The sequence below is a fragment of the Nocardia pseudovaccinii NBRC 100343 genome (assembly GCF_001613225.1).
GTDB lineage: Bacteria > Actinomycetota > Actinomycetes > Mycobacteriales > Mycobacteriaceae > Nocardia > Nocardia pseudovaccinii.
In genome coordinates this window covers 1-44,713 of record NZ_BDBY01000375.1, presented here as the reverse complement: position 1 = coordinate 44,713, position 44,713 = coordinate 1, and the positions used below count along the sequence as shown (strand labels likewise).

36 protein-coding genes and 2 pseudogenes are annotated in these 44,713 nt (G+C 63.1%); 27 read left to right on the top strand and 11 right to left on the bottom strand.

Annotated features, from left to right (window positions below; translation table 11 throughout):
- Positions 1–96: 96 nt before the first annotated feature.
- Positions 97–385 (top strand): annotated as a pseudogene (locus NP3_RS50965) (IS1380 family transposase); the annotation flags it as partial.
- A 206-nt stretch (positions 386–591) separates the two neighbouring features.
- Here NP3_RS50965 and NP3_RS47380 read toward each other — a convergent pair.
- Together NP3_RS47380 and NP3_RS40720 are read right to left on the bottom strand one after the other, a co-directional pair.
- A complete protein-coding gene (locus tag NP3_RS47380; protein ID WP_084509596.1) occupies positions 592–1,287 on the bottom strand; it encodes an HNH endonuclease in 696 nt (231 codons plus the stop codon).
- Positions 1,247–1,480 (bottom strand): hypothetical protein, encoded by a 234-nt coding sequence (locus NP3_RS40720; RefSeq protein WP_063047034.1) that lies wholly within the window; start codon positions 1,478–1,480, stop codon positions 1,247–1,249. The genes NP3_RS47380 and NP3_RS40720 overlap by 41 nt, the downstream gene beginning before the upstream one ends.
- Positions 1,481–2,130: 650 nt before the next feature.
- On the opposite strand from NP3_RS40720, the gene NP3_RS40715 reads away from it, so the two are divergent.
- Positions 2,131–3,126 carry a GntR family transcriptional regulator gene (locus NP3_RS40715; protein WP_307680477.1) on the top strand — a complete coding sequence of 332 codons (996 nt, stop codon included), beginning with the start codon at positions 2,131–2,133 and terminating at the stop codon, positions 3,124–3,126.
- On the opposite strand, the gene NP3_RS40710 is transcribed toward NP3_RS40715, so the two are convergent.
- Both NP3_RS40710 and NP3_RS40705 read right to left on the bottom strand, forming a co-directional pair.
- Positions 3,088–4,275, bottom strand: a complete 1,188-nt coding sequence (locus NP3_RS40710) for a lactonase family protein (RefSeq protein WP_084509595.1) — start codon at positions 4,273–4,275, stop codon at positions 3,088–3,090. The genes NP3_RS40715 and NP3_RS40710 overlap by 39 nt on opposite strands.
- 11 nt (positions 4,276–4,286) lie before the next feature.
- The gene (locus NP3_RS40705; protein WP_218025032.1) at positions 4,287–5,618 is read right to left on the bottom strand and encodes an MFS transporter; all 1,332 of its coding nucleotides are present in this window, start codon (positions 5,616–5,618) and stop codon (positions 4,287–4,289) included.
- Between the two features lie 142 nt (positions 5,619–5,760).
- Between NP3_RS40705 and acnA the strand changes: the two genes are divergently transcribed.
- The 8 genes from acnA to NP3_RS40670 all read left to right on the top strand — a co-directional run bounded on the left by acnA (position 5,761) and on the right by NP3_RS40670 (position 13,740).
- Entirely contained in the window at positions 5,761–8,403 is a 2,643-nt protein-coding gene (gene acnA / locus NP3_RS40700; protein ID WP_063047033.1) for an aconitate hydratase AcnA, read from the top strand.
- An 18-nt stretch (positions 8,404–8,421) separates the two neighbouring features.
- Entirely contained in the window at positions 8,422–8,550 is a 129-nt protein-coding gene (locus NP3_RS51255; RefSeq protein ID WP_281197669.1) for a hypothetical protein, read from the top strand.
- A 139-nt stretch (positions 8,551–8,689) separates the two neighbouring features.
- A complete protein-coding gene (locus NP3_RS40695) occupies positions 8,690–9,664 on the top strand; it encodes a VOC family protein (protein ID WP_063047032.1) in 975 nt (324 codons plus the stop codon).
- Positions 9,665–9,708: 44 nt separating this feature from the next.
- Positions 9,709–10,602, top strand: a complete 894-nt coding sequence (locus NP3_RS40690) for an NAD(P)-dependent oxidoreductase (RefSeq protein ID WP_063047031.1) — start codon at positions 9,709–9,711, stop codon at positions 10,600–10,602.
- Positions 10,599–11,585: a fumarylacetoacetate hydrolase family protein gene (locus tag NP3_RS50960; protein ID WP_063047030.1), complete on the top strand. Its 987-nt coding sequence runs from the start codon at positions 10,599–10,601 to the stop codon at positions 11,583–11,585. The genes NP3_RS40690 and NP3_RS50960 overlap by 4 nt, the downstream gene beginning before the upstream one ends.
- Positions 11,586–11,646: 61 nt before the next feature.
- On the top strand, positions 11,647–12,012 hold the full coding sequence (locus NP3_RS40680) for a nuclear transport factor 2 family protein (protein WP_169814670.1): 366 nt from the start codon (positions 11,647–11,649) through the stop codon (positions 12,010–12,012).
- Positions 12,013–12,046: 34 nt separating this feature from the next.
- Complete coding sequence (locus NP3_RS40675; protein WP_063047028.1) at positions 12,047–12,889, top strand: fumarylacetoacetate hydrolase family protein; 843 nt, start codon at positions 12,047–12,049, stop codon at positions 12,887–12,889.
- Positions 12,886–13,740 carry an SDR family oxidoreductase gene (locus NP3_RS40670; RefSeq protein ID WP_063047027.1) on the top strand — a complete coding sequence of 285 codons (855 nt, stop codon included), beginning with the start codon at positions 12,886–12,888 and terminating at the stop codon, positions 13,738–13,740. The genes NP3_RS40675 and NP3_RS40670 overlap by 4 nt, the downstream gene beginning before the upstream one ends.
- A gap of 122 nt (positions 13,741–13,862) precedes the next feature.
- On the opposite strand, the gene NP3_RS40665 is transcribed toward NP3_RS40670, so the two are convergent.
- Both NP3_RS40665 and NP3_RS40660 read right to left on the bottom strand, forming a co-directional pair.
- Positions 13,863–15,185: an MFS transporter gene (locus tag NP3_RS40665; RefSeq protein ID WP_063047026.1), complete on the bottom strand. Its 1,323-nt coding sequence runs from the start codon at positions 15,183–15,185 to the stop codon at positions 13,863–13,865.
- 339 nt (positions 15,186–15,524) lie between these two features.
- On the bottom strand, positions 15,525–16,043 hold the full coding sequence (locus NP3_RS40660; RefSeq protein ID WP_063047025.1) for an Lrp/AsnC family transcriptional regulator: 519 nt from the start codon (positions 16,041–16,043) through the stop codon (positions 15,525–15,527).
- A gap of 274 nt (positions 16,044–16,317) precedes the next feature.
- Between NP3_RS40660 and NP3_RS40655 the strand changes: the two genes are divergently transcribed.
- The 6 genes from NP3_RS40655 (at position 16,318) to NP3_RS40630 (ending at position 25,289) form a co-directional block, all read left to right on the top strand.
- Positions 16,318–18,648, top strand: a complete 2,331-nt coding sequence (locus tag NP3_RS40655; RefSeq protein WP_063047024.1) for a thiamine pyrophosphate-binding protein — start codon at positions 16,318–16,320, stop codon at positions 18,646–18,648.
- Positions 18,649–18,676: 28 nt separating this feature from the next.
- Complete coding sequence (locus NP3_RS40650) at positions 18,677–19,894, top strand: 2-oxo acid dehydrogenase subunit E2 (protein WP_063047023.1); 1,218 nt, start codon at positions 18,677–18,679, stop codon at positions 19,892–19,894.
- A gap of 230 nt (positions 19,895–20,124) precedes the next feature.
- A complete protein-coding gene (locus NP3_RS40645) occupies positions 20,125–21,009 on the top strand; it encodes an SDR family oxidoreductase (protein WP_063047022.1) in 885 nt (294 codons plus the stop codon).
- Positions 21,010–21,235: 226 nt separating this feature from the next.
- Positions 21,236–22,093, top strand: a complete 858-nt coding sequence (locus NP3_RS40640) for an amidohydrolase family protein (RefSeq protein ID WP_245721311.1) — start codon at positions 21,236–21,238, stop codon at positions 22,091–22,093.
- A 49-nt stretch (positions 22,094–22,142) separates the two neighbouring features.
- Positions 22,143–22,952 carry a TetR-type transcription factor C-terminal domain-containing protein gene (locus NP3_RS40635; RefSeq protein ID WP_084509593.1) on the top strand — a complete coding sequence of 270 codons (810 nt, stop codon included), beginning with the start codon at positions 22,143–22,145 and terminating at the stop codon, positions 22,950–22,952.
- Between the two features lie 24 nt (positions 22,953–22,976).
- Positions 22,977–25,289 carry an ATP-binding protein gene (locus NP3_RS40630; protein WP_063825050.1) on the top strand — a complete coding sequence of 771 codons (2,313 nt, stop codon included), beginning with the start codon at positions 22,977–22,979 and terminating at the stop codon, positions 25,287–25,289.
- 788 nt (positions 25,290–26,077) lie between these two features.
- Here the strand turns inward: NP3_RS40630 and NP3_RS40620 are convergent.
- Positions 26,078–27,484: an FAD-binding oxidoreductase gene (locus NP3_RS40620; protein ID WP_063047018.1), complete on the bottom strand. Its 1,407-nt coding sequence runs from the start codon at positions 27,482–27,484 to the stop codon at positions 26,078–26,080.
- Between the two features lie 118 nt (positions 27,485–27,602).
- Entirely contained in the window at positions 27,603–28,238 is a 636-nt protein-coding gene (locus tag NP3_RS40615; protein WP_063047017.1) for a VOC family protein, read from the bottom strand.
- 118 nt (positions 28,239–28,356) lie between these two features.
- On the opposite strand from NP3_RS40615, the gene NP3_RS40610 reads away from it, so the two are divergent.
- The 3 genes from NP3_RS40610 (at position 28,357) to NP3_RS40600 (ending at position 33,668) form a co-directional block, all read left to right on the top strand.
- Positions 28,357–30,351 (top strand): acetoacetate--CoA ligase, encoded by a 1,995-nt coding sequence (locus tag NP3_RS40610; protein WP_084509592.1) that lies wholly within the window; start codon positions 28,357–28,359, stop codon positions 30,349–30,351.
- 150 nt (positions 30,352–30,501) lie between these two features.
- Positions 30,502–32,118, top strand: coding sequence for an FAD-dependent monooxygenase (locus tag NP3_RS40605; protein WP_063047016.1), 1,617 nt, complete (start codon positions 30,502–30,504; stop codon positions 32,116–32,118).
- 134 nt (positions 32,119–32,252) lie between these two features.
- Entirely contained in the window at positions 32,253–33,668 is a 1,416-nt protein-coding gene (locus NP3_RS40600) for an amidohydrolase family protein (RefSeq protein ID WP_063047015.1), read from the top strand.
- A 96-nt stretch (positions 33,669–33,764) separates the two neighbouring features.
- Here the strand turns inward: NP3_RS40600 and NP3_RS40595 are convergent, their stop codons facing one another.
- The 3 genes from NP3_RS40595 to NP3_RS40585 all read right to left on the bottom strand — a co-directional run bounded on the left by NP3_RS40595 (position 33,765) and on the right by NP3_RS40585 (position 35,879).
- Positions 33,765–34,394, bottom strand: a complete 630-nt coding sequence (locus tag NP3_RS40595; RefSeq protein WP_169814669.1) for an acyl-CoA-like ligand-binding transcription factor — start codon at positions 34,392–34,394, stop codon at positions 33,765–33,767.
- Between the two features lie 132 nt (positions 34,395–34,526).
- On the bottom strand, positions 34,527–35,276 hold the full coding sequence (locus NP3_RS40590; RefSeq protein WP_169814668.1) for a dienelactone hydrolase family protein: 750 nt from the start codon (positions 35,274–35,276) through the stop codon (positions 34,527–34,529).
- A gap of 30 nt (positions 35,277–35,306) precedes the next feature.
- Positions 35,307–35,879, bottom strand: a complete 573-nt coding sequence (locus NP3_RS40585) for a chromate resistance protein ChrB domain-containing protein (protein ID WP_169814667.1) — start codon at positions 35,877–35,879, stop codon at positions 35,307–35,309.
- Between the two features lie 438 nt (positions 35,880–36,317).
- On the opposite strand from NP3_RS40585, the gene NP3_RS40580 reads away from it, so the two are divergent.
- The 8 genes and pseudogenes from NP3_RS40580 to NP3_RS40545 form a co-directional block, all read left to right on the top strand.
- On the top strand, positions 36,318–37,547 hold the full coding sequence (locus NP3_RS40580; RefSeq protein ID WP_063825049.1) for a cytochrome P450: 1,230 nt from the start codon (positions 36,318–36,320) through the stop codon (positions 37,545–37,547).
- 2 nt (positions 37,548–37,549) lie between these two features.
- Positions 37,550–38,308: an SDR family NAD(P)-dependent oxidoreductase gene (locus NP3_RS40575; RefSeq protein ID WP_063047010.1), complete on the top strand. Its 759-nt coding sequence runs from the start codon at positions 37,550–37,552 to the stop codon at positions 38,306–38,308.
- 50 nt (positions 38,309–38,358) lie between these two features.
- Positions 38,359–39,351 (top strand): PDR/VanB family oxidoreductase, encoded by a 993-nt coding sequence (locus NP3_RS40570; protein WP_063047009.1) that lies wholly within the window; start codon positions 38,359–38,361, stop codon positions 39,349–39,351.
- 99 nt (positions 39,352–39,450) lie between these two features.
- On the top strand, positions 39,451–41,187 hold the full coding sequence (locus NP3_RS40565) for an FAD-binding protein (protein WP_063047008.1): 1,737 nt from the start codon (positions 39,451–39,453) through the stop codon (positions 41,185–41,187).
- A gap of 2 nt (positions 41,188–41,189) precedes the next feature.
- A complete protein-coding gene (locus NP3_RS40560; protein WP_063047007.1) occupies positions 41,190–41,612 on the top strand; it encodes a nuclear transport factor 2 family protein in 423 nt (140 codons plus the stop codon).
- Positions 41,613–41,833: 221 nt separating this feature from the next.
- Positions 41,834–43,225, top strand: a complete 1,392-nt coding sequence (locus tag NP3_RS40555; RefSeq protein ID WP_169814666.1) for a protoporphyrinogen/coproporphyrinogen oxidase — start codon at positions 41,834–41,836, stop codon at positions 43,223–43,225.
- An 84-nt stretch (positions 43,226–43,309) separates the two neighbouring features.
- Positions 43,310–44,161 carry an oxidoreductase gene (locus NP3_RS40550; RefSeq protein ID WP_063047006.1) on the top strand — a complete coding sequence of 284 codons (852 nt, stop codon included), beginning with the start codon at positions 43,310–43,312 and terminating at the stop codon, positions 44,159–44,161.
- Between the two features lie 138 nt (positions 44,162–44,299).
- A pseudogene (locus NP3_RS40545) lies at positions 44,300–44,713 on the top strand (NAD(P)(+) transhydrogenase (Re/Si-specific) subunit alpha); the annotation flags it as partial.

Here is a 44,713-nt window from a genome sequence, read left to right as displayed (position 1 = left end):
AATGAAACCGTTGGCAACTATGTGCAGGTTGAGGCGCTCGGCGAAGGACTCACATGCGCGCCCGGATCACCAGGGACGGTACACAATTCTCCTCGGGTCGAGGCCATCAACCAGGTCCCGAAACACATCTGGCCCCCTGCCTACGACGTCGACAGCGCGGTTCGGCACGGAGCCCGGGACGCCGAAATCACCAGCTTGACAGAGCTTTCGGCCTGGCCGGAACAGATGGTCTGATCGTCCGGAATGAACGCCCGCACCCCGGTGCCCAGCTGTGGTTCACTGACGTCGACGGGCTGCGGCTGACCGTGTTTGTCACCAACACCCGAAAGGCCAGCTCTCGGACCTGGAGCTACTGCACCGCCGCCGCGGTCAGGGACCCAATCGTGGATTTGATCTTGATGGTGTCGGGTCGGGAGTTCGTACCGTGGGCGCGGTCGAGCGTTGTTGCGGCACAACATCGGTTGTGGTGCACCAGACTGAGTGGCAATCGTGGACTTGGAGCAGTTGGACGAACTTCTACGCGGTGAGGATTCGTTGATCCCGCTCGTCATGGCACGCCGGTGTTGTGCAGAGCGTGACGGGTGCGTCTGATCAGATTCGCGCGCCTTTTTCGAGATTGCATTTGTGGCAGAGAATTTGGAGGTTTCCGACGCTTGTCGCGCCGCCTCGGCTCAGCGGTATGACGTGGTCGAACTCGAGGTAGTGGCTGTCGCCGCATTGGCAACACTTGCCGCCATCTCTTTGCCAGACTTCGGCTTTTATGTTTGGCGGTATCGAGCGGGTGTCCCGTTGCCCTGGAGCGAGTACGAGTCGCTTCGCTATCCGTAATGCCCCTTCGAGCACGGCCGCAACATATTCAGGGTCTGGGACGCTGTATGTTCCACCGCCGCGAGCCGTAGTCGCGGAGATAATGACGTTCCCGTACTCGCTGGCTATCGAGACAATTTTCGCCCATGGAAGCTCGGTACCTGCTCCTGCCCCGACGAATCGGAACTTCTTGCTGCTGCCGATAATCCTGCCGCTGTTGTGCCGCGGCCCACTGGCGGTGTATTTGATCTGTACTGCGTTGACGTCGATGTACGGTGTTTCGTCAGCTTCCAAATGAAGGTCCGATCGTTGTACACGGGGCAGCTCCCCAGTACGAACCTGGGTGAGCGATCGGCCACGGAGTATGCGTTGTCGAAGTTCGTCGACACGCGATTGGGCGACGCCCAGATCGACAGCCGATTGAAGATCAGTTACCGCTTCATGAAAGCTGTCCCAACTCGTGTTGCTCGATTTCGTCATCGGCGAAGGCAAAGGCGACCACCCGCTCCAGATAGGCGATTGCGATCGGCCGCAATGCTTCCCGACCGCTTGTTTCGTTGATCTGCTGGAAGCGGAGGGCGACCCATAGTTCGTTCCATCCGGTGCCGCGCGGACCAGAGGTGGTCGGCACCTGCCATGCCTGGGACCGCCACATACTGTCGCGACGGCGCATTCGCCGATTCACCGTGTGGACCGAGGCCGGTCTCTGGCGGCGATTACACCAGTAAGCAGCTCGGTTGGCGTAGCGGGCGCAAGCCGGGAGCGGATCTCTGGTGAGTCAGATGTCCTCGATGCGCGACAGGGGACTTATAGCCGAACATCGGTTCGCACGTGACACATCGGCGTGTTCAAGAGTTATTGCTCCTGATCGCCATAGGCCACGAGCAAACAGAGGTCAAACATCTTGTCGGGTCTGTTGCTATCGTGTAATCCGTTGGTGGTACTGTGATTTGACTGAATGTTGTGCAATTGTTGTCGCCTGAGTGTTGGTGTCGCCGTTATATCGCTATCGTGCGGCGAATTCGGATTCGACGGCATGTGAAAGCCGACCGGGTTGCCGCCGGAGCATTCTCGTAGCGTTGTCGTGCTGGTAGTAGGCGCGTTCTTGGGTGAGGGCGCCGACTGGGTGGTGTCGGCCTCAACGCTTGGTCGGTGGCGAATCGTGTTTTGTTTTGGCCGATTTCGGTGAGGAACCCGAGCTCCGGCGTGGTGGGCCAAGCCGGGAAGCGCTGCGGCTCGAAGCTCGCCGTGACTGGAGAACGCCCTCGAGCCGGGACCGCTCGTAGTCGATCCGCTCACCATTTGCGAACAGTCTGAACGGCCATGCCGTGCGCATCCGCTGGTCGGGGAGCGGGGGTGGATACGATGACCCCATACGGGTTCCCGCTAGTTGAGGTGAGGATGGCTGCGACGGGGTTGGTGATGCAGATCGTGGATCTGCTGCGTCATTCGGAGGTGGCCGAGGGCGGGCATGTGCCGGAGCAGTGGTTGGCGGACTCGCTGGGTGTGTCGCGGTCGCCGGTGCGGAAGGCGTTGGCTGCTCTCGCCGAGTACGGGTTGGTGCGGCAGGAGCCGAACCGGGGATATTTCCTGAACCGGCCGGCCGTGGATCTTCGGTATGCGGAGTTGCCTGCAGGGCAGGATGTGCAGGAGCAGGCATATTTCCGGATCGGTGAGGATTATCTGAGCGGTGGGTTCACGGGGGAGTTCACTACTGCGGAGGTGTCGCGGCGATACGGATTGACGGTTCTGCAGGCGAATCGGGTGCTGGGCAGGATGGAAGCCGAGGATTTGATCCGTCGTCGGCAGGGGCGGGGCTGGGAGTTCCAGCGGCTGCTGTCGACCACGGACGCGCACGATCAAAGTTACCGGTTCCGCATGATCGTCGAGCCTGCCGGGCTTCTCGAACCTGGATTCACGCCGGATGCCGAGGCGTTTGCTCGTCATCGTGAGCAGCAGGAGCGGCTGCTGCATGGTGATGTGGTGTTGCTGCCGAAAGATGAACTGTTTCGGATCAATTCGGGATTCCATGAGATGTTGGCCGGCTGCTCGGGGAACAGCTATCTGCTGGATTCGGTGCGGCGGGTGAATCGGGTACGGCGACTGCTGGAGTATCGCTACCAGACCGACCGCGCCCGGCTGGTCCACCAGGCCAAGGAGCATCTGATGCTGCTCGACCTGGTGGAGGCGGGGGAGTTGGAGAAGGCCGCGGATTTCCTGCGGCATCATCTGGATGCCGTTCGCGGAGTGAAGACCGGGCTGCCCAGTGCTGGTGACCGGTCAGGAGTTCAGGGCGAGAAAGGTGATGCAGACCGGTGACCCGGTCGCGACGACCTGGCCGGTGGGAGTGAGTTTCGCACCGTCGGTTCGGAATTCGACGATGGTATCGGTGCGCTCGTTGGCGGCGTAGAAACTCTTGTGGTCGGGTCCGAAGCAGGCGAAACGAGGACGGATTCCCTGGGTGGACTGCCAGCTGGCCGCCGTCAGCAGCCCGGTTTCGGGGTCTACGCGGTAGATTCCGGTCGTGTCGGGATCGGGTCCGCCCGGGGTTGCATCGCCCGCGCCGCTGCGGTTGGTGGCGTAGACGAAGGTGCCGTCGGATCCGACGAGGATCTCGCCGCCTCGTGTGTCGCCGGTGCAGGTGGGGTCGGTGCTGGGCAGGATCTGTCGTGGTTCTAGTCGCCCCTCGTCCCAGTGGTATGTGGTGACCGTGGAACGCAGCTCGTCGATGCTGTACAGGTACGGCAGGTGGGGGTGGAATGCGATGTGCCTGGGCCCGGTTGCTTCACGGGTGGCGATCGAGTTCACCCCCGTCAGCTGTCCCGTCGCGGTATCCAAGTGCGCCACGAAGATTCGATCGAGACCCTTGTCTGGAACCACCACGAATCGGCCCGACGGATCGAATACGGCTTGGTGTGGTTTCGACCCGGTCTGGTCGGTTCGGTGTGGTCCGGGGGTGCCTTGGGGTTCGAATTTGCCAGCGAGTGGTCCGAGGCTGCCGTCGGCCAGGATCGGTAGCGTGGCCACCGACCCACTGGAGTGGTTGCTGATGAGAACGAATCGGTTGTCCGGGTCCGTCACGATATGTGCTGGATTCTTGCCGCCGGTGTCCTGTTCGTTCAGGGCGCGCAGCGTTCCGTTGGCGGGATCGATCGCGTACGCGCTCACGGTGTTGCCATCGCCGTGTACCGCGTAGAGGTAACGCTGGGTGCGGTCCAGAGTCAGGAAGCTCGGATTGACCGTTTCCACGAGCTGGGTCAAGGTCCACTGACCGGTCTGCTTGTCGATCGAATAGACGCTGATGCCTTTCCCGCGTGCTTGACGTTCGACCGTCGTGCGGGATCCGACATAGGCGATCACGGTTTTGTTCTCCTGACTCTTCTCGGTGGTGGCACAAGCGTTGACGAGCATGGTGCCCGCAACTCCAGTGGCTGCCGCGATCATTGTGCGGCGAGTGAGCGGTCGCATGTATTTCCTGGTCAACGTTGTTGGGTGGTCTCGGTTACGGGTACCGTCGCTCGCGCATGGTCGTTGGTACGAAGCCGGATCAGGGTCGCCATGACGAAGGCGATGAAGACCAGCGCGCTGAGGAAGATCAGTCCACCGGTCTTGCTGTGGGTGGTGTCCTTGATCACGCCGATCGCGTACGGTCCGACGAATCCGCCGAGATTGCCGACCGAGTTGACCGCGGCCACCGCGACCGCCGCGGTCGCTCGCGTGAGGAACAGGGTGGGCACCGCCCAGAACGGCGCCTTGAAGGCATAGAGCCCGGCCAGCGCGAGGCTGATGCAGACCACGGCCAGCACCGGCGATCCGGCCAGTCCGGCGGCGAGCATCGCGACAGCGCCGACGCCGAGCGGAATATAGGTGTGGCGCTTGCGTTCTCCGGTGCGGTCGGAGCGGCGCGACCACCAGATCATCGCGACGGTGGCGACGAGGTAGGGAATCATGCCGATCAGGCCGACTTGAGTGTTGGTGAGCGTCGTGGAGAACCCTTTCACGATCTGGGGCATCCAGTAGCCGATGCCGAGCGATCCGGCTTGGTAGGCGAAGTAGATGACCGCCAGGTACAGCACCTTGGGGTTGGTCAGCGCTTTCCAGGTGCTCAGATGCGCGCGGTCGGGACTGGTGGCGTGCTCGGCTTCGAGTTCGGTGGTGAGCCACTGCTTCTGTTGCGGGGTAAGCCATTTCGCGTCCTGCGGTCGCTCGACCAGCGCCAGATAGCAGATGAATCCCAGACCCACCGCTGGCAGCGCTTCGAGCAGCAGCATCCAGCGCCAGCCGCTGATTCCGGACCAGTGCACGTGGTCGAGGATGAAGGTGCTCAGCGGTGAGGCGATGATGTAGGAGACCGGGATGGCAGCCGTGAAAAGGGCTGTGGCGGTGGCTAATTCGCGGGAGCGGAACCAGTAGGTCAGGTAGACGATGATACCGGGAAAGAACCCGGCCTCGGCCACGCCGAGCAGGAAACGCAGAACGTATAACTGAATGTCGTTCTGCGCGAAAGCCATCAGCGCGGCGACGAGTCCCCAGCTGATCAGGATTCGGGCGATCCACTTGCGGGCGCCGAATCGCGCCAAGGCCATGTTGCTCGGCACCTCGAACAGGAAGTACCCGATGAAGAACAGGCCTGCGGCCAGCCCGAAGGCGCTGCTGGACAGCTGCAGTTCCTTGTTCATCTGCAGCCCGGCATAGCCGATATTGGCGCGGTCGATGTAGTTGATGACGTAGAGCAGGAAGACGAACGGGATGATCCGCCACATGACCGTGCGGACCGTCGACGTCTCCAGCGAATCGGCGCTGATCGCCACGGTTGAACCTCAGATCTGGAACAGCTTCGCCGAGCGATTGTCTCGACGATGTGATTGAAACAATATGACGCCAGTCACCTGGTGAGTCAAGATTTCGTGACCAAATATTGTATTTTTCAGATGATTAGTACAATCTTGGTTCATGGTTTCCACGTCCCAGACCGCAGCGATCGCCGAGTTGACGGTCGGCGATCGCAGCTACCGGTACCTGCCATTGGCAGCCCTGCTCTCCGCGGAGCAGTTGGCCGAGTTGCCCTACCTCACGCGGATCCTGCTGGAGAACGTGGCACGCCGGGCGCCCGATCGGCTCGCGGCCGCGCTGGCACGCGCGCTGCGGACCGGTGACGATTGCGAGATTCCGGTGCATCCGAACCGGATCATGTTGCACGACACCACCTGTCTGCCCGCTTTGGCCGACTTCGCGGGTATGCGCGACGCGGTGGCAGAACTGGGTGGGGATCCATCCCGGGTCGGTCCGACGATCCCGGTCGATCTGACCGTCGACCATTCGGTGATCGTGGAGGAGTACGCAACCGCCTCGGCACTGGAGGCGAACCTGACGATCGACTTCCGGCGCAACCGGGAGCGGTACCAGTTCATCAAATGGGCCGAGCAGAGCCTGCCGAACTTCCGGGTCATCCCGCCCGCAACCGGCATCATCCACCAAGTCAACATGGAAGCCCTGGCCCAGGTCGTCTGGACCGACGAGCGGGTGAATCCGCCGCTGTTGCATCCGGATGTGCTTGTGGCCACCGACAGTCATACGCCGATGATCAACTCGATCGGCGTGCTCGGCTGGGGAGTGGGCGGCCTGCAAGCCCAAGCCGCGATGGTCGGCGAACCGGTCGCCATCCGGTTCCCGACCGTTGTGGGCGTGCATCTGACCGGGCAGCTGCGCAGCGGGGTCACCGCGACCGATCTGGCGCTCACTCTGACCGCATTGCTGCGCGAACACGGTGTGGTGGACAAGTTCGTGGAATTCATCGGGCCAGGAGCGGCTGAGCTGGGGTGGGCGGCGCGCGCCGCGGTGTCGAACATGGCACCCGAATACGGCGCCACCTGCGCGTTCTTTCCCTTCGACGACGAGGCCATGCGCTACCTGCAGCTCAGCGCACGCACCGAGGAACACCGTGCCGTCGTCGGTACCTACCTTCGCACCCAAGGGCTGTACCGAACCGCGACCGATCCGGTGCCGCGCTACGACGAAACACTCGCTCTGGACCTCGGTACCGTCGAACCGAGTCTGGCCGGACCCCGCATGCCGCACGAACGGGTCCCGCTCTCGCGTGTGCCCGAGTCCTTCACCGCCGCCGCCCGGCCGCAGGAGCCGGTCCCGGGCGTATTCGGCGAACCGGTCCCGCCGGGTGCTGTCGCGATCGCGTCGATCACCAGCTGCACCAACACCGCCAACCCCGCCCTGATGGTGCAAGCCGGTCTGCTCGCCCAGCGCGCCGCCGAGCGGGGCCTGACATCCAAGCCGTGGGTCAAGACCTCCCTCTCACCCGGTTCACGTGTGGTCCAGGACTATCTGGACCGGGCCGGGCTGCTGCCCGCGCTGTCGGCCACCGGGTTCGACATTGTCGGGTTCGGATGCATGACCTGCATCGGCAATTCCGGCGGGCTGCACCCGCGCCTCGCCGGACTGACCGCCGACGGCTTCGAACCCACCGCGGTCGTGTCCGGCAACCGCAACTTCGGCGGCCGCATCAACCCACAGATATCCCTGGCATACCTGGCCTCTCCACCACTGGTCATCGCCTACGCACTCACCGGCACGATCCTGCACGACTTCGACACCACACCACTGGGTTACGACCACGACGGCCGCCCGGTCTTCCTGCGCGAGCTCTGGCCCGACGACGCCGAGGTGGCCAAGGTGGTCGAGCAAGTGGTCCAGCCGGAGATGTTCCGCGCCAACGCGGAAACCCTGCGGCACGGCACCCGCCACTGGCGCGAACTCACCGGCCCCGGCGGCATCCGCTTCGCCTGGGATCCCGACTCCACCTACATCCAGCGACCGCCCTACCTGACCGGAATATCCGCCGAACCCACCGTCGGCGCCGACATCACCGCCACCCGCGTCCTGCTCCGTCTCGGCGACAATGTCACCACCGACCACATCTCTCCAGCGGGCGCCATCCCCCGGGGTAGCGCTGCCGGGCGCTACCTGCTGGAGCGAGGTGTGTCGCCGCGCGATCTGAACCAGTACTCCACCCGCCGCAGCAATCACGAAATCATGCTGCGTGGTGCGTTCACCAATCCGAACATCGCCAACCTGCTGCTCCAAGCCGATGAAACACGGCGTGGCGCATGGGCTTACACCGCCGATCGGACGCGGGTCGAGCCTGTCTTCGACGCGGCCGCGACCTATCAGCGCGCCGGTATCCCGCTGGTCATCGTGGCGGGCAAGAATTACGGCGCCGGATCCAGCCGTGACTGGGCCGCGAAAGCCCAAGCGCTACTCGGGGTTCGCGCCGTCATCGCCGAAAGCTTCGAACGCATCCACCGAACCAACCTCATCGGCATGGGTGTCCTACCCCTGCAACTCCCCGCCGGGAACACCACCCGAGACCTGGAACTAACCGGAACCGACGAACTGACCCTGACAGGACTGGATCGAATCACCGTTGGAGACAACACAATCGACCTAAGTGTCGAGCGGAAGGAAGGCCAGACCCTGCGAATCCCGCTGCGACTGCGGCTGGATACCGGCAATGAAGTCAACTACCTCCGCCACGGCGGAACCCTCCCATACGTCGTCCGGCAAATGCTGACCGGCCGGTGAACCGAGAGAAAGGCCGCTGTGTCCCCGGTAGTCGCCGCCTCGGTCATCGAGGTCCTGGAGTTGGTGGCTGGTGGTCGGGCGGCTCGCAAGTTGGGTAACGGCACGGTGGGACTGCGCAGGGCGGAGGCCACCGACACATCCGACTAGTGACCCGCCTTCTTACGATATTGTCAAATAGTTGCTGTCATCGTAAACTAGCCGAGCGTGGTCGCGCACCTGCTTCACGGCGTGAGGTTCAGGGTCGGGTCTGCGACACGTGGCAATCCCCGGCAAGGAGGCAATAACTGTGGCACCCATTGGCATCGAGCGCGTGAACTACATCGCGCTGAATGCGAGAGACCCCGAAGCGGCCGCGAGGTTTGCCACCGAGCGCCTCGGATTCACTCTTGTCCACGCTGCTTCGGACGGAAGTCATTACCTCAGCGCGCACGGCGTGGACAGGTATTCGTTGGTGTACAAGCCCAGCGATGAGTTCGGCCTGCACCACGTCAGCTACCTCGTCCACGATGAGAAGGTGCTCGACACCGCTGCGACCAGATTGCAGTCCGCCGGAGTCGGGATCACCAAGCATGCCGAGAGCGTCGAATGGGAAGGTGCCTCGTCGATCCGTTTCGACACGCCTGCTGGGCACAAGCTCGAGTTCACGACCGGAATCAGTACCCCGATCCCGGTGGCGCATCTCATCGAAGCTCCGAATTCCGGTGGTCCCGAGCCGGTGGTGGCCGATCATGTCGGATTGGGCGCGCCGGATTTCGAGGCCGAGGAGAAGTTCATGCTCGACATACTCGGCCAGCTTTACTCCAGCCGAATCCTGGACCCTAGCGGGGTGCAGGTTATGGGATTCATGCGGTCACCCGGCAGATACCTTTACCACGACGTGGTATTGGCGCGTACTCCGGTGCCGTGGCTGCATCATCTTCAATTCAGCCTGAAGAATGTCGATGCCTTCTATCAGACCGCTGCGGCGCTGGAAGCCAACGATGTCAAGATCGAGTGGGGTCCGCTGCGCCACGGACCCGGGCACAATATCGCTCTGTACTTCCGGGACCCGGAGGGTTACTGGTTTGAATATTCCGTCGAGGAGGAGATCATCCTCCACGACCAGACCTACGTTCCGCGGACGTGGACAGTCGCGGATACGAAGGTAATCAACGAGTGGAATCCCGACGACGAGGTACCTGCGGAGATCGGTCCGCCTCCGGCGGACGCCTTGCTGGGCACTTCCCTGGACGAGACATTCGGCACGGGAGCAAATAGCTGATCTGCACCGGCAGATTTGTAGTCGCACAAGGAAGTGGACAATTCATGAGCCAGACAACAGTGGGGTTCATCGGTGCCGGTAGGCTCGGATTTCCCTTGGCCGCCGCCCTCGTCGAAGCGGGATTTCCGGTCATTATCACCAATAGAGGCCGGGCGGCCGACTTGACCGCACTCGGCGCGGCCGTCCCCGGGGGCGGAACTCCTCGCGACGTGGCCGAGCGAGCCGATGTCATTGTGACCTGCTTACCTTCTGTCAAATCGTTGGATTCGGTGATTTCCGGCCCCGAAGGTGTACTCACGGCGGAGAATATTCCACCGCTCATCGAGTCCAGTACCTTTCCGGTCGCGGAAAAGGAGCGTATGCGCGCACAGTTCGTCGCGCGCGGGGTCGAGGTCCTCGACGCCCCGGTCAGCGGTACCCCACCGATGGTCGCGGCGAAGCTGGCCACCATCTACGCCAGTGGCGATCGCGAGGTTCACGATCGGTTCGCCGATGTGTTCCAGGCGATGTCGCCGAAATACACCTATGTGGGTGGGTTCGGCACCGGGACGAAGGTGAAACTTGTTGCGCAGTTTCTTGCGATGGTGCATGTAACCGCCACGGCGGAGGCGATGGTCTATGCGAAACTGGCCGGTCTCGATCTTGAACAAGTCGCTTACTTGATAGCCGGTAGCCCTGGCGCGGCATCGGGCCAATTCGCCATCCGGGCTCCGCTTATGGCGGCCGGGCAGTTCGAGGGTCGGCTGGCCACGGTAGATATGGCGGTCAAGGACCTGGAGGAGGTCGTCTCCTTCGGCGAAGAGTTGGGCGCGCCGCTGGATCTGGTTCACATTGCGCACCAGCACTATCGCCGTCTTGCTGCGGCCGGTTCAGCCGATGCCGATCCTGCCAAGCTCTTCGAAGCTCTGCTCGAGAATCGGCTGGTGCATAACGAATGAAGCTGGTTCGAGTTGCGGCGTCGGGAACGGGGTTCGTGGTTGATTCGGGTGGTGTCGCAAGCGTCGTCGAATCGACTTCGCTGGTCGGGCAGTTCGAAGGTGTTCTCGGTGACACGGTAGGGCGGTTGTTCGGAAGTGGAACCGATAGCTGGATGCCGCTAATTGCGCAGTGGCCGTCGATTCGCAGCGCGCTGACCGACACCGTTGGGAAGGTGCAGGCCGACCTCGACCAAGGTTTCAACAGGTTCGGAGCACGCCCGCTGGACGATGTGGTCCTGGATCCGCCGTTGCCGGATCCCGGATCCCGGATCTTCGCGGCGGGTGGGAACTTTCCGGCGCACGCCGCGGGGATGGCGTCGAAGACCGAGCAGGTTGCTTCCGGTGCGCAAAGCGCTCCTCCGTGGGGGTTCTTCGTCATACCGGGCACCGTGGTCGGACACGGTGCGATCGTGACGCCACCGGACGGCACCGAGAAACTAGATTACGAGGCAGAGGTCGCCGTGGTGTTGGGCGGGGGCGAGCACTCGCCGGGCAGCGATCAAATTGCCGTGTGGGGATATACCGCGTGGAATGACTTCAGCATTCGAGACGAGGCACTGGGGCTGCGGCAGATTGATCACGGACCGCTCACCTGGTCGCTGACCAAGAATTTCCGCACCGGGAATGCCTGTGGCCCCTGGCTTGTGGTCGATGAGGGCGACGTATCCGACCTGCGCATCCGGTGTCTGGTGAACGGTCGGGTTCGCCAGGATGGGAAGACCTCTCAGATGCAGAATTCTTTCGGGCGCATGGCAGGCCATATCTCACGCTATGTACCGATCGGTGGGGGAGACATCATTCTGTCGGGAACTCCTGACGGTACCGCAATGGAAGGCGGCATCAATGGGCCCTTCCTGCAAAACGGAGACGAGATCGGTGTGCTCGTCGACGGGATTTCCGAGCTGCGAAACGTAGTACGGACGCCCATCCGTCCAGCGCCCTGAAATCGAGTATCTCATCATTATCGAAGGAGCAAGGGTGAGCATAAAAGAAACCAAGGCCGTGGTGACCGCGGTGCTCGCCGCATTCGAGGCCGGCAACGCCGACGCGGCGTTGGCCATGATGACCGACGATGCGACCTGGTGGGTTGCAGGTGACCTTCCGATATCAGGCGATCATGATGCGCAGGGTATTCGGAATATGATCAACGGCCTGAGCAAGGTGACGGTGGGTTCGGTCAAGTTCGCGCCCGTCGGAATCATCGCGGAGGATAATCGCGTATCGGTCGAGGTGGAGTCCGATGCCGATCTCGAGAACGGCAAACACTACAGCAACAAATACAATTTGGTGTTCGAATTCGATGGTGGTCGCATCGCTCGGGTCCGTGAATACACCGATACTAAGAAGGCTCACGACATTCTGTTCGGGTAAGCCAGGGATTCTATATCTCTGAAGGGATTAATTCATGCGTATTTTCAATCTTTCCGGTCGGCTCAGTCTGGCCGTCGAGGGCGGTGCGGTCGATGTCGAGACTGCCAGCGCGGGCCGTTTCTCGGCCGATGTGCAGGCTGTGTACGACCGCTGGGGCGAATTCCGCAGCTGGGCTGACGCCTATCGGGGCGGTCCGGACCGTGCGGTGCACGAAGCCGAAGTCGGCCCGCCGGTCCCCAGCCCCCGCCAGGTATTCGCGATCGGTATGAACTTCGTCAGCCATGCGGCCGAAGCGGGGGTCGCCCCGCCGGCGACTCCGGTGGTGTTCACCAAGTTCCCGGCCTCGATCACCGGACCCTACGCCGAGATCGTGCTGCCGTCGGATACCGTGGATTTCGAGGTCGAACTGGTCGCGGTCATCGGAAGGCGGGCGCGGAATGTCCCGGTTACCGAGGCATGGTCCTACATCGCCGGTTTGACTGCCGGACAGGATATTTCCGACCGTGGCGTGCAGTTGGGTGGGACGCCGCCGCAGTTCAGTATGGGAAAGTCGTTCGAGGGCTTCTCGCCGATCGGGCCGGCAATGGTTACCGCCGATGAGTTCGACGATCCCGAAGACATCGAGCTCGGCTGCTGGCTCTCAGGTGAGCGGATGCAGAAGGGCCGCACGAACGATTTCATTTTCGGTATTCCCCAACTGGTCGCCTACCTTTCCGCGATCGTCCCGCTGTTGCCTGGGGATCTGATCTTCACTGGAACCCCGTCGGGAGTGGGCTGGACGCGCGAACCCCGCCGCACCATCACGCCGGAGGACGAACTCGTCACCGACATCGCGGGCATCGGCGAGATGCGGCATCGTTTCGTTCGGCAGTCGTGACCGGGGAGATCGTGGTAGCCGGGGCATCCGGCAGTTCAGGGCGTCCGCTGCTTGCAGAATTACTGCGCCAGGGTGTCGCGGTCTCGGCGATTACGCACAGTGCCGATGGCGCTGAACGGTTGAGTGCATTGGGAGCCTCCAGCGTCCGGCACGCCGATTTCGGTGACGAATCGGCGTTGCGGGGGGCGTTCGAGGGGGCGCGAGCAGTGTATGTGATTCCTCCGGTGCTGCACCCGCTGGAGGACGAGTTCGTGATCAATGCAGTGCGGGCCGCAACTGGCGCGGGAGTCGAGCGGTTCGTGTACCACTCGGTATTGCATCCGTATACTCCCGCGTTGCGCAACCATCTACGCAAGGCACGCGCCGAGGCGGCGGTCCGGGACAGTTCACTGCGGTGGACGATCCTGCAGCCCTCGATGTACGCGCAGGTGGTCCTGGCGATGCTCAATGGTGGTGGCCCGGAAGTTTCGGTTCCCTTCGACCTGGAGGCTCCGGTGTCGGTGCTCGACCTCGCGGAGCTCGCCGAGGTCGGGGCCAAGGTTCTTACCGAGGATGGACACGAATACGCCAGCTACGAGCTCGCCGGTCCGCTGACGACCATGAAGCAGATGGTTGCTGCCATAGCGGCACAGCGCGGCGTGGCATTGCGGCCGGTGCTGGTGCCGCCGACATCGGCACCGCTGCCGCCAGCGGCACTCGAGAAGCCGATGGCGGCTGCCGACATGATCTCTACCTTCGCGCACTACGACGCGCACGGGTTCCGGGGCAATCCGGCGGTCTTCCAGTATCTGCTCGGGCGTGCTCCGAACGGTTTCGCGCAGGTGGTCGACCGAGAGCTGGGAAATCGGTAAACGATTCGCATGCGCCTGTACCGGATCACCGATCTCGAAATATAGATAAATGATGGCATAAACCGGCGGCAATCCTTTTTCAGGATCGCCGCCGGTTTCATTTTTATCGCTCGGGTACGACGTCAATTGCATTCGGGCGCGGCTGATTTCGGTACTGATGACTCGGATGCTGTCCGTGGTGCACGATCCACAATGAAGACCGACGCCGCGAATCCCAGCGCCCAGAGGCAGGCGAGTGCGACGTAGCTCACGGACCGCGAGTTACCGGTCGCATCGCGCAGGGCGCCGATCAGGAACGGCGCCAGGAATTGGCCGATCGCGCCGAAACTGTTGCCCACCGCCAACGCTGCGGCGGCCGTCACTTGTGACAGTACCGATCCCGGTATCGAAGCGAGCACAGCTGAAATGCTCGAGATCGCACTGACCGCCACGATGAATACCGTCATCTGCGGCCATAGCGTGCCGGGAACCTGTGTGCCGACGATCATGGCCACCGCCGCTACGCCGAACCCGGTTAGCATCGGAGTCCTTCTGGTGTCGCGAGTGTCGCTCCATCGGGCGGACAGGACTAAGACGATTGCCCCGAACAGCGACGGTAGTGCGGTGAGCAGCCCGATCTGCAGTGCGGTTGTTTGGTCTGAAAGGTCCGCGATGATTGTCGGAAGCCAGAGCGCCAGACCCACCGACCCGCCGGTGCCGGTGAAGTAGAGGGCGGCGAGCACCCAGACGACGCGCTGGCGTGCAAGTGTCGCGAGGCTCACTCGATTCGCGCCGACTTTCATGGCTTCCTCGGCGGTGATACACGCGGTGACGGCCGCACTATCCGATGCATCCAGCCAGCGTGCCTGCTGCGGGGTATTCGCTGCGACGAGCAGCCAGACGAACGCCCATAGCAGTGGTGGCGCGCCCTCGACCACGAAGACCGCGCGCCAGCTGAGATGCCCGAGCAGGAAACCGGTCAGCGGCGCACCCAGTACCTGAGAAAGCGGCAGGACCAACAGAAACCAAGCCGCGGACCGGGCTCGCTCGGTGGACACGAAGTATTTGCTGAGAAGGTAGATCACGAGCGGTACCAGAGGCCCCTCGGCAAGTCCGAGCAGGAATCGCGCAAGGATCATCTGAGTCATGTTCTGTACCAGGCCGCCGGACATCGCGGCGAGCGCCCAGAAGACCATGCACCAGAACACGATTCGGCGCGGCCCCCAACGATGCGCCGCCCAAACGGCTGGCACCTGCAGCAGCATATATCCGAGAAATGTCACCCCCTGGGCGAGTCCGGCGGCCGTGCCGGACATCGGAATGTCCTGGGCGACATGCGGAAACAGCAGAGCGGTATTAATTCGATCGATGTAGTGCAACCCATAAGTCACGAAGACGGTCGGGATGAGGATCGTCCAACGCCTGCGTGGCAGCGGCCCGAGGGCGTGGGGCACAACGGAATTCATTGTTTTCCTAGGAGTGTTGAGTTCTCAGTCGAGCAGCTCGGACGGCACGCGTGGAGCTGAATAACTGGCGGCGATGGTCGGCTTGCGACCGGGCCGGTCGGAATCCTTGGCTGAGGTCGACAATCGCCTGGATTTCGTTATTGCTGCGCATAGTTTCGCCGATGTCGGCGCGGTGACTCTGCCGTCATAGGGCAGCGGATAAGGCGACGCCGTTTCTTTCTTTAATTCGCTATTCGCGCATGGCGAATTGTGCCCAGGAAATCGGGCGATGTCACGGTGTCCTCGGGCGGCGCAGCAACTTCCATAGATTACTAGTAAGGCAAATTTTTGACAAGACCGTCAGTCCGCGTTGGTGCGCCTTTGGCCTGCGGTGGAAGGTCGGCGGTTGGCCTGTGCGGCGACCAGCGGCCGGATGCGGTAGTCGAGAAGTTCGCGCATCACGAGGGCGGTGCTGGTGCGCTTGACGCCTTTGATGTCGAGAATCCGCCCCGCTACTCGGTAGAGGTCATCGGCGTCGCGGGCGACCACGTGGACGAGCAGATCGGCGACACCGCTGAGTCCGTGCACCTCGAGGATTTCGGGGATTTCGGCCAGCGCGGCCGAGACGGCGGCGAGCTTGCGCTGGGTGACATTGGTAAGCACGAACGCTTGCAAGGGGTATCCGAGTGCCGACGGATTGACGCGCCGCTCGAACGACTCCAGCGCGCCCGCCGATTCTAGTTTGCTCAGCCGCGCCTGCACCGTATTGCGCGACAGCCCGGTCTCCTCGGCCAGCGCCAGCGCGGTCGCCCGCGGAGCGCGGATCAGTGCCAGCAGGATCCTCGCGTCGATCTGGTCGATCGTGTGCGTGCTGGGCATTGTGGTAACCCCGCTCTCGTCATGGCAGCGCTGCGCGTGCATTCTGATCAATCTTGAATCCAAGTATTGCGCAAAAGAGCTCCGATTGCTGCACTTGTTCGCAGTTCTGCACAAACAGGACGGTCTTCGGAGGGCGATCTGCCCCTACTCCCGGCTTCCACCGACTCGGGCGCACAACGCCTGAGCGTCAGACCGGATCTCTACCAGAGTGTGACCCCGAACCGAGAGCCCGTTTGCGCATGGCCGCAACGATTTACCTGCGAGGAGAACTCCCATGAACGCCCCGGCCATCGATCCTGAAGCCGCGACCTTCGGCCCGCCGCCCACCGAAGCGCTCGAGGAGATTCAGCAGCGAGTGCTGTGGCTGTCCACGGCGATGATCCACCATGCCAATCGGGTTCGCCCCAATCCGAGCGGGCTCAAGGTCGGGGGACATCAGGCGTCGTGCGCGTCGATGGTGTCGATCATGACCGCATTGTGGTTCGAGCAGTTGCAGCCGGGCGACCGCGTGTCGGTCAAGCCGCACGCGTCCCCGGTCCTGCACGGCATCAACTATCTGTTGGGCGAACTCGACGAGTCGTACATGACCACGCTGCGCGAGTTCGGCGGACTGCAGTCGTACCCGAGCCGGGCAAAGGATCCCGACACCGTGGACTACTCGACCGGATCGGTTGGCATCGGGGCCACCGCGCCCATTTGGGGAGCGATGGCGCGCCGCTACGTCAACACCATCGGCGGTGGTGCTGGTACCGGTCGCCAGTACTCCCTGGTGGGTGATGCCGAACTCGACGAAGGTGCGGTGTGGGAGGCCATCCTCGATCCTGGCATCGTCGATTTGGGCGAGGTGGTGTGGATCGTCGATCTCAATCGGCAATCCCTGGACCGTGTCGTGCCCAATATCGCCGCTGGCAGGCTCGAGAAGATGTTCGACGCCGCTGGGTGGCAGGTGATCACCGTCAAATTCGGGCAGCTGCTCGAGTCGCTGTTCACTCGACCGGGTGGGGCAGCGTTGCGTGCTCGCATCCTCGACATGCCGAACCCGGAATACCAGCGGTTGTTGCGCTGCGGCGCCGACGAGTTACGCACGAGGCTGCCTGGCGCCGGTGCGGGAAGCGCGGAGATCGCGACGCTGATCGCCGGACTCGACGACCACACCTTGGCCGCGGCGATACGAAACCTGGGCGGTCACGATCTCGCGGCATTGTCGGCGGCCTACCGGCAGATCGATGACACCCGGCCCACCGTCATCATCGCCTACACCATCAAGGGATACGGGCTGCCCACCCAGGGCCACCCCCAGAATCACTCGTCGCTGCTGAGCGTGGAGGAATACCGGGGCCTGGCAACGGAATTGGGCATGGACCCCGACCGGCCATGGCAGCGGTTCGGCGCCGACGCCGACGCCGGGCGTGTGTGCGCGGCGGCCGCGGCTCGGCTGCATCGTGATCCGATCAGCGCGGCACAGCCGCCGGTGATTCCGTGCGACTTCGGCCGCACCCCCAAGGGCAGCGCGACCACCCAGTCGGCGCTCGGTCGGGTGCTGCTGGACCTGACCCGCGCGGCACCCGACGCGGCGAAACGTGTTGTCACAGTGAGCCCGGATGTGAGTTCGACGACCAACCTCGCCGGGTGGGTGAACAAGGTCGGGGTGTGGTCCTCGGCCGAACGGCACGACTGGTTCGCCGACGATGCCGAGACCATCCTGCACTGGCGGGAGAAGCCCACCGGCCAGCACATGGAGCTGGGCATCGCCGAAACGAACCTCGTCGGCCTCATCGGTGAACTCGGCGCCACCTGGAGTCGGTGGGGACAGCCCCTGTTCCCGATCGGAGTCCTCTACGACCCCTTCGTCGAACGCGCTCTCGAACCGTGGTCGTACGGCATCTATGCCGGGGGGCAATCCATCCTGGTCGGCACTCCATCCGGGGTCACCTTGGCCGCCGAGGGCGGTGCGCACCAATCCATCAAGACACCCTCGATCGGCCTCGAACAACCGGGCTGTATCAGCTACGAACCCGCGTTCTCCATCGATGTCGAATGGAGCCTGCTCGCTTGCCTGAACCGGCTCGGCCGACCCGACGGCAGCTCCGCCTACCTGCGGCTGTCGACGCGACCCGTCGATCAGACGCTGGCGGCCGTCCCGATCGACCCCGCGGCACGTGAACGCCGCCGCCGCCAGGTCGTCGCCGGGGGGTATCCGCTGATCCATCGCGACGACGCCAAAGTGACCATCGCCGCGATGGGCGCGATGATGACCGAAGCCCTTGCCGCCGCCGAAAGGCTCACCGCCTCTGGCGTGCCCGCCGACGTCCTCTGTATCACCAGCCCCGGACTGCTGTTCCAGGCAATCCAGGCACGCCAGGGCCGAGGCACCGGCGAGACCTGGATTCTGGATCAGCTCTTTCCCGCCGATCGCGCCACCCCACTGGTCACTGTCCTCGACGGCCACCCGCACACGCTGGCGTTCCTGCCCGGAATCAATCGGGTGCGCCACACCGCATTGGGTGTCACACGGTTCGGGCAGGTCGGCTCCCTCGATGACGTGTACCGATACCACGGCATCGACACCGACAGCATCGTCAGCGCTGCCCTCGACCTGCTCTGATCAGAACCACGAAAGCAAGGACCAATCGATGACGCTCGACCCCGCGATATACGACGTTCCGATGCCCAGCCTCGGGGACCATGTCGATGAAGCGACAATCAGTCGGTGGCTCGTGCAGCCCGGTGAACACGTAGCCGAAGGTGCGGCGCTGCTCGAGGTCGCCACCGACAAGGTCGACACCGAGATCGCGGCGCCTGTCTCTGGAACTCTCGTGGAGATGCTGGCAGAGGAAGGCGACGTCGTCGCGGTCGGTACGTCGCTCGCGCGCGTTACCGTGGCATCCGCAGCTATTCCGGTAGCCGCGGTGCCTGTTGCTCCGGCCGCTTCGATAGCGGCTCCACCTGCCTCGGCGGCATCACTCGCTCCGTTGGCGCCACCTGCTCCGGCAGCACCACCCGCGCTGGGGGCACCGCTGGTTGCGTCTGCGGCACCGGCCATCGCACCGGAACCGCGCGCCGCGGCACCTGTTGCGGCTGCGGCACACGACGCAACGCGGCCCGTCCAGACCGAACAGGCTGCCGATGGCACGCTGTCGCGTACCGAAAAGTTGCCGAAGATCCGCCGTACGATCGCGGCTCGAATGGTCGAATCATTGCATGTTTCAGCGCAATTGACGACGGTCTTGGAAGTCGATGTCACCGAGATCGCCCGCCTGCGCACGGCACACAAGGACGAGTTCCTCCGCCGTACGGGCTGCAAGCTGTCGTTCCTGCCGTTCTTCGCCAAGGCCACGATCGAGGCGCTTGCCGGTCATCCCACCCTCAACGCCTCGCTGAACGCCGATGCCACCGAGGCCACCTACTACCGGTCGTGCCATCTCGGAATCGCCGTCGACAGCGACAAAGGTCTCATGGTTCCGGTGATCCGCGACGCTCACCGCCTCGGCATAGCGGCGCTCGCCGTCGCCATCGCGGACTGCGCCGACCGCGTACGGACCGGCAAGGTCGCGCCCGGCGAGTTATCGGGCGGTACCTTCACGCTCACCAATACCGGCAGCCGCGGCGCCCTCTTCGACACCCCGATCATCAACCAGCCGCAAACCGGCATCCTCGGGACCGGTGCCGTTGTCGATCGGGTCGTTCCGGTGCCGGACCAGTACGGCGAATTGGGCATCAGCGTCCGGTCGATGGCCTACTTGTCGATCACCTACGACCACCGTCTCGTCGACGGTGCCGACGCGGCGCGATTCCTCACCGTGGTCAAGCGGCGTCTCGAAAGTGGTTTCACACCAGCGGATCTAGCCTGACAGGGCTGAGATCGATCGAGGTGCGTGCGTGCGCCCGCGGACCATGGCCGGTCTCGGTGTGGACGGGATTCGTGCGAACGCGGTAGTGCGTGCTCCTCGGCCCGTGGGGCGCGTGGTCTTGACATGTGAGTAACGTTTGATTTAAATATTCGACATAGTAGTAAGTGACTGCGGAAGTTCGGACGCACCTCAAATCGCGACGAAGGCGGGATGGATAGGTTGGTATCGGAATGATTCTCGTGCTGGGTGCGTCCGGATACACCGGCCTGACCGTCATCCGGGAGCTGGTGGGCAGGGGCGAGCAGGTTCGTGCGTTCATCCGAGATCCCGCCAAAACCGGCAGTGTCCTGTCGGCTGGCGCTTCCGATGTGATTGTCGGTGATTTGCGCGATCTCGATTTGGTCGGCCGCGCTGTGCGTGGTGTGCGTGGCGTGTTCTTCATCGGCCCCCGATTCCTGCCAGAAGAGGCAGAGCTCGGAAAGGCGGTCATCGACATCCTTGTTCGCGCCGGAGTCGCTCGCTTCGTGTATTCCGGTGTCTATCACCCGACTATCCAGATGCTGCACAATCATCAAGCGAAGATGCATATCGAGGATCGCTTGTACAAGACTGGTCTCGAGTTCACTGTGCTGCAGCCAGCCCGCTTCATGCACGGCCCCATTCTATCGAGCCGGGAACGCATTCTGCGGGACGGAGTACTGGCCGATGCGTTCGCAGTAGGGGTGAAGATGGCTTACGTGGACTACCGGGACGTGGCCGAAGTCGCCGCCCTGGCTTTCACCAGCCAGCGGCTGGTCAACGGGGTATTCGAGCTATCGGCACCGGGAGAATTCACGCTGCACGAAGTTGCTTCGACCATCGGGAATGCCATCGGGCGCGATCTCCGTGCCGAGCAGACTCCGATGAGCGAGTACGCCCCTGCCGCAGGCCTTTTGAACCACCCATTCTCCGCCGAAGGATTTCTACGGCTGCGCGCTTACTACAACGCATATGGCTTCCGGGGCGGGAACTCCGTGGTCTTGGAAACGATTTTGGGTCGTTCACCGCGAGACTTCGGCACCTGTGCACGGGATCTCCTCGCCGTCGGGGCCGATGACGTATCGCGGGTGTCGTAATCGCTATTGGCACAGCACTATTCGTATGCAGTCGGCCGACCGGTAGGCCAAAAAGGAGCGGAATGTGAAAATCGTTGGCTTGGAAGAACACTTCGTGGTTCCCGAAGTGTTGGACGCGTGGCGCGCGCTCGATGTCCCGTGGCGGGATGATCCGGCGTTGCGGGTAGCGGCGCAGGAGACGTACTCGTGTCGCCTGGTCGATTTGGACCGTACGCGCTTGGCGGCAATGGATGCCACCGGACTCGATGTTCAGGTGCTGTCCCTTTCGCCGCCTGGCCTGCAGATTTTGGAACGAGCCGACGCGGTGGCGTTGCAACGCGTCACCAATGACCAATTGTCCGAGGCGGTCCGCGCGCACCCCGAGCGGCTGCAAGGGTTGGCGGCGCTGGCCACGCAGGACCCGGCCCGAGCGGTCGACGAGTTGGAGCGCGCGATAACGAAGTTGGGGCTCAACGGTGCGATGTTGCTCGGCCGTACCCGTGAAAACAGCCTCGTGGACACCGATTGCTGGCCGATCTTCGAAGCGGCGGAGGCTCTGAATGCTCCGCTCTATCTGCACCCGCAGACGCCGCCGGCGGCGGTGCGTGATGCCTACTATCGGGTTGACGATCCGATGGTGAGTTCGGGGTTGGCGCTGTTCGGGATCGGCTGGCACTACGACACCGGTGTGCAGGTGCTGCGCCTGATCCTCAGCGGCGTCTTCGACCGCTTCCCGAACCTTCAGCTCATTGTCGGTCATTGGGGGGAGGTGGTGTTGTTCTATCTGGAGCGGATCGAGAACCTCGGCGTCCTCGCCAAGTTGGAACGCCCGCTGATCGAGTATTTCCGTAACAACGTATTCATCACGCCCGGAGGCATGTACAGCCAACGCTATCTGCGCTGGACGATTGAGACCGTGGGGGTCGAACGGGTGCTGTTCGCCACCGACTATCCGTATGTGCCGGACCCGCCGGGCGGGGCGCGTGGCTTCCTGGAAGGTGCGGAATTGAGCGAGGCGGACCGGGAGAAGATCGCGTCCGGCAGTTGGGACCAACTCTGCGCCCGGATCCAGCGAACCGCGCCACGGCGGATATCGCTCACATAGCGCAGCTGACCGCTATCCCAAAGTTTTACGCAGGCGTTAGTATTCGACCATGGCAGACGATGGGAAAAAGACGAAAGGCACCGCGTCGCGCCGGAACACCGAGCCGGAGGGTGGCGCGGAGCCGTCGCCGCGCGCGACGTCCCGGCGTGGACTGGTCGAGGATCAGATCTTCGCCGAGGCCGCTCGCCTCTTCGCGGAGCGAGGGTTCGCTGGCACCAGTCTGCAGGACATCGCGGACGCGATGGGTATGACGCGTCCCGCCCTTTACTACTACGTCAAGAACAAAGAAGAACTGCTGGCTCGGCTGATTACTGAGATGGCCGAGGCTCCGGCCGCCGAGATCAAGCGGCTCGCCACGCACCCTGACGCCGATGCGGCCGCGCGACTGCGGGGGGTGGTACGTGCGTTGGCTTTACGCCGCGCGACCGACCCCAACCGTTTCCAGATGCTGGTGCGATCGGAGGCGGAACTGCCCGCCGACCTCGCACGATCGCAGCGGGCGGCGCAAAACGCCGCGCTGCGGGAGATGATTCTGTTGATCGAGGACGGTATCGCGGCCGGCCAATTCCGGCCGGTAGATTCCCGCACGACCGCCTTGGCTTTGCTCGGCATGTGTAACTGGATCTCCTGGTGGCAGCCGACACTGGGGGAGCGGACCCCCGCCGAAGTCGCGGAGCAGGTCGCAGACCTGGCTGTGGTGATGGTCCAGCGGCCTGATGGTTTTGCTCCTGGCGTGGCCGGGCCCCGCGGTGCGATCGCCCAACTGCGTGCCGACCTCGACTATCTCGAGCGGACACTGGACGAGGAAGGCCGGTCTCCCAACGGCGAGAAGCCCAAAGCTCGTCGTCGTTCGAAGTGATTCTGCGAGATGTAGCGTCACATGATGCATGCACGGTTGGCCGGTAACCTGCCAGCTGAGGTCACGACCTTTGTCGGCAGGGAGCGGGAGCTGGAACAGGTGCGGCGCCTGCTCCTGTCCAGCCGTCTGGTCACTCTGACCGGCCCCGGCGGTGTCGGCAAGACCCGGCTGGCTCGTCGTATCGCCACCGAACGGCGCAAGGACTTCGATGACGGGGTCCGGCTGGTCGAGCTGGCCGAGCTGCGCCAAGGCGACCTGCTTGCGGGCCACGTGTGCCGCGCGCTTGGGCTCAGCGACACCTCTACCGACCCTGCCGAGAGCCTGGCTGAATACCTCAGCGACAAGAATCTCTTCCTGGTTGTCGACAACTGCGAGCACTTGGTGCGCCCGGTCGCGGCGCTCGTCAGTGAGTTGCTGGCATCTGCTCCAGCGTTGCGGGTACTGGCGACGAGTCGGCACGTGCTGCGTGTCGCGGGCGAACGCCTGTTCGAGGTGCCCCCGCTGTCGCTGGCGGAGGTGAATTCCCAGCAGGGCGTCGGCACGGGCAAGGTGAACTCCGAAGCCGTCGACCTGTTTCTCGACCGGGCAGCAGCGGTAGTCGGGGAATTGCCGCAGGACACGCGGTTCCAGCGGTCGGTAATCGAATTGTGCCGGCGCCTGGAGGGAATCCCCCTGGCCATCGAACTGGCCGCGGCACGGAGCCGGGCCTATCCGGTCGAGGAGATCCTGGCACGAGTGGGGCGGGCGCTGGACATGCTGACGACCGGCCCGTGGTCGGCGCCGGCCCGCCACCGGGCATTGAAGGCCGCCATCAGCTGGAGCTTCGAACTCTGTTCCTCGCAAGAACAACTGATGTGGGCACGCTTGTCGGTATTCGCCGGGGGATTCGACCTTCTTGCGGTAGAGGGCGTGTGCGCCGACGTGGCGTTACCGCGGGCTGAGGTCTTCGACTTGCTCGCCAGCCTGGTCGACAAATCCATACTGCATCGTCACCACGGATCGGCGCGATTCACCATGCTGGAGACGGTCCGTGAGTACGGTCGCGAGCACCTGTTCGCCCTCGGCGCGGAGCGGGAGTTCCGCCTGCGTCATGCCCAGTACTTCGCGGCGCTCGCCGAGCGTGGTCGCACCGACTACTTCAGCGACCGGGAGATCGGCTGGTTCCAGGACATCGGCGCGAACCACGCCAACATCCGGCTGGCGATGCAGTCCTGTTTATCCGATCTTTCCGAACCGCGGATCGCCCTGCGCATCGCGTCCCGGTTGCGAATGTACTGGGCCTCACCGGGTTTGATCACCGAGGGCTACCAGTGGTTACGCAAAGCGCTGGACAACAGCCGGGGGCCGTCCGAGGAACGCGCGGACGCCCTGTGGGTGTGCGCGTTCATCGAGGTGCTGCTGATGGAGGTGGAACGGGCCGCGCGGACCATGGACGAATGTCGCGCTCTCGCAAGCGAACTCGCGTTGGAACGCGTACAGGCCGCGCTGATGATCTGTGCAGCGCATGCGGACTTCGTGCTGGAGAACGTCGCTGCCGCCGCGGTGCATGCTCAGGAGGCTGTCGCTTACGGACGTAAGGTCGGTGATCCCGCGATTATCGGCGAAGCCCTGTTCATTGTCGCCACAATGGCCGTCGCCTCGGATGATCCCGGCGCGGAACGCCGTGCGGCTGAGGCGCTCAGCTTTCTCGAGGCGCACGATGCTCAGCTCTGGCGGGCCAACGCACTATGGGTCAATGGTCTGGTCCGTTGCCGCGCCGACGACTTGGACGCGGCGACAAAGTATTTCGTCGACGCCATCGAAATCTTCCGTCAGCTGGGGCACGACCTGGGCGTGGCCATGTGCCTCGAAGGGCTGGCCTGGGTGGCAGCGCGCGGTGGCGAGTCGATCCGCGCGGCACTTCTGTTGGGGGCGGCGGGCTCCATCTGGGCGACCGGACCGCGCCGGATGATGCAGTTGTCATTCAGTGAGTTCGCCGTCAAAGGCAAGGTCGAGGCGATCGTGCGTGCCGGGATCGGTGATGCGGCTTTCGATCAAGCCACTCGGGAGGGAGCGGTCCGATCGCTCAATGTTCTGGATGAAATCGCTGGCGAGCCCGCGCGTGGGGACCCACCTCACCATCCGGACCCTGAGGCTTCGTTACGGGTCCTCACCCAGCGTGAGCGCAAGATCGCGGCGCTGCTGGCGAGAGGGATGAGCAACCGGGACATCGCGGCGGACCTGGTGGTGTCGCGCCGAACCGTCGAGTCCCACGTCCAACACATTCTCACCAAACTCGGTTTTCACTCTCGCACAGAGGTAGCGGCGTGGATCAACCGCTTGGAATCTCAGGGTTGACCCCCCCGGCCCCGACGCGCCGGTCAGTCGGCGCGCATCATCGCGGACTACTGAGAACGAAGAGCAGTAGTGATTTCAGTAGTCTCGACTATGTGACCTAGGTCATTGCCGTGACAGAGTCGGTGTACATCCACATCGGCACCGCCGCCCGTGGGAGCGCCGGGAGCCGTTGGATGCGTACTCAGTCCCGCTGGCCCTGAGGTAGGCAAGTATGAATCAAACGCACGACTGCTCAGTCGAACCGGCGCTGCTGCAACGCATGATCTCGGATACGCTCTGGCAAATCCGAAAGGCGACCGCCGAGCGCGACATGGTGACGGCGCGGCGCGCTGAGCAGGAGATGGACATTCTTCTCGATCAGCTCGCAGGGTGCATGATCGCGGGCGCAGGACGGGCCGCTGACACGTCCGTGAGAGTCGGCGTCTACGGCCGAGGATCGGCCATTGATTCTGTTGCGGATCGCACCACGTCCACACAAATGGTCCAGGCCCGTAGACCACGGGGGCGGGTGTGCAGTGCGCATATCGGTACATCGCATTCCGAGGGTGAGGGTAACTGCTGAAATTCGATCACCATCGTGAACGCGGACCACGAGTGTCCGAAATCGCCAGGGGTGTCCGTGCCGAAGAAATGGATTCGGCGCGGACACCCCTGGCTCGGGTTGCACCGGTTGCCCGGTGTTGAACTCAGGCAGGTCGAAGTGAGGGTCCGCACTTGCCTCGTTCGTGTAGGTGAGGACGGGCGCCAGCGAGGTCACCGGACAGACCTGCGACTGGCGCCCTCCGTCGTCACCTGCTCGGTTCGATGTTCTTGTTGAAGCGCAGCAGGTTTCGCGGATCCCATTCGGACTTGAGCTGTTGCAGCCGACGGAACTTCTCCGGGCTGCCGTAGAGGCCGCGTAGCCATTCCTCGCCCTGATGGGCTGTCAAATTGACGTAGCTGTTCGACAGGATGTGCGGCTTCAGTGCGTCGAGCACCCGGGCGGTGAAACCGAGGAATTCCTCGTCGCGGTCCGGGGCGTCCCATCCGACGAGCGCCTCCCACAACCACATTGCTCCGGTACGTGAGAATGCGACGGAGTCCTCGTCGAACTCGTGCACGGCACCGCTGACGGCCTGGATCGCGATGGCTGCGCTCATCGGGGGACCGTCGGGTGCAGGGGTCTGGCTGATCTGCTCGAGGAACTCGGCGACGACCGGTTGAGTAAGGCCGGCGATGTAACCACCACGGGAGTAGTTTCGCCGCCCGTGTGGGGAGATCGAGTCGAGGATGCTGTTGGCCTCCAGCCAGGTCGAGGGCCCAACAGCGTTCGCTATCGGCGTGCCCAGGGCGGCAAGTAGTTCCGCGATGGTGTCTTCGCCGGTGGCGGGGTCGCCGGTGTAGACCACAATCAGGATCAGGATCGGTGCCTCGACCAGAGATTCGGGGAGACCGGGCAGCGGTGGGGCGGGTAGGAGCACAGGGTCCACGGTGAGTGCGCGGCTGGCCGCGGCCATGTGCGCGTCGAGCCCTGTCAGCACCTTCTCGGCATCATCCAGCGAGTAGATGATCATGCCGCTGTACACATCCGGGCCGACCCGGTGCGCCTGGAACTCGAACGAGGTCACCACGCCGAGGTTGTGGCCCGCACCGCGAAGTCCCCAGAACAGCTCAGGGTTCTCGTCCGCGCTCGCACGGACCTTGCGGCCGTCCACGGTAACCAGGTCACACGCCAGCATGTTGTCCACCGTCATGCCGAACCGGCGGGTGTTGAAGCCGAGGCCGCCGCCGAGCGCGAGTCCGGCGACGCCCGTGTGGGTCACCGTGCCGGACGGAACTACCAGCCCATACTGCTGGGTGGCGGCATCAATTTCACCGAGCAGCACGCCCGGCTCGGCCTTGACCTTCCCACTTTCGGGGTCGACCTCGATCGACTTCAGGAGTGACAGGTCCACGACGAACGCTCCGTCGGGCATGGACGACCCGTCCATGCTGTGGCCACCACCACGGATAGCGAACGGCAGGTTGTGCTCGGACGCGAATCGTACTGCGGTGACGACATCATCGACATCGGCACATTGTGCGATGAACGCGGGAGTCGCGTCCGCGGTGCGGCAGTTCCAGATTGTGCGCACTTGCGCGTAGTCGGGATCATCCGGCCGGAATGTCGAGCCGCGGAAGCTCGACGGAAAGTTGTTGAAGTCAGGCTTGGTCATGATTTTCCATCGTTCGTCGTTGAATCGGCCACCTCCGTCGCGGAGGTATGGAGTTCGCGGCCGCAGTGTCGGGGCGTCGGGATGCTGCCGCTATCTGCTGGCGATGTGATGGCGGGTGTCAGTACACCTCTGGCAGGAGAATGTCGGCAGGCGGATTCTCTGGGAGGTAGTCGCCGGCGCGGGCGCCCCGGTGGATCTCGTCCTTCGAGAGACCCTTTTGGCGTGCGGCCACGAGCTTGTCCGGGTCGAACCACTGGCCGATCGGGTTCTCGGCGAACTCCAATGACGCCCACATCCATTCTGTGGACTTCGCCCAGTCGCCGAAGGCGTCGATCTGGATTTCCACGCCGTTGCCTTCTGGGTCGGCGTAGTACATCGACAGTGTCATCCCGTGGTCGAGGCACATGAAGGGGACGATGCCCTCTTCCTCGAGCCGGACGTAATTGTCGAGCCACTGGTCGAAGTCGGTGTACTCGAACGCGGTGTGGTGCATACCCGCGCTGATCGACTTGTCCACCGGCTTCTTGATCGCCGGATGCGCTACCAGGGCGATTCGGTGGTTGGCCTCGTCGTTGGTCAGCCACGCCGCGCCGTCGCTGTAGTGCACAGGTGTCAGGCCCGCGACCTTCTCGTACCAAGCGACCATCTCGTGCAGCTTCAAGGTGAGAAATGTCGTGTGGTGGAACTTCGGCGCAATGATCGGCCGGGGCTTGCGGACCTGTGGTGGGGAACCGGCTGCGGTCGCGTCTGGCATGGCTGCCTCCTCTGGCGACTTGTTGTCGCAAGTGTAAAATATTGGACGACTTCGTTATAACATGGAAGCTTGTGGCAGTCCAGGTATGGGCATGTCGAGTGGATCTGAAGGAGCCGGAATGACCTCGCCCCAGCCGTCCCCAGTGGATACGCGCGCTCCCGGCGCGCTCTGGAGCCCGCGGCCCGAGCGGGCCGCCGCGTCGGCGATGGCCGGGTTCGCCCGGCGTATCTGCGCGAGCGGAGCTATCGAGACCGACGACTACGAGCGGCTTTGGTCGTGGTCGGTGCGGAACCCGGCCGAATTCTGGGCCTCGCTGTGGGAGTTCTTCGGCATTCAGTCCTCCGCTCCGTACGACGCGGTGCTGGCGAACGCTTCGATGCCCGGGGCGCAGTGGTTTCCCGGCGCGCGCTTGAACTACGCCGAGCACGTCTTCCGCAACGCCACCGCCGCCCGTCCGGCGCTGCGCACGCTGGGTGAGGACGGTCGTATGGAGGACATATCTTGGGATCAGTTGGGCGGGCAAGTGGCGTCCCTGGCCGCCTGGCTGCGTTCGTCGGGTGTGCGTCCCGGGGATCGAGTAGCTGGCTATGTGACGAATACCGAGCACGCGGTAGTGGGATTGCTCGCTGCGGCGAGCATCGGCGCGGTGTGGTCGTGTTGCCCGCCTGACTACGGCACGCAGGCGGTAATCGACCGTTTCAGGCAAATCGAGCCGGTGGTCTTGCTGGCGGTCGACGGCTATACCTACGGCGGCAAGGAAATTGCCCGCGGGCGGGAGGTTGCCGAGTTGGTCGCGGCACTGCCATCGGTCCGGCAGGTGATCACAGTGCCGATCCTGGGTGTGAAGTCAGCGTTGCTCGGCGCGAGCAGCTGGTCCGATGTGGTTTCTCGACCGGCGGAGCTGGTGTTCGAGCAACTTCCCTTCGACCACCCATTGTGGATTCTGTACTCGTCGGGGACTACCGGCCTGCCGAAGGGAATCGTCCACGGGCACGGTGGCATTTTGCTGGAGCATCTGAAATGGCTTGGGCTGCACAACGATGTGCGGCCTGGCGACATGTTCTTCTGGTACACAACCTCGGCCTGGATGATCTGGAACGTCCTGGTCAGCTCCTTGCTCACCGGTGCCACCGCCGTGCTGTACGACGGCAGCCCGGTGTGGCCGGGCAAGAACGCTCTGTGGCGGATCGTCGCACGAACCAGGGCAACGCACTTCGGCACGAGCGCCGGTTATCTGACGGCTTCGGCAAAGGCTGATCTCACCCCGGGAGCGGATCATGTTCTGTCGCGTCTGCGATGCATCATGTCGACCGGCTCACCGCTGCCCGCCGCGGGCTGGCAGTGGGTGTACGACGCGGTGAAGCCGGACGTGTGGCTCGACGCACCGAGCGGCGGCACCGACGTGTGTGCACCCTACGTCGGCGGAAACCCGATGAAACCGGTGCACGCCGGGCGGATGCAGTGCCGTTTCCTGGGCACCGACGTGCAAGCGTGGAGTGACGACGGTGAACCCGTCGTCGGGGACGTGGGCGAGCTGGTGGTCACCGCGCCCATGCCCTCGATGCCGTTGTACTTCATCGACGATCCGGATGGCAGGCGTTACCACGAGGCGTATTTCGATGTTTTTCCCGGAGTTTGGCGGCATGGCGACTGGCTCGTGATCCACGACGACGGCACTGCCGAGATTCGTGGCAGGTCGGACTCGACGATCAATAGGCACGGAGTCCGGATGGGTAGTGCCGACATCTACGCCGTGATCGACACTTTCGATCAGGTCGAGGAGAGCTTGGTGATCGGGGCCGAGCTGCCCGATGGCGGTTACTACATGCCCTTGTTCGTGGTGCCTGCGGTGGACTGTGTGATCGATGACGATCTGCGCGCGGAGATCGCTGATCGGATTCGCGCCGAGTGTTCACCGCGGCACGTGCCCGACGAGATCATCGAAGTGCCTGCCATACCGCACACATTGACCGGTAAGCGTCTCGAGGTCCCGGTGAAGCGGCTCATCCAGGGCGTGCCCATGGAACGCGCAGTCAATGCGGGCGTGGTCGACCGTCCTGAATTGCTCGGCTTCTACGCGGATCTCGGGGCGCGGTTGCCGCTGCGGCACTGACGAGCATCAGCGGATTTTCGTAGATGTAAATTTATTGACTAGAAAGTTTAACGGCTATAACGTGATAACTGTGACGTCGAAGTGGATGCCGGGCGGCGCGGCCGCAACGGGAAAGCGGCCAGTAGGAAAAGCATTTCGCGGGGAGGTCCAGTGAGCGGCCTGCCCGCAACGACGCAAGTGCTGGTGGCTGGGGGCGGACCAGTCGGCCTGGCCACCGCGGTCGAACTCGGCAGGCGGGGGATCAGCTGTGTCGTGATCGAGCCGCGCGAGATCGTCTCGCATGCGCGACCACGCTGCAAAACCGTCAATATCCGCACCATGGAGCATCTGCGTCGCTGGGGGCTCGCGGACCAGTTGCGCAAGCGGGCGCCGCTACCGGTCGAGTGGTCGCAGGACATCGTCTTCTGCACCACGCTGGCTGGGCGTGAACTCTCCCGGTTCACCGGAGTTCTCGGCCTCCTGGACGGCGGCGATCGCTACCCGGAGTGGGGCCAGCAGGCGCCCCAGTTCGTGCTCGAGGAGCTGCTGCGCGAGACAGTGGCGGCACTCGACTCGTGCGTACTCGTCACCGGCTGGTCGGTCGCTGGCCTCGACCAGCGGCGCGACGGGGTCGATGTGTCCATAGTGGACGCGACGGGCACCCGCGCGGTTATCGCCGCGGACTACGTTGTCGGGGCTGACGGGGCCCGCAGCGTTGTGCGGGAGGCGATCGGTTCGTCCTACGTCGGTGAACAAGCGCTGCGCCCCAACTTCGGCATGGTCTTCCGCGCGCCGGACCTCTGGGATCATGTCGCGCACGGACCTGCGGTGCAGTACTGGACCGTCAACGCGGACACGCCCGGCATCGTCGGTCCGCTCGACCGTGACGGCACCTGGTGGTGTGTCGCATTCGGCGTGGACAGGGAGAACGGTGAGCGAACCGGCAGGGAACTGATCCGAGGATTGATCGGCATGGACACCGACGTGCAGATTCTCTCCACCGACCCCTGGACCGCCCGGATGCAGCTGGTCGATCGGGTCGCTGACGGCCGGGTCTTCCTTGCGGGCGACGCCGCTCACCTCAACCCTCCCTTCGGCGGGCACGGCCTCAACACCGGTATCGGTGACGCTGTCGACCTGGGTTGGAAGCTGGCCGCGGTGCTCGGCGGCTGGGGTGGCCCTGCACTTCTCGACAGCTACGCGGCTGAGCGCCGGCCGGTCCAGGATCGGGTGATCGCCGAGGCCACGGCCAATATGAAGGTTCTGTCCACCGACCTCATCACCGCGGCTCTCGATGCGGACGGTGAGAGTGGTGACCTGGCACGGGCGGCCGTGGACATCCGGATCCAGGAGACCAAGCATGCTGAGTTCCACGCCCTGGACCTTGTTCTGAACACTGGTTATGACGACTCCCCGATTGTCGTGCCAGCCACAGGAGGGTGTTCAGGACTGCCGGGGTACCGGTTGCCGCACGTTTGGCTCGAGGACGACATCTCGATCTACGACGAGCTCGGTACTGACCTGAGTCTGCTGCTCATCGATGAGACAACCGTGGTCGCTACTCGCGCGGCGGCCGAGTTCCGTTCTGCGGCAGAGCGGTTGGGTATTCCGCTGACCGTGGTCGGTCTCCGTCGAGCCGATCTGCGCGATCGCTATGGATGTGGGCTGCTGCTTGTTCGCCCCGACCAGTACGTCGCCTGGGCGGCCGACGTGGTGCCCGCTGATCCGGAGGCGATCCTGGACCATGTCAGGGGGCATGCGGAGCGCCGCCGCCGTCTTCTCAAATGACTTACTTGGTAGTCAAACTATTGAAGTCGACGTCACATCTACGTAGTGTTTATTCCGGGCATGATGTGGATCTATTTTCCAGCGGGGGCGTCGGATCCAGCGCAATGATGCGTTAAAAGGAAGGATCGCAAGACATGGCCGAGGAGCGCACAATCATTCGCGGTGCCACCGTTATCACGATGGAACCGGGTGTACCCGACCAAAAGGCAGATATTCTCATCGATGGTGATCGGATCACCGCGGTCGGCCCGGATCTAGTCGTCGCCGAAGGGTCGGCACGCGTGGTGGATGCAACCAACCACATCGTAATTCCGGGATTCATCGACACACATCGGCACTTGTACCAGATACTTCTCCGCGGACTGGGATCGAATTGGTCGCTGATGGAATATCTGGTATCAATCATTGGTGTCGTGGGCCCGAATTTCACGCCGGATGATCTGTTTCTCGCCAATCGGCTGGGCGCCCTGGATTCCATCGACTCGGGTGTTACAGCGGTATTCGACTGGTGCCAACAGTCGACATCGCCGGAGCATACGGATGCATTGCTTGCCGGGCTGGAGGCGGCGCGGATCCGGGCCTGTTTCGGCAGTGGTGCCAACATCATCGACCTGCAGGCATGCCTGGCGCCGCCGTTCATCGCCACTACTCCGGCAAATGCCAGTGAGGTCCGGCGGCTGCGAAACAAGTACCCGTCCGACACGAGTCTGCTGACCATCGGTATGGCCGGAATGGGCCCGGACCATCTGACAATGGACGCAGTCGACCAGGATATGGCTTTGGCTCGCGAATTGGGCATCCGGATGAACATGCACCTGGGGCAAGGTGTAATGCCGGGACGTTCGGCGGTTGCGATCATGCATCAGGCCGGCCTGCTGAACGATAAGCTGACATTCGGCCACTGCAACTACTTCACTGACGACGATATCAAGTTGATGCTGGAATTCGGGGTGACCGCATCGGTTACGCCGGAAGACGAATGCGGCATGGGACACGGCTGGCCGCCGATCGGGCGAATGCTCGCTAATGGACTGTGGCCCAATATCGGGATCGATACATGCATCGCGGTCGGTAGTGATCAGTTCACCGCGATGCGGTTCGCATTGGCGATACCTCGCGCGCAGGCGAACGACGTCGCATTGTCCGAAGGCCGGAATCCGTGGAACCTGAACCTCACGACCCGTGACGTCCTACGAATGGCGACCATCGAGGGCGCTCGGGCGCTGGGGCAAGAGGACAGGATCGGCAGTATCGCGCCCGGTAAGCAAGCCGATCTCGTCATGATCAACACGGCGCACGTGTCCATGACTCCGGTTCTCGATCCGGTCGCCAGTGTCGTCCACAGTGCGAGTCGTTCCGTAGTCTCCGATGTCTTCATCGCCGGTCGGCAGGTCAAGAAGGATGGCCGTCTGGTAGACGCCGATATGGCGCAGTTGCATTCCTCGGCAACCGATGCTGCGGCGGCCGTGCTCGAGCGGTGCGGCATCACCCCGGGCTGGGTGCCGCCCACCCCGGATAACGCCGTCTATCTCGCGGAGGAACAGCACTGATTCGCCCGTGCCCGCGCCAGTGCACAGCTTGGCGCGGGCACGGCGCGTGGTGGATTCGATACGACGCTATCTCGGTTATGTACGGCATCGCTGTGTTCAGCGATCCGACAAGGGGGAGATCGAAGAGGGCAGCGCCGTCGCAGCGGCGGCTCCGATCCAGCAGTCGAGTTGCGCCAGTCGGCAATCGACCTCACATAAGTAATCGTCGAAGTCGGTTTCGCCTTGTTCCACCGCCTGAATAAATGCTGAAAGGGACACGCCGGCAACCGCGCCCGCAAGAGTGGCCACTGCGAGATCGTCGACAGGACGGTTGTTGCGCCGCGCGATGGCTGTGGCGAGAATTTTGATCACCTCGTGTATCGCGCCGTACATCGCGTGCTGCAGACTCGGCGTCCGCACGATCAGCATGAATCGCAAATGGATTTGCTCTTGCGGATCCCGGTACGTCTCGCGGATCCCGACGCGGATGGCCGAGACGAGGTCGAGCCCTGCGGGCGCGTCCTCGATCGCGTCCGCAAGTGCAGTATCGACCAAGCCATCCAAGACGATCTGTTCTTTACTCGAAAAGTACCTGCCGATAGTGCGAGTCGAGATCTCAGCGGCGACGCCGACTTGTTCGATTGTCGTCTGGTCGAACCCCAGCGCTACGAACAGCCCTAAACCACATTCTTGAATCCGGCCCCGGGTGGACCTCTTCTTCCTCTCCCGAAAACCTTTCCTGGGCAACACCGAACCTCGAGCCTTCTAGAGGACGTCCGCGAAACTGCCGTCACCGCAGGGTAAGTGCGGTGACGGCAGGCGCGCCGCGGAGCGGACAGGGGTGTAGCGCGGTCCCGCGCCGCTCTCATCCGTCGTGGATCAGGCGGCTTCGAGGCACCGGGAGAACATCGACAGCGTGGTAGCCCAGGCGAAGCGGTGCGCCTGCTCGTTAGCCTGCCCTGGTGTGTAGGAGAATCCGTGATCGACACCGGGATAGAACTCGTAGATCGTCGGATTCGATCGGGTGCGGAGCACGTCCATCAGCTCTTGGTAGACGACTGGTGGCGTGAAGTCGTGTGCCGGATGGCAGACCTGAACCGGGCCGTTGATCGTAGCTGCGAGTGCCAGTTCGTCCAGCGTCTGTCCGGGAAAGTCTGCTCTGCTGACGGGATGTCCGGCTATCTCGACCGGTGGGAGTGACGGTGACCAGATCGTCGGGTTGTAGGCACTCACTGCCTGGATACGATCGTCGCTGCCGCCATGCACGATGGCGATGCGGCCACCGAAGCACCACCCGATCCCGGCGATGCTGGTGAGGCCGAGCTCGTCCCGCATGTGATCGACGATCAGTCCGAGGTCGCGGACTGCGGCGCGATCCTCGACCTCCTTCGATTTGGCGAGCATCTGCATGGGGTCGCCGACGCCATCTTCGCCGTTGTAGGGATCCCATACGACCGCGTACATGCCAGCGTCGGCAAATGCTTGTGCAAACGAACGCATCGCGTCGTCGATTCCCATGATGGTGGGATAGAGCAGCACACCCGACCGCGAAGCCAGCACAGGATGGGCTACGTGGATGCGGAGTGAACCGAGTCGAACATCCTCGGACTCGATGTGCTTGTCAGTCATGGTGATCCTCATACTCGGTGGGCGGGCTCGTCATCGAATAGGTTTGGTGGCTTGGGTTTTCCGGAGCGCGGCACGTAGATACGGGACGCGTAGTGGCGGGAGTTTCGGGGCAGCGGTGAGGATGTCCTCGGACAACTCGCGCATGCGGCAGTGTTCGTAGATTCCGTCGTATAGCGGCATTGCGTGTTCGATGTGCTCGACGTCGTCGAAGGCAACGCCGAGGCCGGAGCCGAGCAGGTTCAGCGCCGTGCCGAGTACACGCTCGTCTTCGGTCTGGTCTGGGCGCTGCGGGGTGCCGAGGGCATGGCTGATGCCTGCCGCGATCACTCGCTCCATTCGCCACAGTGCTGGATCGTCGAGTTCATACGCGCGCAGCACCTTCTGAAAACACGACCCGTTTTCGTCGTGCAGCCCCAGTTCGACACCAGGCATGCCGATTGGTGTCGCACCCTCGGGTACGCGGAGCCGGGCCGGGTCAGGGAGCTGGCCGTCCAGGCCCCACTCCACGAACTCGAATTGTGCTGTGGGGTCAACGAACCGGCGCACGAGCCAAGGCGAGGCGACGCGGTCGAGGTGAACGTGAGCGAGCGTAGCCCAGCGCAATGACGGCTCCTTCCAGAGCAGTATTCGATATATCGGCGATAACTTGATGGCAGAGAGGCGCCCCTGCAGGGCTCTGCTCGTACGGTAAACCAGGTTCTTCTATGGAGTCAGAAAATACACGATAATGTCAAATTTGCGTAGAGGTGCGCGCGCTGCTGCTCTCTGGCCTTGGTGGGCAGATCTGTTGGTGGGTGTCGGCCGAAGTTGCTTAGTTGTGGCACCGACGATCTCGCAGATGAGGCTCTATCGGCTCGGGCTGGTTGTGCGCGGGAATGCGCTACGCGGCCCCGCATGTCGAGCCTGTCCTGCTGAATGCTTGACGAATGCTGACGTAGACGTTAAATTTTTTACGTACACGATGTGACGACGGCCACTAGCTGCGTCGGTAGAAGTGCCGGGCAGGTTTGGTCGCTCTGCGAAAAGAACAAGGAGGTCGCCGTGTCAGCAGGCGAATCTATTAGGGTCGAGCGCCCCGACCATGTCGCATCCGAGCGCATGGTCGAGTTCGACATGTACAACCCCCCGGATGTGGAGAAGGGCTTTCACGAGTCCTGGCTGACATTGCAGCGGACGGGTGGCCCGGAGGTGGTCTGGACCCCGTTCAATGGCGGGCATTGGATAGCCACCCGCGCTGAACTCGTCCAGCAGGTCTTTTCGGACTACAAGCGGTTCTCGAGCCGGGTGATCTTGGTTCCGAAGGCGGTCGGTGAGCTGATGGACACCATCCCGGTCCAGGTTGATCCGCCGCGGCACCGGCCTTATCGCAAGCTCCTGAATGAGAATCTTGCCCCGGCCGTTGTGCGTGATCTCGAGGGGAAGATCCGCGAGACCGCGATCGAACTCATCGAGTCGTTCATCGAACAAGGCTCGTGCGAGTTCACGAAGGAATTTGCCGAGATCTACCCCATCCGTATCTTCCTCGCGTTGGTGGATCTCCCCGCCCAGGACTTCGGGAAGCTGAAGTCCTGGGTGGACGCGGTCATCCACGTCGGCGAGGGCATGGACCAGATGGCGGCTTTCGCGGCGCTGCAGGAGTACATCAGCCCCTACGTCGATCAGCGGACCGGAAGAGACGGTACCGATCTCATCAGCCGAATGATCAACCAAACTGTCGAAGGTCGGCAGATCACCCACGACGAAGCTATTGCGCTCGGTGTCCAGGTGTTGATCGCGGGTGTCGATACGGTGCTCAATTTCGTCAGTTTCGCCATGCTTTTCATGGCGAACAACCCGGACTACCGCAGGCAGCTGCTGGAGGAGCCGGAGATCATTCACGGCGCGGTCGATGAGCTGTTGCGCCGCTTCGCGATTGTCACCATGGCTCGCGAGGTCCGCGAGGACATCGAATTCGGCGGTGCCCTGCTGAAGAAGGGCGAGATGATCATCGCGCCCAGCATGCTGGCCGGACTCGATGAAACCGTGAACGCGTGCCCGATGGATGTCGACTTCAAGCGAACCGGAGCTGTCCACGCGACGTTCGGGTTTGGTCAACACCACTGCCCAGGCAGTCATCTCGCCCGAAAAGAGGTCCAGGTAATGCTGGAGGAGTGGCTCACCCGGATCCCGGAGTTCTCGGTCGCGCCCGGCGCTGACATCACTTTCCGTAGCGGTCAGGGCGGCTCGGTGAACGCGTTGCCGCTGACCTGGCCAGTGGGGCAGGAGGCATAGCCGTGAAAGAGCTGCGTGGAAAGGTAATCCTGGTAACCGGCGGTGCAAGTGGAATCGGCGAGGCCGCGGCGACCCAGCTCGGTGAATACGGTGCCAGCGTCGTTGTCGCCGACCGCAATCTGGCGGGCGCCGAGAAGGTCTCGGCTGAGCTGAATAGTCACGGTGTTGCGGAAGCGATCGCAGTCGAGGTCGAAGTATCGGATGAGGAATCGGTCCGGGACCTCGTTGCCGCTGCCGTCGATACATTCGGCCGACTCGACGGAGCCATCAACTGTGCCGGCGTCCCGCCGGCGGGTCAGCCCGTGTTCGAACTCGATCTCGATGCCTTCGAACGTGCCTACCTGGTGAACCTGCGCGGCATGTTTCTGTCCCTGAAATACGAGATCCCCGCGATTCGGCAGGCCGGTGGTGGCGCGGTCGTTGCGATCAGCTCGACCGCTGCCGTGCGAGGCCTTCCATTCAGTCCCGAATATTGTGCGACCAAGTCCGGAGTCAACGGTCTCGTCCGGGCCGCTGCCATCGATTGCGCTGGATCGGGCGTTCGGGTGAACGGATTGATGCCCGACGGCACGCTGACGCCCATGATGTTGGCCGCTATCGAGCGCATGCCAGCCCTCGAAGACCCAGCCAATATGCCCCCGATACAGCGTTGGGCGCGTCCCGAGGAAGTCGCTTCCGCAGCCGTCTGGCTGGTCTCGGATCAGGCGTCCTATGTGCATGGCGCCACGATCCCGATCGACGGCGCGCGGACGATCTTCTAGCCCGCACTGGGCAGTAAGCAGAGGCAAAACCTTTGGAAACGAACGGAGAAATGGGCACGACGGTTTCGCTGCTCGCGCCGGAGGCGGAGACGTTACTCCGCGTCCGGCGGGTCCACCGGGAAACCCAGGAGATCGCGACCTACGAGCTATGCGCCGAAGACGGCTCGGAACTACCGCCATTCACCGCAGGAGCACATATCGACCTACATCTGCCGAATGGTCTGGTCCGCAGCTATTCGCTGTGCGGCGACGAAGCCGAGCGAGACCGATACATCATCGGTGTCGCGCGGAGCCCCGACAGTCGCGGCGGGTCGACATGGATTCATGACAATCTGCGAACAGGTGATGTGGTTTCGATATCGCACCCGCGCAACAACTTTCCGCTTGTCGATGCCGACCGAACCATCCTCATCGCAGGAGGGATCGGAATCACCCCACTGCTGAGCATGATCAGGCGACTTACGGCAATCGGAAATGACTGGACGCTGCACTACGCCGTCCGATCACACGCGCATGCCGCATTCTCGAGCGATCTTCGGCATCTAGCCGGAGATCGGCCCGAACGGTTGCAGCTTCATTGCGACGACGAAAGCGGCTCCGTGCTCGACCTACGTGGCGTCGTACAACGGTGGACCGACACAGGCGCGGACGGTGTGCACATGTATTGCTGCGGCCCAGGGCCGATGCTCACGGCGTTCGAGGCGGCCACCGCGGCGTTGCCGTCGAATCAGCGACATATCGAATATTTCACCAACGCCACCGCAGCGGCCAAAGCAGGTGGTTTCGAAGTGGAGTTGGCGGCTTCCGGTAAGACGCTGATGGTGCCGCCCGGCGCGAGCATTCTCGAAACACTGCGCAACGCGGGTATCGACTGTATGTCTTCGTGCACCGAGGGCATCTGCGGCGCCTGCGAGACGCGGGTCCTGGGCGGCGAGCCCGATCACCGCGACGTCGTCTTGACCGACGACGAGCGGATCTCGAACGAGGTCATGATGATCTGCTGCTCGGGCAGCAAGAGCCGGAAGCTGATCCTCGATCTCTGACCTTGACATTCGGTCGAGGCGGCATTCTAATATTCAACATTGGTGTAAAATTATTTACGTCAGAGATAAATGCGCTGGCGTAAAGGCGAAGGAGTCGAAGTGAGCGGAGACAGTGTTGTTCAAGGGCTCGATCCGAACGGCGTGAACGAAGTCGATGTGATCGTGGTGGGATCCGGCTGTGGCGGGCTCATCGCTGGTCTGGCGGCGAAGGCAGCCGGGCTGAACCCCATCGTCCTGGAGAAGAGTGGCGTCGCGGGTGGCACCACCGCCTATTCGCACGGTGCGGTCTGGGTTCCGGACAATCCGCTGATGCGCCGCGCCGGAGTGAAGGACAGCGTGGAGGACGGTGTCCGCTACCTGCAGGACGTCGTCGGCGATCAGGGCCCGGCGACGAGCATCACCCGTCAAGAAGCGTATGTCCGTGGCGGATCGAGGATGTTGGAATTCCTGCTCTCCGAAGGGGTTCCGCTGGCGATCACCCCTGACTATCCCGACTACCATCCCGAGGCAGTCGGCTCGCACACTCAGCGGATCGTCGGTACCCCGTGGCTGGACGCTCGGGAACTCGGCGCGTGGCAGGATCTTCCGCGGCCTCGCCCGGATATCACCGCGGGTATGGTGCTGGCGTCGATTCCGGAGTTCCGTTCGGTCCTCAACGCCGGTGTCAGCTGGGAGGCCAGGTTCAAGGCACTGGGGATCGCGGCCAGGACGCTGAAGTGGCGGCTCGCCGGTGTCAAGCCGCTGATCATGGGGCAGTCGTACATCGGGCATTTGCTGAAGGTCGCGCAGCGGCGCGACTTGCGGATCGCGCTCAACAGTTCGATGCGCGAGCTGATCTCCGAAAATGGGCGCGTCACGGGCGTAATCGTCGATCAGCCCGCAGGCCGGGTGGCGATCCGGGCACGGTACGGAGTACTGCTCGCCTCTGGTGGGTTCTCCCGCAACCTGGAACTACGCCAGAAGTTCGGACCGCATCCGGCGAGCACCGACTGGACCGCGGTCAACGAAGGCGACACCGGCGACGCGTTTCTGGCCGCGACTGCCCTGGGCGCCGCGACCGCCAACCTCGATAAGGCGTTTTACCTGCCGGGCCTGATGGACAAAGACGGCGTGTGCCAGATCTTCATCTCCGAACGCGTGGTACCTGGCTCGATCCTGGTTGATCGCAGCGGAGCTCGTTTCGCGAACGAGGCACAGTCCTACATGACGTTGGGAAACGAGCAGTACGCCCGCCAACAGACAGTTCCCGCGGTCCCGGCGTACCTGATCATCGATGCCGAGCATCGCCGGAAGTGGCCGCTCGGTCAGTATCCGCCGATGGTGCCGCCGCGCGCATGGCTCAAGAGCGGGCACCTGGTCAAAGCGGGATCGCTGCGCGAACTCGCCATCAAATGCGGTGTCGATCCGGATGGGCTCATCCGAACGGTCGAGCGCTTCAACAAGATGGCCGTCAATGGCGTCGATGAAGACTTCGGTCGAGGCGACAATGCATATGACCGTGCCTACGGCGATCCGACGCACAAGGGGCCCAACCCCTGTCTCGGCCCGATCGAGAAAGCTCCGTTCTACGCGGCCAAGATGTTCCCCACAGATGTCGGCATGGCCGGTGGGCTGCTCACCGACGAGTTCTCCCGGGTGGTCGGAGAGAACGGCGCGCCGATCGAAGGTCTCTACGCATGCGGTACGGCTGCGGCGAGCTGCATGGGCGATAAGTATCCGGGTGGTGGTATCTCGCTCGGACAGTCGTCCACCTTCGGTTACATTGCGGCCGAACAGTTCATCGAGCGGGCGAAAGCACCGAAAGCGCCCGTTCGCAGGGAAAAAGCCGGTCGCTGAGAATGCTGACCGACACGGAAGACAAGAAACCCACCCAGCTTCTTCGAATATGGCTGAACGCCGTGGAGGAACTGGTCGCTGTGCCCGAACTGTTCGCTGACGACATCGTTTTGCATGTGCCGTTTGTTGCCCCTGGGATGCCGCCACGCACTGAGGGGCGGGACGAAGTCACGAAGGTGATGGCGATGCTCGGGCAGATGTTCGAGCGGTTCCGCTACACCGACCTCGAGGTCTATCAAACCGATGACCCGGAACTCGCGGTCGGTCGGGCGGGTAGCGAAGCCACCCTGGTCGGAGGCGCGAACTACCGGGGCAACTATGTGTTCTTCCTGCGTGCTCGTGGCGGGAAGATCGTGGAGTACTTCGAGTACATGGATGTGCTCGCAGGGCAGCGCGCGGTCGAAGGTTCAACCGCGAATTCGTGACCCAACTGCAGGCGGCCCGCGTTGTTCGTCGGTTTCGGAGGGAGGCGCTGAACTGCGGCCGGTGCAATGAATTGGACTGTGCCGCAGTTCGGCGACAACCGAGAGTTGGTTGCCCCGATGTGGTGGAACATCTGCCTGCTGGGCGAATGTATGGGCGTCGAGACTATTCGGCGTCGCCGCGATTCAACAGAAGTAAGACTTGATCGGATTGGAGTCCGGCAATGAAGGACAAGGGTCGTAATGGCCTGAAGGCGATATCTGAGCCGGAGGATCGCCACAATCGCACCGACGTCGTGGTGGTCGGCGCAGGTATCGCCGGGTTGACCGCGGCCTTCCGGCTCCGGCAGCAGGGCTGCAATGTCACCGTTCTCGAAGCCGCCGATCAGGTGGGCGGGAAAATGGCCAGTGCCGAGCGTGATGGCTATGTGCTCAACCGCGGAGCGGCCATGGTTCCGAAGGCTTTCACTGCACTCACGCGGCTGTGTGCCGATTCCGGTCTCGGTAATCCGTTCAAGGACGTCCCGCTCAGTTTTGGAATTCCCCGTGATGGCACGGTATTGCCGTTAGGCGGAGCAGGCCTCGCAGCCGCGTTGGGTGGAATCCGCACGAACTTGTTGTCGTGGCGGAGCAAGCTGCTGCTGCGCCGCCTGCTGGTCGATATGCTGCGGTGGCAGCGGCGCTTGGGGCACGACGACATCGAGGCGGCCGGCCGGTACGATACCGAATTGGTCACATCGTATGCCGAGCGGCGGCTCAATCGGGAGATCTACGATTACCTAATCGACCCACTGCTGCGCGGAATCTATTTGTCGGACCCATCCACGATGTCCGTTGTCGATTTCTTTCTGACGTTGGGAAAGTTCGCCGAAGGTCCGCCGATGGAATATCCGAATGGCATCGATTTCCTTGCCAGGCATCTTGCGTCACTGGTCGATGTCCGGACCTCGGCTACCGTTTCATCGGTGAGTCGTATCGATTCCGGCGTCCGCATCGTGTGGCATGACGCGGAGGGGGAACATTCGCTCGACAGCCGCGGCTGCGTGATCGCCGTCAATGGGGCCGACGTTGTGAAACTCTATCCGGACCTTCCAGATCGGCCGCGGGAGCTGATCCAATCCATTCCGTACGGTAGCGTCCTGAAAGGTATCTTCGGATTGCGGCGCGATCCCACGGATGTGCCCACCGTAGTGGTGGTACCGAGCTGCGCCGGTATCGGTTTGGGCGTTACGCACGTCGATTCCCGAGCGATGCCGAACTCCGTGCCGCGTGGAAAAGCCGTGGTGTCGGGTCACTGGGTCGACAGCTTTGCCAAATCGACGGCTAGGCTGCCGGAAAGTGACGTTCTGGATCAGATGGTTCGCGATATGGAAGCGGTCATTCCAGGATTCTCCCAAGAATTGGAATTCGCCGAGATCGTCCGTTGGGATACCGCCACCAACGCGCGGTATGTAGGTTTCTACCGCACGGTTGCGGAGCTGCGGTCGCTGACGGATACCGACGATGTCATTCAGTTGGCCGGCGACTATCTGGACATCTCTGGCACCAATACTTCGGCCGAATCCGGCGAGCGGGCGGCCGCCGCGCTCAGCAAGCGCTTACGGGTGGGCGCGTGAAAGGGATTCTTACTCGGCGAGTCAGTCCCAGTTCGCCTGCGCACACCGAGGCCTGGATGTCGCGGGCATCTAGGAGGTCAGCTTGTGACTAACGAATTCCACCTCGGCGGTGAAATCCCCATCAGTCGGCTCGGCTTCGGCGCGATGCGGCTGCCCGCTCACAGTGGCATCAACGGTGCCGCCCGCGAACCCGAGACCGGCCGCAGTGTTTTGCGTCGTGCCGTCGAACTCGGCGTCGACCACATCGATACCGCCGATTTCTACCGAAGCAGCGACGGCAAAGTGCGCGCCAACACACTGATTCGCGAGGCGCTGCATCCATATCCGGCCGGCTTGGTTATTGCGACCAAGGTCGGTCCGGTCTTCGGTTCCGACGGCCCAGCCCAAGGGACCGCTGCGGATCTGCGTCCGGCAGTCGAGGCAAACCTTGCAGCGCTGGGTGTGGACAGCCTTGATCTGGTATACCTGCGGATCGGCATGATGGGCGCCCCGCATGGCGAATCACTCGCTGAGCGGTTCGAGGTGTTGGCCGCATTGCGCGAAGAGGGGCTGATCCGGCATCTCGGCATCAGCAACGTGGATGCCGAGCATCTCGCCGAGGCTCGCACGATCGCGCCGGTAGCGGCCGTGCAGAACAACTTCCATATCGCTCATCGGGACGAGATGCAGGTCTTGGATGCCTGCGCCGCCAACGGCATTGCCTTTGTTCCGTTCTTCCCTCTGGGCGGTGGTCGCCACGAGCTTCGCGACGACAACTTGACCAAGGTCGCGGACCGTCATGAGGCCACCGCGTCGCAAGTAGCGCTGGCCTGGCTTCTGGCATTTTCCCCGGTCACCCTGGCCATTCCCGGTACCGGGTCGCTAGCTCACCTGGAGGAGAACATGGCCGCCCGCTCCATCACCCTCAGCCCTGACGATCTCGCGGATCTTGGCTGAGCCCGGCAATGTCCGTCGGCGGCGGGGAGTGAGCATCGCCGCGCCGCGCCGGTGGAAGCTCGAGCAACCAGGCGGGTTGGTTATTCAGTAGGCCATCAGTGGGATGGCTGTCATCAGTACGTAAGGGAAGAGTGACCAGTGGAGACCCAGAACGCGGGCGCCGCGGCATCACGCCGGACGCGTGTCGGCGTTGTTCGCGAGACGGACCCCGACGAACGGCGCGTTGCGTTGGTGCCGAAGATCATTCCGAGCCTGCTGAAACAGTGCGTGGAGGTGATCGTCGAGTCAGGCGCTGGTCTGGGAGCCATGATCCCAGACCATGCCTACGTAGACGCCGGTGCTTCGATCGGTGATCCGTGGTCGGCGGAGGTAGTCGTGAAGGTCGCTGCGCCCAATGACTCGGAAATCGAGAAGATGGTTGTGGGGCAAACCCTGATCGGGTTTCTGGCGCCGCGAAGCCTGGACAACAAGATCGGTGCCTTGCGGGCTGCCGGTGTGGAAGCGTTTGCCGTGGAGGCGATTCCGCGTATTTCGCGGGCCCAGGTGATGGAT

What these genes read in the sequence shown, in the direction of transcription:
- NP3_RS40555 (WP_169814666.1), top strand. Translation starts at nt 41,834, where the DNA reads ATGAAGGACAAGGGTCGTAATGGCCTGAAGGCGATATCTGAGCCGGAG.
- NP3_RS40650 (WP_063047023.1), top strand. Translation starts at nt 18,677, where the DNA reads ATGACGCTCGACCCCGCGATATACGACGTTCCGATGCCCAGCCTCGGG.
- NP3_RS47380 (WP_084509596.1), bottom strand. Translation starts at nt 1,287, where the DNA reads ATGACGAAATCGAGCAACACGAGTTGGGACAGCTTTCATGAAGCGGTA.
- NP3_RS40715 (WP_307680477.1), top strand. Translation starts at nt 2,131, where the DNA reads ATGCCGTGCGCATCCGCTGGTCGGGGAGCGGGGGTGGATACGATGACC.
- NP3_RS40660 (WP_063047025.1), bottom strand. Translation starts at nt 16,043, where the DNA reads ATGCCCAGCACGCACACGATCGACCAGATCGACGCGAGGATCCTGCTG.
- NP3_RS40690 (WP_063047031.1), top strand. Translation starts at nt 9,709, where the DNA reads ATGAGCCAGACAACAGTGGGGTTCATCGGTGCCGGTAGGCTCGGATTT.
- NP3_RS40620 (WP_063047018.1), bottom strand. Translation starts at nt 27,484, where the DNA reads ATGACCAAGCCTGACTTCAACAACTTTCCGTCGAGCTTCCGCGGCTCG.
- NP3_RS40675 (WP_063047028.1), top strand. Translation starts at nt 12,047, where the DNA reads ATGCGTATTTTCAATCTTTCCGGTCGGCTCAGTCTGGCCGTCGAGGGC.
- NP3_RS40720 (WP_063047034.1), bottom strand. Translation starts at nt 1,480, where the DNA reads ATGCGCCGTCGCGACAGTATGTGGCGGTCCCAGGCATGGCAGGTGCCG.
- NP3_RS40710 (WP_084509595.1), bottom strand. Translation starts at nt 4,275, where the DNA reads ATGCGACCGCTCACTCGCCGCACAATGATCGCGGCAGCCACTGGAGTT.
- NP3_RS40655 (WP_063047024.1), top strand. Translation starts at nt 16,318, where the DNA reads ATGAACGCCCCGGCCATCGATCCTGAAGCCGCGACCTTCGGCCCGCCG.
- NP3_RS40600 (WP_063047015.1), top strand. Translation starts at nt 32,253, where the DNA reads ATGGCCGAGGAGCGCACAATCATTCGCGGTGCCACCGTTATCACGATG.
- NP3_RS40615 (WP_063047017.1), bottom strand. Translation starts at nt 28,238, where the DNA reads ATGCCAGACGCGACCGCAGCCGGTTCCCCACCACAGGTCCGCAAGCCC.
- acnA (WP_063047033.1), top strand. Translation starts at nt 5,761, where the DNA reads ATGGTTTCCACGTCCCAGACCGCAGCGATCGCCGAGTTGACGGTCGGC.
- NP3_RS40640 (WP_245721311.1), top strand. Translation starts at nt 21,236, where the DNA reads ATGGATGCCACCGGACTCGATGTTCAGGTGCTGTCCCTTTCGCCGCCT.
- NP3_RS40665 (WP_063047026.1), bottom strand. Translation starts at nt 15,185, where the DNA reads ATGAATTCCGTTGTGCCCCACGCCCTCGGGCCGCTGCCACGCAGGCGT.
- NP3_RS40645 (WP_063047022.1), top strand. Translation starts at nt 20,125, where the DNA reads ATGATTCTCGTGCTGGGTGCGTCCGGATACACCGGCCTGACCGTCATC.
- NP3_RS40635 (WP_084509593.1), top strand. Translation starts at nt 22,143, where the DNA reads ATGGCAGACGATGGGAAAAAGACGAAAGGCACCGCGTCGCGCCGGAAC.
- NP3_RS40560 (WP_063047007.1), top strand. Translation starts at nt 41,190, where the DNA reads ATGCTGACCGACACGGAAGACAAGAAACCCACCCAGCTTCTTCGAATA.
- NP3_RS40570 (WP_063047009.1), top strand. Translation starts at nt 38,359, where the DNA reads ATGGGCACGACGGTTTCGCTGCTCGCGCCGGAGGCGGAGACGTTACTC.
- NP3_RS40630 (WP_063825050.1), top strand. Translation starts at nt 22,977, where the DNA reads ATGCATGCACGGTTGGCCGGTAACCTGCCAGCTGAGGTCACGACCTTT.
- NP3_RS50960 (WP_063047030.1), top strand. Translation starts at nt 10,599, where the DNA reads ATGAAGCTGGTTCGAGTTGCGGCGTCGGGAACGGGGTTCGTGGTTGAT.
- NP3_RS40610 (WP_084509592.1), top strand. Translation starts at nt 28,357, where the DNA reads ATGACCTCGCCCCAGCCGTCCCCAGTGGATACGCGCGCTCCCGGCGCG.
- NP3_RS40590 (WP_169814668.1), bottom strand. Translation starts at nt 35,276, where the DNA reads ATGACTGACAAGCACATCGAGTCCGAGGATGTTCGACTCGGTTCACTC.